This is a genomic window from Nocardioides oleivorans, from assembly GCF_004137255.1.
GTDB lineage: Bacteria > Actinomycetota > Actinomycetes > Propionibacteriales > Nocardioidaceae > Nocardioides > Nocardioides oleivorans.
Genome location: NZ_SDWT01000002.1, coordinates 397,494 through 453,936 on the forward strand (window position 1 = coordinate 397,494; position 56,443 = coordinate 453,936).

Below are 56,443 nucleotides of genomic sequence, written 5' to 3' on the forward strand. Positions count from 1 at the left end.
GAGGGTGGCGCCGATGGCGAAGGCCCACAGCTTGAACTTGAAGCCCGCGACACCCATGACGGCTGCGGCGTCCTCGTCCTCGCGGATGGCCAGCCACGCACGGCCGACACGGCTGTTCTCCAGGCGACGTGCCAGGAAGATGATGAGGATCAGGATCGTGAGGGCCAGCCAGTACCAGCGCTCGGCATCGATCGTGTTGAAGAACGAGCGACCGTCGATCTCCGGGCCCGGGGGCACCGGCACACCGATGATGCCGGTCGCGCCGTTGGTCACGTCGTCGAGGTTGCGCGCGGTGATGCGGATGATCTCGCCGAAGCCGAGCGTGACGATCGCGAGGTAGTCACCGCGCAGGCGCAGCGTCGGCGCGCCGAGCAGCACTCCCGCGACCAGGGACATCACGATCGCGATCGGGATGCAGATCGCGAACGGGACGGCCCATTCCTCCGAGAACCCGAACTTGCTCTGCATGGCCTGGACGACCGGGGAGTTGGTCGACCCGAACAGGGCGACCGAGTACGCGCCGAGTGCGTAGAAGCCGACGTAGCCGAGGTCGAGCAGGCCGGCGAGGCCGATCACGACGTTGAGGCCGACCGCCACGATCATGTAGACGACGACGAGGAACAGCACGCTCGCCCAGTCCGAGCCGCTCGCGGTGAGGTCGGTGCGGATGTAGGCGAAGGGCAGGACGTTGAGGTACGGCAGGTAGAACGCGAAGGCGATCACCAGCAGCATGACGAACCAGCGGACGGGCTGGGGCGCGCCGCCCCAGCGGTCGCCGAGCCTGAGGCCGCGATAGGCGGCAGTGATCTGACTCATGCGCGTGCCTTTCCGAGGGACTCACCCAACAGGCCGGTCGGACGGAACATCAGGACCACGACGAGCACGACGAAGGCGTAGACGTTGGTCCAGCTCGAGTCCCAGATCGCCGAGGCGTAGACCTCGACGATGCCGAGGAAGAGCCCACCGACGAGGGCGCCGCGCAGGTTGCCGATGCCACCGAGGACCGCGGCCGTGAAGGCCTTGAGCCCGATGATGAAGCCGATGTCGAACTTCGTGATGTCGTACTGGACCGTGTAGAGCAGCGCGGCCACGCCGGCCATCGCGCCGCCCAGCACGAACACCAGCATGATGACGCGCTCCTGGTTGACGCCCATCAGCGAGGCGGTGTCCGGGTCCTGCGCGACGGCGCGGACGCCGCGGCCGAGCCGGCTCTTGTTCACGAAGGTGTCGAGGGCGAGCATCATCACGATCGCGCCGACGATGATCAGGACGCGCGTGTTGCTCACCGCGAGGTCGACACCGGGGATGGTGAAGAGGGTCTTGGTCTCGAGCACCGACGGGATGTTGACGGTGACGCGGCCGAATGGCTGGCCGAAGAAGAACCGCAGCAGCTGGCCGAAGGTCTCCACCAGCACCATCGAGCAGCCGATGCCGGTGATGAGGAAGATGAGGGGCGGAGCACCCTTCTTGCGGAGCGGTCGGTAGGCGATCCGCTCGACGGCGAGGGCTGTTCCGGCTGAGGCCAGCATGGCCACCAGCAGTGCGAGCACGGTGGCCGCGATGACCATCCCGGCTCCCATTCCGGCCGTGGCACCGATCACGGTGTACGTGCCGAGCACAGCCCAGGTGCCCACCATGAACACCTCGGAGTGTGCGAAGTTGATCAGCTTCATCACGCCGTACACCATCGTGTAGCCGAGCGCGACGAGCGCGTAGATGGATCCGCGGGTGATGCCGTCAAGTGTGTGACGGTCCAACCCGCTGATCAGGGCATCGAAGTCCACTCAGGACCCTCCCAGGTCGTGGGCCCGGTTCGGGCCATGGAACGGGGGCGGTCGGGTTGGACCCGACCGCCCCCGCGTGATTCATGTGTGCGATCCGTGAAGGATCAGGGGCTGACCTCGACCTCGGGGGTGAGCGTCCCGTCGGTGTTCTTGTAGGCCCAGTAGGAGACCTGGTCGGCCGGGACGTCGCCGTTCTCGTCGAACGCGATGTCCTTGCTCAGGCCCTCACCGGTGTAGTCGTTGACGAACGCCAGGACGTCCTCGCGGGTGCGAGCACCGTCGTCGAGCGCGGCCAGGAAGACGCTCATCGCGTCGTAGCCCTCAGCGGCGTAGGCACCGGGAGCGCCACCGAACTCGCCCTCGAAGTCGGAGGCGAACGTGCTGGACTCGTCGATCGGGGCGCAGGGGCACATCACGACGGCACCCTCGCCGGCGTCGCCGACGGCCTTGCCGAAGTCGGCACCGTAGAGGCCGTCACCACCGATGAACGGGGCGTCGATGCCGGCGTCGCGGATCTGCTTGAGCAGGGGCGCGGCCTCGGCGATGTAGCCGCCGTACATGATCGCGTCGGGCTGGGCCGACTCCATCTTGGAGATGGTGGGCGCGAAGTCGGTCTGGCCGACCTCGGTCTTGTCGCGCTGGACCATCTTGTCGCCGAGGGTCTCCTCGACGCGGTCGGCCAGCGGCTCGCCGTAGGCCTCGGAGTTGTCGACGACGAAGACCTTCGTCGCGCCGACCTCGTCGGTCAGGTACTTCGCGATGGCCGCACCCTGGTAGTCGTCGTAGGGGACGAGACGATGGAAGACCTCGACCGGGTCCTCCTGGGTGAGGTCGGTCGCAGTGGCGGACTGGCTGATCATGGGGATCCCGCCGTCCTGGTAGATCGACTTGGTCGCACGGGTCTCACCGGAGAAGGCACCACCGATGACACCGATGAACGAGTCGTCGCCGGCGATCTGGGTCGCGACAGGCGTCGCCTTGGCCGGGTCACCCTCGGTGTCGAAGCGCTCCAGGGTCACGGTGCAGTCGCCGCCGTCCCACTGGTCGAGCGCCAGCTGGGCGCCGTCGACCGACGGGATGACGATGCTGGCGTTCGCGCCGGACAGCGCACCCATCGCACCGATCTTGAAGTCGCAGTCGCCGCCGCTGGCGTCGCTGCCGCCACCGCCGGTGTCGGTCGTGCCACACGCGGTGAGCGCAAGGCCGGCCACAGCAGTGAACGCGACAGCCTGCCACGTCTTGGACGAGCGGATCATAGATCCCTCCACAGTTCTATGGGCTGTCCACCTCGGCAGCCTCGTGGCGGGAACCTAACACCCTGAATGTGGCCCGGGACACGATTGGGAGGGTCGAGTTGCACGCCGTTGCCGATTCGTGACCATCCGGTCTGGTCCGGAAACACAACCGAAACGTGGTGCGAGGGCGCGCGAAACAGCGCCCTAACGGGTGGGTTCGGGCCGGAACGGGCAGGATCGGACTTTCGACGCCGGAGGCGCTCAGGCGCTGTCGCCGCCCCCGAGGCCGGCCACGCCGTGCTCCACGACGCCGTCGGCTACCTGCTTCATCGACAGGCGCAGGTCCATCGCCGTCTTCTGGATCCAGCGGAAGGCGTCGGGCTCGCTGAGGCCGAGCTTCTCCTGCAGCACGCCCTTGGCCCGGTCGACCGACTTGCGGGTCGCGAGCGACTCCTGGAGGTCGGAGACCTCGCGCTCGAGCACCGCGATCTCGGCGTACCTGCTGACCGCCATCTCGATCGCGGGGACGAGGTCGCCGCGCTGGAACGGCTTCACGAGGTACGCCATCGCGCCAGCGTCGCGCGCCCGCTTGACCAGGTCGCGCTGGGAGAAGGCCGTGAGGATCACGACGGGGGCGATCCGCTCGCCGGCGATCGCCTCGGCCGCGGCGATCCCGTCGAGGACGGGCATCCTCACGTCGAGGATCACCAGGTCGGGTCGCAGGTCGCGGGCCAGCTCGATGGCCCTCTGCCCGTCGCCGGCCTGGCCGACGACCTCGTAGCCCTCCTCGCCCAGCATCTCGGCGAGGTCCATCCGGATGAGCGCCTCGTCCTCGGCGATCACCACCCGACGCACGGCGTCCTGGGGGGCCGCGGCGGCGGGACTGGTCTCAGGCTGCGTCACGACGACAAGGCTAGTTCCGCTACCGTGTGCGCACCTAGCCGGGTTGGCGGAATGGCAGACGCGGTGGTCTCAAACACCACTGCCCGCAAGGGCGTGTGGGTTCGACTCCCACACCCGGCACGCCGGGCCACTGTCAGTGGCTTCGCCGAGACTGGACGCATGGTCCATGTCCGCCCGCAGTCGACCGTGGACTCGGCCCTGCGGTGCTCGGACCGAGGCATGCGCGACGCCGACAACGCAGCGCTGCACGGCGTCGCGGTCAAGACGATCCGACGGTGGCGTCGGCTCTACCAGCGGCGAGGCCAGCCGCGCGGCCAGGGCCACCTCGCTCCCCCGTGCCCGCGGTGCGACGGCGCACCACTCGCAGCGCAGCAGTACGCCGAGCTGCTGGGGTGGTACCTCGGCGACGGCCACATCACGCTCGGGCGTAGGGGCGTCTACAACCTCCACGTCGTCAACGACGCGCGTTACGTCGTGCTGAACGCCCATGTGCTCGAGCTCATGGCGATCGTCAAGCCGCACGGCAGGCCGCACACACGTGTCGTCCCGGGCGCGGTGGTCGCCACCGTGTCGTGGAAGCACTGGCCCTGCCTGTTCCCCCAGCACGGATCGGGCCGCAAGCACGAGCGCGACATCGTGCTGCAGGGCTGGCAGCGTGAGGTGGTCGAGGACTTCCCTGCCGACTTCCTCCGGGGTCTCCTCCACTCCGACGGCGCCCGGGTGAACAACTGGGCCACTCGCGTCGTGGCGGGCGAGAAGCGTCGCTACGACTACCCGCGCTGGCAGTTCACCAACGCCAGCGAGGACATCATCGGGCTCTGCACGTGGGCGCTCGACCTGATCGACGTACCGTGGCGGCGCTCGGCACGACGAGTCGTCTCGGTCTCCCGGCGGGAGGCCGTCTCGCTCCTCGACGGCCTCGTCGGGCCCAAGGAGTAGGACTCAGGACCGGCGGTAGGCCGGCGCCGCCCCCGAGATCGCGTCGCCCATCCGGTGGATCCGCAGCGCGTTGGTGGACCCGGGGATCCCGGGCGGGCTGCCGGCGATGATGACGACCAGGTCGCCCTCCTTGACGCGGCCGATGTGGAGCAGCGACTCGTCGACCTGGCGCACCATCTCGTCGGTGTGCTCGACCTCGGCGCCCTGGAAGGTCTCCACGCCCCACGTCAGCGCGAGCTGCGAGCGCGTGCGGGCCGTCGGGGTGAAGGCGAGCACCGGGATCGGGCCGCGGTAGCGCGAGAGACGCTTGGCGGAGTCACCGCTCACGGTGAAGGCGACGACGTACTTGGCGTTGACGCTCTCGGCCACCTCGGCCGCGGCCTTGGCGATGATGCCGCCACGGGTGTGCGGCTTCCAGGTCACGGCGGCCATGTGGCTCAGGCCGTGGTCCTCGGTCGACTCCACGATGCGGGCCATGGTCTCGACAGCGATGATGGGGAACTCCCCCACGCTCGTCTCGCCCGAGAGCATCACGGCGTCGGCGCCGTCGAGCACGGCGTTGGCCACGTCGCTCGCCTCGGCGCGGGTCGGCGCGGGCGCGGTGATCATCGACTCCAGCATCTGCGTGGCGACGATGACCGGCTTCGCGTTGCGGCGGGCCTTGTCGATGATGAGCTTCTGGTGGATCGGCACGTCCTCGAGCGGGCACTCCACGCCGAGGTCGCCGCGCGCGACCATGACGCCGTCGAAGGCGTCGACGATCTCGTCGATGTTGGCGATCGCCTGGGGCTTCTCGATCTTCGCGATCACGGGCACGAAGATGCCCTCCTCGCGCATGATGGCGCGCACGTCCTCGGCGTCGACGGCGTTGCGCACGAAGCTCAGGGCGATGAAGTCCACGCCGAGCTTCAGCGCCCAGCGCAGGTCCTCGGTGTCCTTGTCCGACAGTGCGGGGACCGACACCGCGACACCGGGCAGGTTGATGCCCTTGTTGTTGGAGACCTTGCCGGGCACGACGACCTCGGTGACCACGTCGGTGTCGTCGACCGAGATGACCTTGAGGCGCACCTTGCCGTCGTCGATGAGCAGCGGGTCGCCGGGCTTCACGTCGCCGGGCAGACCCTTGTAGGTCGTGCCGCACTGGTCGACGTCGCCCACCACGTCACGCGTGGTGATGGTGAAGGTGGCACCCCGCTTCAGCTTCACCGGGCCGTCGCCGAAGGTCTCCAGGCGGATCTTCGGGCCCTGGAGGTCCGCGAAGATGCCGATGGCACGGCCGGTCTCGTCGGAGGTCTTGCGCACCAGTCGGTACACCGCTTCGTGGTCGGCGTACGCCCCGTGGCTCATGTTGAGCCGGGCGACGTCCATCCCGGCGTCGACGAGTGCTCGGATGCCCTCCGGGGTGTTCACTGCGGGGCCGAGGGTGCAGACGATCTTTGCTCTACGCACGTGCTTCACCCTATCGCAGATTGGATCGTTCCAAAGCAGATCAGTTACTGCGCGTCCCGCTGTAACGCCGGGTTCGTGCACCCACCCACCCCCGTACATGGGGGTGGGTGGTGCCGTTCACCCGGCGTCACGGCCAGAGGGCCTCAGACGACGAGCGGGCGCTCGTGCGGCTTGATGGGCGCGGGCAGCGTCGTCGAGCCGGTGAGGTGCGCGTCGACCGCCGCAGCGGCGCTGCGACCCTCGGCGATCGCCCACACGATGAGCGACTGGCCACGGCCCACGTCGCCGGCGACGTACACGCCCGGGACGGAGGCGGCGTAGGAGCCGTCGCGCTTGACGTTGCCGCGCTCGTCGAGCTCCACACCGAGCTGCTCGATCAGGCCGGACTCTCCCCCGGCCAGCTTCTTCTCCGGTCCGACGAAGCCCATCGCCAGCAGCACGAGCTGCGCCGGGATCTCCCGCTCCGTGCCCTCGACGGGCTGGAACTTCGCGTCGACCTCGACCAGCCGCAGCGAGGCGACGTTGCCGTCGGCGTCGCCCACGAACTCCTTGGTCGAGGCGGCGTACATCCGGTCGCCGCCCTCCTCGTGGGCCGAGGAGACCCGGAAGAGCATGGGGTACGTCGGCCACGGCTGGCCCGCGGGTCGCTCCCCGCCCGGCTGCGGCATGATCTCGAGCTGGGTGATCGAGCGGGCACCCTGGCGGATCGACGTGCCGAGGCAGTCGGCGCCGGTGTCACCGCCGCCGATGATGACGACGTCCTTGTCGGTGGCGAGGATCTGGCCCTCGACCTCCTCACCGAGGGCGACCCGGTTGGCCTGCGGCAGGAACTCCATGGCCTGGTGGATGCCGCCGAGCTCGCGCCCGGTGGCGGGGAGGTCACGCGCCTCGGTCGCGCCCATCGCCAGCACGACGGCGTCGTACCGGGCCAGGAGCTGCGGGCCCGTGATGTCGCCGCCCACGTTGACGCCGGCCCGGAACACGGTGCCCTCGCGACGCATCTGGTCCAGGCGTCGGTCGAGGTGCTTCTTCTCCATCTTGAACTCGGGGATGCCGTAGCGCATCAGGCCCCCGATCTTGTCGGCCCGCTCGTAGACGGCGACCGTGTGGCCGGCCCGCGTGAGCTGCTGAGCGGCGGCGAGCCCGGCCGGGCCCGAGCCGATGACGGCGACCGTCTTGCCCGAGAGCCACTCCGGCGGCTGCGGCCGGACGTAGCCCGAGCCCCACGCGCGGTCGATGATCGAGACCTCGACGTTCTTGATGGTCACCGGGTCCTGGTTGATGCCCAGCACGCAGGCGGTCTCGCAGGGGGCCGGGCACAGGCGACCGGTGAACTCCGGGAAGTTGTTCGTCGCGTGGAGCCGGTCCATCGCGCCGTCCCAGTCGTCGCGCCAGACCAGGTCGTTCCACTCCGGGATGATGTTGCCCAGCGGGCAGCCCTGGTGGCAGAACGGGATGCCGCAGTCCATGCAGCGGCTGGCCTGGGTGTTGATGATCGGCAGCAGCGCGCGGCCGATGCCGTCGGGATAGACCTCGTCCCAGTCCTGGACGCGCTCGGCGACGTCGCGGCGGGACGCGACCTCGCGCCCGCTCTTCAGGAATCCCTTCGGGTCAGCCATGAAGCACCTCCATGATGCGGGCGTTGGCCTGGTCCTCGTCGAGGCCCTCCGAGAGGGCCTCCTCACGAGCCTCCAGCACGCGCTTGAAGTCGCCCGGCATCACCTCGGTGAAGCGGGCGAGGGAGTGGTCCCAGTCGGCGAGCAGCGCCGTGGCGACGGCGGAGCCGGTCTCCTCGGCGTGCGCCTCGACCAGGGTCTTGAGCTCGTCGGCCGCCTTGCCCGTGACGGGCGCCAGCTCGACCAGCTCGGGGTTGACCCGCGACTCGTCGAGGTCGAGCACGAAGGCGTAGCCGCCCGACATGCCCGCGGCGAAGTTGCGGCCCGTCGGGCCCAGCACGACGACGACTCCACCGGTCATGTACTCGCAGCCGTGGTCACCCACGCCCTCGACGACCGCGCTGGCCCCGGAGTTGCGGACGCAGAAGCGCTCGCCGACGCGGCCGCTCAGGAAGATCTGGCCCGACGTGGCGCCGTAGCCGACCGTGTTGCCGCCGATGACCTGCTCGGCGGCCTCGAACGTCGCGGCCCGGTCCGGGCGCACGACGAGGCGTCCACCCGAGAGGCCCTTGCCGACGTAGTCGTTGGCGTCGCCCTCGAGGCGCAGCGTCACCCCGCGCGGCACGAAGGCGCCGAAGGACTGACCGGCCGATCCCGTGAGGGTGATGTCGATCGTGCCGTCGGGCAGGCCCTCACCGCGGTAGCGCTTGGTCACCTCGTGCCCGAGCATCGTGCCGACGGTGCGGTTGACGTTGCGGATCGCGACCTGCGCACGCACCGGCTCACCGGACTCCAGCGCCGGGGCGGCGATGGCGATGAGCTCGTTGTCGAGCGCCTTGTCGAGACCGTGGTCCTGGACCTTGGTGTTGCGCAGGTCCTGGTCCTCGAACTGGCCGAACTCACCGTGCCGCGAGGCCTGGTGCAGGATCGGCGCGAGGTCGAGGCCGGCGGCCTTCCAGTGGTCGACCGCCTGGGCGACGTCGAGGGTGCCGACCTGGCCCACGGCCTCGGCGATGCTGCGGAAGCCCAGCTGGGCGAGCAGCTCGCGCACCTCCTGCGCGATGAACTGGAAGAAGTTCACCACGTAGTCGGCCTGGCCGCTGAAGCGCTCGCGCAGGACCGGGTTCTGCGTGGCGACACCCACGGGGCAGGTGTCGAGGTGGCAGACCCGCATCATGATGCAGCCGCTGACGACCAGCGGTGCGGTCGCGAAGCCGAACTCCTCGGCGCCGAGCAGCGCCGCGATGATCACGTCGCGCCCGGTCTTGAGCTGGCCGTCGGCCTGCACGACGATCCGGTCGCGCAGCCCGTTGAGCAGGAGGGTCTGCTGGGTCTCGGCCAGGCCGAGCTCCCAGGGGCCGCCCGCGTGCTTGAGCGAGGTGAGGGGCGAGGCGCCGGTGCCGCCGTCGTGGCCGGAGACCAGCACGACGTCGGCGTGGGCCTTCGACACACCTGCGGCGACCGTCCCGATGCCGACCTCGGACACGAGCTTCACGTGGACGCGCGCGGACGGGTTGGCGTTCTTGAGGTCGTGGATCAGCTGCGCCAGGTCCTCGATCGAGTAGATGTCGTGGTGCGGCGGCGGGCTGATCAGGCCGACGCCCGGCGTGGAGTGCCGGGTCTTGGCCACCCACGGGTAGACCTTGTGGCCGGGCAGCTGGCCGCCCTCGCCGGGCTTGGCACCCTGCGCCATCTTGATCTGGATGTCGTCGGCGTTGGTGAGGTACTCCGACGTCACGCCGAACCGGCCGGAGGCGACCTGCTTGATCGACGAGCGGCGCTCGGGGTCGTACAGGCGGTCCGGGTCCTCGCCGCCCTCACCGGTGTTGGACTTGCCGCCCAGCCGGTTCATCGCGATCGCGAGGGTCTCGTGTGCCTCCTGGCTGATCGAGCCGTAGGACATCGCACCGGTCGAGAAGCGCTTCACGATCTCCGAGACCGGCTCGACCTCCTCCACGTCGATCGGCTCGCGCACGCCGTCCTTGAAGGTGAAGAGCCCGCGGAGCGTCATCAGGCGCTCGGACTGCTGGTTCACCCGGTCGGTGTACTGCTTGAACACGTCGTAGCTGCCGCTGCGGGTGGAGTGCTGCAGGCGGAAGACTGTCTCGGGGTCGAACAGGTGCGGCTCGCCCTCGCGGCGCCACTGGTACTCGCCGCCGATGGTGAGCTCGCGGTGCGCCGGCGAGATGCCGCCGCGGGGGTACGCCGTCGCGTGGCGGCGCGCGACCTCCTCGGCGATCGTCTCGAGCTCGATGCCGCCGAGCTTGGACGTCGTACCGGTGAAGTAGCGGTCCATCACGGACTGCGAGAGGCCGACGGCCTCGAAGATCTTCGCGCCGGTGTAGGAGGCGACCGTGGAGACGCCCATCTTCGACATCACCTTGAGCACGCCCTTGCCGAGCGCCTTGATGAGGTTCGCGACGGCCTTCTCGGGCTCGACCTTGACGTAGTAGCCCTCGCGGGCGAGGTCCTCGACGGACTCCATCGCGAGGTAGGGGTTGACCGCGGCCGCGCCGTAGCCGACCAGCAGCGCGACGTGGTGCACCTCGCGCACGTCGCCGGCCTCGACGAGCAGGCCCACCTGCGTGCGGGTCTTCTCGCGGACGAGGTGGTGGTGGATCGCCCCGGTCAGCAGCAGCGAGGGGATCGGCGCCAGGTCGGCGGTCGCGTGCCGGTCGGACAGCACGATGATCCGTGCGCCGTCGGCGATCGCGGCGGAGACCTCGGCGCTGAGCTCGTCGAGCCTGGCGGCGAGGGCCTCCCCTCCCCCGGCGACCTCGTAGAGGCCGCGGACGATGTGGACCTGGAAGCCCGGCATGTCGCCGTTGCGGTTGATGTGCCGGATCTTGGCCAGGTCGTCGTTGGAGAAGACCGGGAAGGGCAGCACGATCTGGCGGCACGAGGCCGGGCTCGGGGCCAGGAGGTTGGCCTCCGGGCCGATCGAGCCGCTGAGCGAGGTCACGAGCTCCTCGCGGATCGCGTCGAGCGGCGGGTTGGTCACCTGGGCGAAGAGCTGCGCGAAGTAGTCGAACAGCAACCGCGGCTTGTCGCTGAGCGCCGCGATCGGGGTGTCGGTGCCCATCGAGCCGAGCGCCTCGCCACCGGTGTTGGCCATCGGGCTCAGCAGGACGCGCAGCTCCTCCTCGGTGTAGCCGAAGATCTGCTGGCGGCGCGTCACCGAGGCGTGCGTGTGCACGATGTGCTCGAGGTCGTCGATGTCGTCGAGGTGGACCTGGCCGGCGTGCAGCCACTCGTCGTAGGGCTGCTCGGAGGCGAGCTGGCCCTTGATCTCCTCGTCCTCGATGATGCGGTGCTCCTCGGTGTCGACGAGGAACATGCGGCCCGGCTGGAGCCGGCCCTTGCGCACGACGGTGGCGGGGTCGAGGTCGAGGACGCCGACCTCGGAGGCCAGCACGACGAGGCCGTCGTCGGTGACCCAGTAGCGCGAGGGGCGCAGGCCGTTGCGGTCGAGGACCGCGCCGATCTGGGTGCCGTCGGTGAACACGACGCAGGCGGGGCCGTCCCACGGCTCCATCAGCATCGAGTGGAACTCGTAGAACGCGCGGCGCTTCTCGTCCAGCTCGGTGTGGTTCTCCCACGCCTCCGGGATCATCATCAGCACGGCGTGCGGCAGCGAGCGGCCGGCGAGGTGCAGCAGCTCGAGCACCTCGTCGAACGACGCCGAGTCCGACGCCTCGGGGGTGCAGATCGGGAAGAGCCGCTCGAGGTCGCCGGGGATGAGGTCGCTCTCGAGGAGCGCCTCGCGCGCCCGCATCCAGTTGCGGTTGCCCATGACGGTGTTGATCTCGCCGTTGTGGGCGATGAACCGGAACGGGTGCGCCAGCGGCCAGCTGGGGAACGTGTTGGTGGAGAAGCGCGAGTGCACCACCGCCATCGCCGAGGCGACGCGCTCGTCGGTCAGGTCGGGGAAGACCTGGTCGAGCTGGTCGGTGGTGAGCATGCCCTTGTAGGCGAGGGTGCGCGAGGACAGCGACGGGAAGTAGACGTCGGTCTCGGACTCGGCGCGCTTGCGCAGGCAGAAGGCCATCCGCTCGAGGGCCATGCCGCTCACGCGCGAGCCCTTGCCCGCCACGAACACCTGCGCGAACGCCGGCATCACGCTGCGCGCGGTGGCGCCGAGGGTCGAGTCGTCGACCGGGACCTCGCGCCAGCCGAGGACGGCGAGGCCCTCCTCGTCGGCGATCTCCTCGATGCGCTGGCGGATCTTGGCGACCTGCTCGGCGTCACCGGGCAGGAACGCGGTGCCGACGGCGTACGCCCGGGCCGGCGGCAGCTCGAAGCCGAGCTCCGCGGTGGCCTCGCGCAGGAACGCGTCGGGCACCTGGAGCAGGATCCCGGCGCCGTCGCCGGAGTTGACCTCGGCGCCGGCGGCGCCGCGGTGGTCGAGGTTGCGCAAGGCCGTGAGCGCCTTGGCCACGATGTCGTGGCTCGCCTCTCCTGTCAGCGTCGCCACCATGGCGACACCACAGGCGTCCTTCTCGTGGCGAGGGTCGTAGAGACCCTGGCTCGGCGGGAATGCGTGCATGGAGGCATTCTCCCGTCGTCGTCCCGGCGCGCCAGCGGCTGAGCGCTGGCAGGTCACGGGTGGTGGGCGTTACCGCTGGGGACGACGTTGGCCCGAGCAAGACGGAAATCTATCACCGGCTCACGCCGGTGGGGACGCACATGTCAGGCCGTGGACCCGGACGTCTCGTCCTCGGACGTCCCGTCGGACTCCTGGCGGGACTCCCGGTCCATCCGGTCCTCGCCCCGGTCCTCGCTCACGTCCTCGGTGTCGGGCTCCTGCGTGCGCACCGTCTCCTCGCGCCCGGGGTGCTTCCTGAGCGACCACGCGAAGAAGATCGCGGCGGCGACGAACAGCACGATCGAGGTCCACACGTTGAGGCGCAGGCCGAGCACGTCGTTCATCTGGACCTCGTCGATGCGCATGTTCTCGATCCACCCGCGACCGGCGGTGTAGAGCATCACGTAGAGCGCGACGACCCGGCCGTGGCCGATCCGGTAGCGGCGGTCGAGCCAGATCAGGACCGCGAACGCGGCGAGGTTCCACAGGCACTCGTAGAGGAACGTGGGGTGGTACGTCGCCACGTCGAGGAGCCCGGCCTCGCGGTGGGCGACGTCGATCTCGAGGCCCCACGGGAGGTTCGTCGGGCCGCCGTAGAGCTCCTGGTTGAACCAGTTGCCCCAGCGACCCATCGCCTGCGCGACCAGCACCCCCGGCGCGAGGGCGTCGAGGAGCGGCAGCACCTTGATGCCGCGGGTGCGGCACCCGATCCAGATGCCGACGGCGCCGAGCGCGATCGCGCCCCAGATCCCCAGTCCGCCGCGCCAGACGTAGAGCGCGGTGACCGGGTTCTTGCCCTCGCCGAAGTAGAGCTCCCAGTCGGTGATCACGTGGTAGAGCCGCCCGCCGACGAGGCCGAACGGGACGGCCCAGATCGCCAGGTCGCTGACCTCGCCCGCGATGCCGCCACGCGCGACCCAGCGGCGCTCGCCGATCCAGATCGCGGCGACGATGCCGAGGATGATGCACAGCGCGTAGCCACGGATCGGCACCGGACCGAGGTGCCACACGCCCTGCGACGGGCTGGGGATCGTCATGAGCGTCATCAGGGGCGCGTGCACGTCGGGGAGCAGGGACAGCATGGGGAGCATCATCCTTCGTCGAGCAGGGTCGTCACGTCCTGGGCCAGCTGGGCCTGCGACACGTCGTGGTCCCACATCATCGGCGACTCGTCGTCGGCGTCGACGGCGTACACCCGGGTGCCGTGCGTGACGTCGTACCCCCCGCTCGGCAGCTTGTCGCCCTTCTCGATCCCCACGGCGAGGCTCTGGCCCACCTCGACGATGTCGGGGAGGTCGCCGGTGAGCCCGATGATGCTGGGGTCGAAGGCGTCGACGTAGCGGCCGACGACCTCCTCGGTGTCGCGCTGCGGGTCGGTGGTCACGAAGACCACGTCGAGCTCGGCCTTCTGCTCGTCGGTCAGCCGCGCCAGGGTGCCGGCGAGGGTCGCCATGACCTGGCCGCAGATGTCGGGGCAGTTGGTGTAGCCGAAGAAGACCAGCGTGAGCGGCTTGTCGGTGCTCTCGGTGAGGCTGTACGACGACCCCTCGTCGTCGACCAGTGGGACCGAGGAGACCGCGAACGGCGGGTCGAGCACGGTGCCGGTCATCTCGCCCGGGTCGGCGCCCGCACCGCCACCGCACGCGGCGGCCAGCAGGACCACCGGGAGGACGAGCAGGGCCCTACTCCTGCGCACGCCGCACGCCTTCGGCCAGGTCGGTGGTCAGTGCCCGCAGGGCGTCGAGGCCGGCTGCCTCGTCGCCGGCGTGGTCGAGCAGGCAGCGGACGAACGCGGAGCCCACGATCACGCCGTCGGCGTAGGCCGCGACCTCGGCCGCCTGGTCGCCGTTGCTGACGCCGATGCCCACGGCGACGGGGATGTCGCCGCTCGCGCGCACCCGTGCGACGAGCGGTCCGGCGAGGTCGGACGACGCGTCGCGTGCACCCGTCACCCCCATGACGGCGGCGGCGTAGACGAAGCCGCGGCTCTCGGCCGCGGTCATCGCGACCCGCTCGTCGGTGGAGCTCGGGGCGACGAGGAAGACCTTGTCCAGGTCGCGGGCGTCGGCCGCGGCGATCCACTCCGAGCCGTGGTCGGGGGTGATGTCCGGCGTGATGAGCCCGGCTCCCCCGGCGTTCGCGAGGTCGCTCGCCCAGCGCTCGACGCCGTAGCGCTCGATGGGGTTCCAGTAGGTCATCACGAGCGTCGGGACGCCGGTCGCGGCCACCTGCTCGACGACCCGGAGCACGTCGGCGGTCCGGATCCCGCCGTCGAGCGCGGCCTGCGCCGCGGCCTGGATCGTGGGGCCGTCCATCACCGGGTCGCTGTAGGGCAGCCCGATCTCGATGGCGTCGCAGCCGGCCTCGACCATCACCTGCATGGCCTTCGCCGACCCCGCGACGCTCGGGTAGCCCGCCGGGAGGTAGCCGATCAGGGCGGCGCGGCCCTCGGCGCGGGCCTGCGCGAAGGCGGCACTCGTCGACGTCACTGCTGCGTCACTCCCTCGACCACCTCGAGGTCGGCCTCGGGGCCCTCCTCGGCGTCGCCCAGCCCGAACCACTCGATGGCGGTGCCCATGTCCTTGTCGCCGCGTCCGCTCAGGTTCACGATGATCGTCGCGTCGGGGCCCTTCTCCCGGCCCAGCCGCTTGGCGACCTCGATCGCGCCGTGGACCGCGTGCGCCGACTCGATGGCCGGGATGATCCCCTCGGTGCGGCTCAGCAGCGCCATCGCGGCCATCGCCTCGGCATCCGTCACCGGGGTGTACGTCGCCCGCCCGGTCGCGGCCAGCAGCGAGTGCTGCGGGCCCACGCCGGGGTAGTCGAGGCCGGCCGAGATGGAGTGCGACTCGACCGTCTGCCCGTCCTCGTCCTGCAGGACGTAGGTGCGCGCACCGTGCAGCACACCGGCCTCGCCGGCGTGGATCGTGGCCGCGTGGCGACCCGTCTCCACCCCGTCACCGCCGGGCTCGAAGCCGTGGATCTCCACGCCCTCGTCCTCGAGGAACGCGGTGAAGATGCCGATCGCGTTGGAGCCGCCGCCGACGCACGCCGCGACCGCGTCCGGCAGGACGCCGTACTGCTCGAGGCACTGCGCGCGCGCCTCGTCGCCGATGCCGCGGCAGAAGTCGCGGACCATGCTCGGGAAGGGGTGCGGTCCGGCCGCGGTGCCGAAGAGGTACGCCGTGTGGTCGACGCTGGCGACCCAGTCGCGCAGCGCCTCGTTGATGGCGTCCTTGAGGGTCGCGCTGCCGGACTCCACCGGCACGACCTTGGCGCCGAGGAGCTGCATGCGGGCCACGTTGAGCGCCTGGCGCCGCGTGTCGACGGCCCCCATGTAGACGGTGCAGTCGAGGTCGAAGTAGGCAGCCGCGGTCGCGCTGGCCACGCCGTGCTGGCCGGCACCCGTCTCGGCGATCACCCGGCTCTTGCCCATCCGCTTGGTGAGCAGGGCCTGGCCCATCACGTTGCGGATCTTGTGCGCACCGGTGTGGTTGAGGTCCTCGCGCTTGAGCAGCACCCGGGCGCCGACGGCCGCGGAGAGCCGCTCGGCGTGGTAGAGCCGGCTCGGGGTGCCGGCGTAGTCGCGCAGGATCCGCTCGAACTCGCCGACGAAGGTCTCGTCGGCCATCGCCTCCTGCCACGCCACCGTCAGCTCGTCGAGGGCGGCCACGAGCGCCTCGGGCATGAAGCGCCCGCCCCACGTGCCGCCGAAGTAGCCGCGGTCGTCCGCGTCGTACTTCCCCGGCTTCTGCTGGGTCTGCTGGGTCTGGGTCACGGTGTCGTCACTCCTGTCATCGCACGGACGGCGGCCTCGGGGTCGCCGTCCTTGACCAGCGCCTCGCCGACCAGCACCACGCCTGCTCCTTCGGAGACGAACCGCTGGACGTCGGGGACGCCGGTGATGCCGCTCTCGGCGACCTTGACCACGTCGTCGTGGATCTGGTGCGCGAGGCGGCCGAAGACGCCGGGGTCGACGTCGAGGGTCTTGAGGTTGCGGCTGTTGACGCCGATCAGCTCGGCGTCGAGGGCCAGGGCGCGCTCGGTCTCGGACTCGTCGTGGACCTCGACGAGCACGGTGAGGCCGAGCTCGCCGGCCTCGTCGTGGAGGCGGCGCAGCGTGTCGTCGTCGAGCGCCGCCACGATCAGCAGGGCGAGGTCGGCGCCGGCGGCGCGGGCCTCGACGAGCTGGTAGGTCTCGACGATGAAGTCCTTGCGCAGGATCGGGGTGTCGACGGCCGCCCGGACGGTGCGCAGGTCGTCGAGGCTGCCGCCGAAGCGCCGCTCCTCGGTGAGCACCGAGATCGCGGCCGCGCCACCGCGGGCGTACGCCGTCGCGAGCGCAGCCGGGTCGGGGATGTCAGCCAGCGCGCCCTTGCTCGGGCTCTTGCGCTTGACCTCCGCGATCACGCTCGAGCCGCGCGCGCGGAAGTGCGGCATCGGGTCGCGTGGCGCCGGCGCATCGGCCAGGTGCGCGAGCAGCTCGCCGAGCGGGAGCGCGGTCTCGCGGCGAGCGAGGTCCTCCCGGACGCCGGCGATGATGTCGTAGAGCACGGTCCCGGTCGCAGGCATGCCTTCAGCCTCTCACCCGGGCCGTGACGCCCGGGCCTTGCCCATCGATCGGACGCCGTCAGTGCTCGGACGCGTGGAGGCCGAGCTTGGCCAGCACGAGGAACAACGGGAAGGCGACGAGGGCGATGACGATCCCGACCCACAGCAGGGTCATCTGCGTCGGGACCTGGAGCAGGGCGACACTGCCCACGACGAAGCCGAGCATGGCGACCGACACGGCGGTCCAAGCAGCGGGGGTGTTGCCGTGGCCTGCAGCCATCGTGGGTGCTCCTTCATCAGTTCGCCGGGTGCGCCAGAAGTCTAGGCGGTGGACTCAGGCGGTCGGGTCGCGACCCTCGTCGAGCGCCTTCCAGATGTCGATGTTCTCGCTCGGCAGCGCACCGTCGCCGGCCCCGTCGGCCGCCCTGCCGCCGGTGGGGGCGTCGTACCTGCTGCCTATCTCGGGCCACGTCGGGACGAGTCGGACGGCGACCGCGGTGGTGACGACGGCGAGCACCGCGCCGACCGCGGCAGCGGCGTACCACGCGGTGAAGCTGGTGCTGGCGGTGTCGCTCCCGGAGACCTCCATGAGCGCATCGGAGAGCTTCGTCGGCAGGCTGGAGATCGCCTCGACCACTGCGGCGGCGACGCCGAGGGCCGCGACCAGGCCCAGCACCGACACCACCCGCCGGAACCGTCCCCGGGTGACCAGGACGACTCCCCAGCACGCGAGCACGACCAGGGCGAGGGCCAGGGCGAGGGGCGACTCGCTCGCGCCGCCGATCGATCCGCTCGCGACGGCGAGGGTGGACTCGGAGCGCGAGTCGACGCTGCCGGAGCTGCCGGCCACCCACGGCTTGCCGCCGGCGATCGCGGCGAGCCCGGCGGCGGCGAGACCGAGGAGGACGACGGGCCCGAAGGTCCGCCGCGGCCCGGTCCGGTCGGCCGGGGCGGGCTCAGCCATCGACCCGGTGCACGAGGTCGGCGTCGAAGCAGGTGTGGTCGCCGGTGTGGCAGGCGGCGCCCACCTGGTCGACCACGAAGAGCAGGGTGTCGCCGTCGCAGTCGAGGCGGACCTCCTTGACCCACTGCACGTGGCCGGAGGTGTCCCCCTTGGCCCAGTACTCGCGGCGGGAGCGCGACCAGTACGTCGCCCGCCCGGTGTCGATGGTGCGGGCAAGCGCCTCGTCGTCGACCCACGCGAGCATCAGCACCTCGCCGGAGCCGTGCTGCTGGACCACGACGGGCACCAGGCCCTCCGCGGTGTGGCGCAGTCGCGAGGCGATGGCGGGGTCGAGGGAGGAGTCGGCGGTCGTCACGGCTCCATCGTCTCAGCCTCGCGGGCGGCCCACGTCTCCGCGCACCGCTGGGTGAGCGGGCCGGGCGCGGGGAGGTCCCGGTCGTCCCACCGCGAGATCGCCTGTACGTCGCGGGTCGTGGACACCAAGAACGCCTCGCTCATGCCGGCCACGACGTCGGTGACGGGCTCGTCGACCTCGCGGGCTCCGCACCAGTCGATCACCAGCGCACGGGTGACGCCGGCCAGGCAGCCGCTCGCCAGGGTCGGGGTGCGCAGCTCGCCGTCGACGACGTAGAAGACGTTGGAGCCCGTGCCCTCGCACAGGTGGCCGGCCGTGTTCGCGAAGACGGCCTCGAAGCCGCCGCGCTCCTTGGCGTGCGCGAGCGCGACGACGTTCTCGGCGTACGACGTCGTCTTGAGGCCGGCGGTCGCGCCGTTCTCGTTGCGCGTCCACGGAACGGTGACGACGGTCGTCGTGGGCGCCGCGACGTCGATGGCGCTGTAGGCGACGGCCAGGGTCGGCGGACCGCCGCCGCGACCCGAGCCCATCGGGGCGGGCCCGGCCGTCCAGGTGATCCGCAGCCGGCCGATCGGGTCCCGGTCGGCACCGTCGGCGAGGACCGCCTCCACCCCGCGCCGTACGACGTCGAGGTCGGGGGCGGGCAGCCCGAGACCCGCGGCCGAGCGCTCGAGGCGCTCGAGGTGCCGGCCCAGGGCGAAGGGCGTGCCGTGCAGCGTCTTGACCGCCTCGAACACCCCGTCGCCGACGGTGAAGCCGTGGTCGGTGACCGCGACGGCCGCCGCGGTCGGGTCGGACATCAGGTCACCGTTGAGCCACGCACGCATGGCTTCACCCTAGGTCGTCCCCGGGTCGTGGCACGTGGGGAGAACGCTGCGCGAACGCGGTCCGAACACGCGGGACCGGGGGCCGATTTTGGACCCGCGGAACCCATGTACTACTGTTCCACTCGCACTCAGGGCCGGTGAAACGGCCACGAGATGCAGGCGGACATAGCTCAGTTGGTAGAGCGCAACCTTGCCAAGGTTGAGGTCGCGAGTTCGAGTCTCGTTGTCCGCTCGGAAGGTCTCCCCCGTTCATTTCGGAACCTCCACGGTGGGTTGGCCGAGAGGCGAGGCAACGGACTGCAAATCCGTCTACACGGGTTCAAATCCCGTACCCACCTCTCCCAGAAGTCAGCACTGACAACTCAAGACACGGGCGATTGGCGCAGCGGTAGCGCGCTTCCTTGACACGGAAGAGGTCACTGGTTCAAACCCAGTATCGCCCACCACCTCGAAGGCCCCGCAGCAATGCGGGGCCTTCGTCATGTCGCCCGATCCGCCCTTTCCGCCCTTGCACCGCCCGGCGCCGACCGTCAGAACGCGTAGCCGAACTCGGCGATCGTGCGGGCGAACCGCTCCGCCACGATCTCGGCGTCGCCGGGGCCGTAGAGCTCGCGGTAGTGCGGTCCGCTGCCCTGCTTGGCGTGCGGGAGGTCGAGCGCCAGCCCGAGTCGCGCGGAGATGTCGGCGACGGCGGCGGGCAGCTCCTCGTAGCGGTAGACCTCGTCGACGACGACCCGCCCGCCGAGGCGGTAGAGCCGCTCGTTGAGCGCTAGCCGGTCGAGCCGGCGCGGCGTGCGGACGAACTCGGCGAAGGTCTTGGTGAAGGAGGGCTTGCGCGCGCTGTAGCGGTACGACGACGCGACCACGTCGAACGGGTTCCGCTCGACGGCGAAGGTGAAGTAGTCGTCCCAGGTCTCGCGCCCGATGACCTCGATGACGCGGCGCGCGCCCATGTGGGCGTACGACGTCGGCTCGGTGTCGTCGTTCTGCGGTCCGACTCCCCCGGCGGCGGCGCGCAGGACCTCGTCCTCGGGGCTGATCCTGGTGACCAGGTCGTCGGGACCGCAGTGGCGCGACAGGGCGATCTCGAGGCTGGTGCCGGCGGTCTTGCGGGTCTTGACGAAGACGAAGCGATGGGCGTGGGAGGCGATCACCTCAGTCGTCGTCCTCGGCCAGCTCCTCGCCGTGGGTGCCGGGGCGCGGTGCCCACGGCAGCTCCTTGGCGGGGCGTACGACGATGAGGCGGTCACCGCGCGCGAGGAGCGAGACCACCGGGTCGAAGTAGCGGTAGACCTTCTCGTCGCGGATCACCGCGATCACCTGGTCGGGCAGCCGCTGCGGCTGCTTGCCGACCTCGTTGACCAGCAGGTCGCGCTCGGCGACCTCGAGCCCCTCGCCGTAGGTCATCAGGTCCTCCATCACCGAGCCGAGCATCGGCGACATCGACGACAGGCCGAGGAGGCGGCCGACGGCGTCGGAGGAGGTGATCACCGAGTTCGCCCCCGACTGGCGCATCAGCGGGACGTTCTCCTGCTCGCGCACCGACGCCACGATCCAGGCGTCGGGGTTGAGCTGGCGCACGGTCAGCGTGACGAGCACGTTGGAGTCGTCGCGGTCGGTGGTGATGATGACGTGGGTGGCCTTCTCGACGCCGGCCTGGCGCAGCACGCCGCGGCGGGTCGCGTCCCCGGCGATGCCGACGAGCTGGTCGCGGTTGGCCTCCTCCATCGCCACGGTGCCCGGGTCGACCACGACGATCGTGGACCGGTCGTAGCCGTTGCTGACGAGGGTCTCGATCGCGCTGCGGCCCTTGGTGCCGTAGCCGACGACGACGACGTGCTGGTCCATCTTCTTCCTCCACCGGGCGACCCGGAACATCTCGCGTCCCTGCGAGGCGAGGACCTCGAGGGTGGTGCCGATCAACAGGACCAGGAAGGCGATGCGGGCCGGGGTGATCACCAGGGCGTTGATCAGGCGCGCCTGCGGGGCGGCCGGGGCGATGTCGCCGTAGCCGGTCGTGCTGAGGGTGACGGTCGTGTAGTAAAACGCGTCGAGCAGCGTCAGGTCGCGGCCCGGGTGCGCGTTGTCGTTGTAGCCCTCGCGGTCGAAGTAGACCAGCAGCACGGTGCCGACGAGGATCGACATCGCCAGCAGCAGGCGCCTCCCCAGCTCCCACCACGGTGACCGCACCCGGTCGGGCAGGGATACCCGGCCCACGCTCGCGTTGTTGGTGGCGTGTTGCACGGTCAGGAGTCTCGCACGCTGATCCGGTCCCGCAGGCGCTGCACCAGCTCGAGGCGGGCGCGCGTCGTGTTCTTCTGCGGGAACACGGTGTCGAAGGCGGCGTTGACGGCGGCTCCGATGAGCACGGCGAGGGCGAGCAGGTAGAGCCAGAGCAGCACGGCGATGGGTGCGGCCAGGGGGCCGTAGATGGATCGCGACTCGGCGGCGGTCGCCGTGAGCACCCAGCGGAGCAGGGCCGAACCGGCGATCCAGCAGAACAGTGCGAACGCGGCACCGGGGAGGTTGAAGCTCCAGCTCGTCCGCACCGGCACCGACACGTGGTAGAGCGTGGCGAGGAAGCAGATCGAGATGAGCAGCACGGCCGGCCAGTAGAGGCTGTTGACGAAGTCGAGCTGGGCCGGCAGCAGCCGGTCGACCAGCCCCGGACCGGCGACGACGAGCGGCAGGCTGACGGCGCCGGTGATCATGGCCATCACGTAGAGCACGAACGACAGCGCGCGGGTGGCCACGATCCCCCGGTGCCCACCGAGCCCGTGCATGATCGTGATGGTGTCGACGAAGACGTTGAGGGCTCGCGACCCGGACCACAGCGCCAGGATGAAGCCGATCGAGATCACGTCGTAGCGCCCGCCGTCGAGCACGGTGTCGATCGTCGGCCGGATGATTCCCGTCACGGCCTTCTCGGTGAGCGCCTGCCGCGAGATCTCGAGGACCGCGTTGCGCACGTCCTCGATCTGGGTGGCGGTGAAGCGCTCGCTGACGAAGCCGATCGCGCCCGCGAGCGCGAAGACCAGCGGCGGCACCGACAGCACCGCGAAGAACGCCGCCTCCGCGGCCAGGCCGGTCACCCGGTGGCGCAGGCACGACCCCACGGTGGTGACGACGAGGCGCCAGACGTGCCCGCGCCAGCGTCGTACGGCGAGCGCGGAGCTGCTGGGCGCAGGGGTCTCCTCGCTCGCCTCGGCCATGGCTTCAACGCTAGTCGAGCAGGCACCCACCAGCCGTTTCCCCACGCCTTACGGTGGGGCCATGAGCGATCTCGTCCCGGGCCTCCGTGCGGCCACCAACCAGCCGCCGGCGCTGGTCGGCCACAACGTCGTCACCGCCGACCTCGCGCTCACCGAGGCGCTGGTCCGCCACGGGTCCGCCGACCTGGTCGACGACCTCGCCCCGCTGGGCGCCGAGGCCGGCACCGCGGAGGCGCGCGAGCACGGGATGCTCGCCAACAAGCACCACCCCGAGCTGACGCCGTACGACCGCTTCGGCCACCGCATCGACGAGGTCGAGTTCCACCCCTCGTGGCACTGGCTGATGGAGCGCGCGGTCGGTCACGGGCTCCAGGCCGCGCCGTGGGAGCAGCAGGAGGCGGGAGCGCCCCACGCCCACCTGCGTCGCGCCGCCGGCTTCTTCGCGTGGTCGCAGACCGAGCCCGGGCACGGCTGCCCGATCTCGATGACGTACGCCGCCGTGCCGGCGCTCCGGGCCGACGAGGCGATCGCGAAGGAGTGGGCGCCGCTGCTGGCCGCCCGGTCCTACGACCCCGGCGTGCGGGCGCGCTCGACCAAGACCGGTGCGCTCGCGGGCATGGGCATGACCGAGAAGCAGGGCGGCTCCGACGTGCGCGCCAACCTCACGAGCGCCCGGCCGACGGCCGAGGACGGGTGGTACGCGCTCCACGGGCACAAGTGGTTCACCTCCGCCCCGATGAACGACGTCTTCCTCGTCCTCGCGCAGGCCGAGGGAGGGATGACCTGCTTCCTCGTGCCCCGGGTGCTCGACGACGGCACCCGCAACCGGATCGACGTGGTGCGGCTCAAGGACAAGCTCGGCAACCGGTCCAACGCCTCCAGCGAGCTCGAGCTCGACGGAACCCTCGCCCAGCGGCTGGGCGACGAGGGCCGGGGCGTGCGCACGATCATCGAGATGGTCGCCGCGACCCGGCTGGACTGCGTGCTCGGGTCGGCCGCGCTGATGCGGCACGCGCTGGCCGAGGCCTCGTGGCACGTGGCGCACCGCTCGGCGTTCGGCGGGCTGCTCGTCGACAAGCCCCTCATGCAGAACGTCGTCGCCGACCTCGCCGTCGAGTCCGAGGCCGCGACGGCCCTCGCGATGCGACTCGCCTCGGCGGTCGACCGGCCCGACGACCCCCACGAGGTCGCGCTGCGCCGGATCGCGCTCCCGCTGGCGAAGTTCTGGGTCTGCAAGCGGACGCCCGCGATGGTCGCGGAGGCGCTGGAGTGCCTCGGCGGCAACGGCTACGTCGAGGAGTCCGGGCTGCCCCTCATGTTCCGCGAGTCGCCGCTCAACTCGATCTGGGAGGGCTCGGGCAACGTCAACGCGCTCGACGTGCTCCGCGCCCTCGGCCGCGAGCCCGAGGTGCTGCAGGCCTGGATCACCGAGGTCGGCGCGGCCCGGGGCGGCGACAGCCGGCTCGACCGGGCGGTCGACGACACCCTGGCCCTGCTGGGCGACTCCGGCACCCTCGAGTCCGGGGCCCGACGCCTCGCCGGCCAGATGGCCGCCTGCCTCCAGGGCTCGCTCCTCGTGCGCTTCGCCCCCGCCGAGGTCGCCGACGCCTTCTGCGGCAGCCGGCTCGGGACGACGTACGGCGGCACGTTCGGGATGTTGACCAGCGGGTCGCTCCGCGACGTGGTCGAGCGGGCGACGCCGGCGTCCTGAGCCCTGCGGACGACATGGCCCAGATGGGCCATGGCGACCGGACGATCAGTCAAGGATTCCCCAACACCCTCCACCGGCCGCCGGGACCTGCCTAGGGTCGAGGCGACCCCGAGGAGGAGTTCCTGTGTCGAGCAAGTCGAGCACCCTGTTCACCGTCGGTACCCTCCTGCGCCACGCCCAGGACGCCGGTACGCCGGTGCGCGTGCTCGTGTCGGGGGTGTGGCTCGACGGCGTGATCGTCGGCGCGGACGGCCTCGGCGTGATCCTCGACGACGGCAACGGCCAGCAGGTGCTCGTCCGGCTCGACTCGATCGTGGCGGTGAGCTTCTCGCGCTCCGCCATCGACGGTGACGAGGAGGAGGCCGCCGACGAGCCCGGGGCGCGGGCCCACTGGGCGTCGCCGCGCAAGCCGATCGAGGCCGGCCCGGTCAGCCGCTGAGCCCGCTCAGCCCAGCGCGGCGCTGACGACCTCGCGTGCCTCGGCCTGCACCTCGGCGAGGTGGTCGGGACCGCGGAACGACTCGGCGTAGATCTTGTAGACGTCCTCGGTGCCGCTCGGCCGGGCCGCGAACCACGCCGACTCGGTGGTGACCTTGAGCCCGCCGATCTTCGCGCCGTTGCCCGGCGCCTCGGTCAGCTTGCCGGTGATCTCCTCCCCCGCCAGCGTCGTGGCGGAGACGTCGTCGGGCGAGAGCGCGCCGAGCTTGGCCTTCTCCTCGCGGGTGGCCGGGGCGTCGATGCGGGCGTAGGCCGGGTCGCCGTTGGCCGCGACGAGGTCGGCGTAGTGCTGGCTGGGGGTCCGGCCGGTCGAGCCGAGGATCTCGCTGGCCAGCAGCGCCAGCAGGATGCCGTCCTTGTCGGTCGTCCAGGTCGAGCCGTCGCGGCGCAGGAAGGACGCGCCGGCGGACTCCTCGCCACCGAAGCCGAAGGACCCGTCCATCAGGCCGGGGACGAACCACTTGAACCCGACGGGCACCTCGACGAGCGGCTTGCCGATCGAGGCGGCGACCCGGTCGATCATCGAGCTCGAGACGAGCGTCTTGCCGATGCGCGCGGTGTCCGGCCAGCCCGGGCGGGCGCCGCCGAAGAGGTAGCCGATCGCGACGGCGAGGAAGTGGTTGGGGTTCATCAGGCCGGCGTCCGGGGTGACGATCCCGTGCCGGTCCGAGTCGGCGTCGTTGCCGGTCGCGATGGCGTACTCGTCCTTGCGGCTCACCAGCGACGCCATCGCGTAGGGCGAGGAGCAGTCCATCCGGATCTTGCCGTCCCAGTCGAGCGTCATGAAGCGCCACGTCGGGTCGACCAGCGGGTTGACGACGGTCAGGTCGAGGCGGTGCCGCTCGGCGATCTCGCCCCAGTAGGCCACGCTCGCACCACCCAGCGGGTCGGCGCCGATCCGGACGCCCGCGTCGCGGACCACGTCCAGGTCGAGCACCGAGGGCAGGTCGTCGACGTAGGTCCCGAGGAAGTCGTAGGAGCCGACCGCGGCGCGCGCCGTGGTGAAGGCGACCCGCCTGACCCCCTCGATGTTGCCGCGGATCAGCTCGTTGGCCCGCGCCGCGATCACGCTGGTCGCGTCGGAGTCGGCGGGGCCCCCGTGGGGCGGGTTGTACTTGAAGCCGCCGTCCTGCGGCGGGTTGTGCGACGGGGTGACCACGATGCCGTCGGCGAGCCCCGCACCGGTCGTACGCCCCTGGTTGGCGCGGATGATCGCGTGGCTGACCGCGGGGGTCGGCGTGAAGCCGTCGCGGTCGTCGACCAGCACTGTGACGTCGTTGGCGACGAGCACCTCGAGGGCCGTCGCCCAGGCCGGCTCGGACAGCGCATGGGTGTCGCGGCCGATGAAGAGCGGCCCGTCGTAGCCCTGGTCCTTGCGGTAGTCGCAGATCGCCTGGGTCGTCGCGGCGATGTGCACCTCGTTGAACGAGGTGGTGAGCGAGGTGCCGCGGTGCCCGCTGGTGCCGAAGGCGACCTGCTGGGCGACGTCGTCCGGGTCGGGCTGGAGGTCGAAGTAGGCCGTCACGAGGTGGGAGACGTCCACCAGGTCCTCGGGGAGTGCGGGCTGTCCGGCTCGTTCGTGGGTGGCCATGGTCACCATCTTGGTGGGTCCGGCAAGCCACGTCGAGAAACCTCCCGATGAGCTGTCGATTCCGGCAGGGTGGGCACGTCACGATGGTGAGGCCGCGGTCCTGCGGCCGGCGACGTCCGACGGAGGAACCAGAGATGACCGACTACATCGTGCTGCTGTTCGGCGACACCGAGGCGTGGTGGGACACGCCCGACGAGGAGAAGAAGGCGACCTACGACGTCCACGGGGAGTTCACGGCGGAGCTGGGCCGGCGCGGCCACGTGGTCACCGGCGGTGCCGAGCTGCCGCGGGCGTCGGAGGCGAGGTCGCTCGCGCCGGGCTCGACCACCGTCACCGACGGCCCGTGGACCGAGACGACCGAGCAGCTCGGCGGCTACTACGAGGTCAGCACCGACGACCTCGACGACCTGATGGACGTCTGCACGATCCTGTCCGCGACGGGCGACGCGGTGCAGGTGCACCGCAAGATCACGGGAGAGGAGTCGGGATCGTGAGGTACCTGGTGCTCCTGATCGGTGACGGCGCCGAGAAGCCGTGGAGCGAGCACACCGAGGACGAGCAGGTGGTCGCGATGGCGAAGTTCGGCGAGTTCGACGCCGCGTGCCGGGACCGGGCGGGCGTCGAGCTGATCGCCGGCGAGGCCCTGAGCGAGTCCGGCGACGCGACCGTGATGCGGACCGTGGGCGGGAGGGTGCAGCTGACCGACGGCCCGTACGCCGAGGTGATCGAGGGCATGGGTGGCTTCTACCTGCTCGACGCGCCCGACCTCGACGTCGTGGTCGAGCTGCTGCAGGTCCTCCCGCGCTACGACATCCAGATCCACCCGACCGTGGACGTGACCCCCTGACCGAGCAGGCACTCGAGCAGGTCGTGCGGCAGGAGTGGGGCCGGCTGGTGGCCCTGCTCCTGTCGCAGTTCCGACGGCTCGACCTCGTCGAGGACGCCCTGGGCGACGCCGTCGAGGCGGCCAGCCGCACCTGGCCCGACGACGGGGTGCCCGCCAACCCGGCCGGCTGGCTGATGACCGCCGCCCGACGCCGGGTGCTCGACCGGCTCCGCTCCGAGGACGTCGCCCGGCGCAAGCTGCCGCTGCTCCTCACCGACGCCGAACGCCACCAGGAAGGCGTCACCGCCATGGCCGACACCGGCGCCCTCGTCGAGGACGACGTCCTCCGGCTGGTGCTGATGTGTGCGCACCCCGCCCTCGCGCCGGAGTCGGCCAGTGCGTTGAGCCTCCGGCTGGTCCTCGGCGTGCCGACCGCCGACATCGCGCGGCTGTTCCTCGTGCCCGAGCCCACCATGGCGGCGCGCGTGACGCGGGCCAAGAAGCGCATCGTCGGCGCCGGCATCCCGTTCGCCGTGCCCGACGCGTCGGTCCTGCCCGAGCGGCTCGACATCGTCGCCCAGACCGCCTACCTCGCCTTCACCGCCGGCTACTCCCCCGGCACCGGCCCCGACCTGCTCCGCGCCGACCTCTCGGGCCAGGCGATCCGGCTGGTCCGCGTGGTGCTCGGCCTGCGTCCCGACGAGCCGTCGCTGGTCGCGCTGCTGGCGCTGGTGCTGCTCCAGCACTCTCGTCGCGACGCCCGCGTGCACGACGGCCGCCTGGTCCTCCTCGCCGACCAGGACCGCACCCGCTGGCACCACGACGAGGTCGCCGAGGCGACGCGGCTGCTGCGCTCGCCCTGCCTCACGGGACCGCTGACCCCGCTCGCGGCGTCGTACGTCGTCCAGGCGCGGATCGCCGCCGAGCACGCCACCGCGGCGACGGCCGCCGACACGCGGTGGGACCGCGTCGTGGAGCTGTACGACGTCCTGCTGCAGGTCGCGCCCTCGCCCTCGGCCCGGCTGGCGCGGGCCGTCGCGGTCGCCGAGCACCGGGGGGCCGCGGCCGGGCTCGCCGCCCTCGAGGGCCTCGAGATCCCCGACAGCCACCGCCCCGCCGCCGTGCGCGCCGAGCTGCTCGCCCGGGCGGGCGACGCCGACGCGGCGCGGGCGGCGTACGACCAGGCGATCGCCGCGTGCCGCAACGACGTGGAGCGGGCCTTCCTGGAGGGGCAGCGCGAGCGGCTCTAGGCTCCCGGTCTCAGCCCTCGGGGACGGGCTGCTGCTTGGCGAGGACCGTGAGCCCGTCCTCCACGACGAACCCGCGCGCCAGGTCGGCGTCCTTGTCGACGCCGATCCGCACGCCCGGCGGGATCACCACGCCCTTGTCGATGATCGCGCTGCGCACGACCGCGCCCTCGCCGACGCGGACGCCGTCCATGAGGACCGCGTCGGACACCTCCGCGCCGTCCTTCACCCAGACCGCGGGCGAGAGCACGGAGTGGTTGACCGTGCCGCCGCTCACGACGACGCCCGGGGACAGGATCGAGTTGAAGGTCGACACCTTCTCCCCACCGGCGCCCGTCACGAGCTTCGCCGGCGGGTGCGGGCCGTAGCTGGTGTAGATCGGCCAAGCGGTGTTGTAGAGGTTGAAGACCGGCAGCGGCGAGACGAGGTCCATGTGGGCGTCGTAGTAGGAGCGCATGGTGCCGACGTCGCGCCAGTAGCCGCGGTCGCGGTCGGTGGCGCCCGGCACCTCGTTGTCCTTGTAGTCGTAGACCGCCGACTCCGACTTGTCGACGAACCACGGCACGATGTCGCCGCCCATGTCGTGCTTGGAGCCCTCGACGTCGGCGTCGCGGGTCACGGCGTCACGGAGGGCGTCGGCGGTGAAGACGTAGTTGCCCATGCTGGCCAGCACCTCGTCGGGCGAGTCGGGCAGTCCCACCGGGTCGGTCGGCTTCTCGAGGAAGGCGCGGATGCTCTGCGGGTTGCCGGGATCGACGTCGATCACGCCGAACTGGTCGGCGAGCCCGATCGGCTGGCGGATCGCCGCGACGGTGCATCCGGCACCGGACTCGACGTGGTCGTCGACCATCTGCGCGAAGTCCATCCGGTAGACGTGGTCGGCGCCCACCACGACGACGATGTCGGGCTGCTCGTCGGTGAGCAGGTTGAGCGACTGGTAGATCGCGTCGGCGCTGCCGGCGTACCACCGCTTGCCGACGCGCTGCTGCGCCGGCACCGGGGTGACGTAGTTGCCGAGGAGGTTCGACATCCGCCACGTCGTGGTGACGTGCCGGTCGAGGCTGTGCGACTTGTACTGCGTCAGCACGACGACCTTGAGGTAGCCGGAGTTGACGACGTTGGACAGCGCGAAGTCGATCAGGCGGTAGATCCCACCGAACGGGACCGCGGGCTTGGCGCGGTCGGCCGTCAACGGCATCAGCCGCTTTCCCTCACCTCCCGCCAGGACGACTGCGAGGACCTTCTTGCGGCTCGGCGTGACGGTCATGACATGAAACTAGCCGTCGCCGACCACTCGGGTCGACCTCCCCAGAGGTCTGGATCGGGTCTAGGTTCGGGGCATGCGCATCGACGTCCTCAGCAAGGAGTACCCACCGGAGGTCTACGGCGGCGCGGGGGTGCACGTCGCCGAGCTGGTCCGCGCGCTGCGCGTGCTGCCCGACGTGGACGCCCGGGTCCGCTGCTTCGGGGCTCCGCGCTCGGAGCCCGGCACCACGGCGTACGCCGAGCCGGAGTCCCTGGCGGGTGCGAATCCCGCCATCCGCACCCTGGGCGTGGACCTGGCGATGGTCGACGACTGCGCCGGGGCCGACCTGGTCCACTCGCACACCTGGTACGCCAACATGGCCGGCCACCTCGCCGGACTGATGCACGGCATCCCCCACGTCGTCAGCGCCCACTCCCTCGAGCCGATGCGGCCGTGGAAGGCCGAGCAGCTCGGTGGCGGCTACGCCCTGTCGAGCTGGGCCGAGCGGACGGCCTACGAGGGAGCCGCCGGCATCGTTGCGGTCAGTGCCGCGATGCGCGACGACGTGCTGCGCAGCTATCCCTCCGTCGACCCCGACCGCGTCCACGTCGTGCACAACGGCATCGACACCACCCAGTGGTCGCCGATGCCGAACCCCGACCGCGTCCGCGAGCTCGGCCTCGACCCCGACCGTCCGAGCGTCATCTTCGTCGGCCGGATCACCCGGCAGAAGGGCCTGCCGCTCTTCCTCCGCGCGGCAGCCGCGCTGCCGCCCGAGGTCCAGCTCGTGCTCTGCGCCGGCGCTCCCGACACCCCTGAGATCGAGGCCGAGGTCCGGGGTCTGGTCGAGGACCTGGCCGCGACCCGATCGGGCGTCGTGTGGATCGCCGAGATGCTCCCCCGCCCCGACGTGGTCGCCCTCCTGACCGCGGCGACGGTCTTCGCCTGCCCGTCCATCTACGAGCCGCTCGGCATCGTCAACCTCGAAGCGATGGCCTGCGAGACCGCCGTGGTGGCCACGGCCACCGGCGGCATCCCGGAGGTCGTCGTCCACGGCGAGACCGGCTGGCTGGTCCCCATCGAGCAGGCCACCGACGGCACCGGCACGCCCCTCGACCCCGAGCAGTACGTCGCCGACCTGGCCGCCGCGCTCACCGACGCGGTCAGCGACCCCGACCGGGCCCGTGCCTTCGGCGAGGCCGGCCGCCGTCGGGCCGAGGAGTCCTTCAGCTGGGGCTCGATCGCCACCCGGACGCTCGACCTCTACCGCTCGCTCACGTAGCACGCAGCGGCGCCCCGGGACGGAAGGTCCCGGGGCGCCGCTGGCCGGTACGTCAGTGAGCCGAGGCGGGCTCGCGCTCCGCGGGCGGGGCGCCGTGGTCGTCGTCGACCATCGTGGACTCGTCGAACGGGTCGTTGCCGGCGAGCACCCGGTCGAGCTTGTCGCGGTCCATGGTCCCGGTCCAGTGACCGACCAGGATCGTGGCGACCGAGTTGCCGGCGAAGTTGGTGACCGCGCGTGCCTCGGACATGAAGCGGTCGATGCCGACGATGAGGCCGACGCCGTCGAGGAGCTCGGGCCGGTGGGAGGACAGCCCGCCGGCGAGGGTGGCCAGGCCGGCGCCGGTCACACCGGCGGCACCCTTCGAGGCGATGACCATGAAGAGCAGGAGCGAGACCTGCTCGCCGATCGACAGTGGCTTGTCGAGGGCGTCGGCGATGAAGATCGACGCCATCGTCAGGTAGATCGCGGTGCCGTCGAGGTTGAACGAGTAGCCGGTCGGGACGACGACGCCGACGGTGGTCTTGTCGACCCCCGCGTGGTTCATCTTGGCGATCAGGCGCGGCAGGGCCGACTCGGAGGAGGACGTCGACACGATGAGGAGGAACTCGCGGCCGAGGTACTTCAGCAGGCTGAAGATGTTCACGCCGGTGGCCACCTTGAGGATCGCACCGAGCACGCCGAAGACGAACACGAAGCAGGTGATGTAGAAGGCCACCATGATCGTGAAGAGGCTCTTGAGCGCGTCGACGCCGGTCTCGCCGACCACGGCGGCGATGGCGGCGAAGGCACCGACGGGCGCGGCCCACATGATCATCGCGAGGACCCGGAAGACGAGCCGCTGGACGTGCCCGATGCCCTTCAAGATCGGCTCGCCCGAGCGACCCATCGCCTGGAGCGCGAAGCCGACGAGCAGTGCGACGAGCAGCGTCTGGAGCACCTCGCCGGAGGTGAGGGAGGACAGGAGCGAGTCCGGCACGATGCCGGTGATGAACTCGGTCGTCGAGCCGTGGCCCTCCGCGGCCTGCTCCTGGCCGATGCCGGCGGTCTCCTCGGACAGGTGGAGGCCCTTGCCCGGGTCGAGCAGGTTGCCGACCAGCATGCCGATCGCCAGCGCGACGGTCGACATGGTGAGGAAGTACGCCAGCGCGAGCCCGCCGACCTTGCCGACGCTCGCGGCGCTGCGGACCGAGCCGACGCCGAGGACCAGGGTGCAGAAGATGACCGGCTGGATCATCATCTTGATCAGCGCCACGAACGTGGTGCCGATCCACTTGAGCCCGACCGCGAAGTCCGGGAAGACCAGGCCGACGACGGCTCCGAGCACCACCGCGGCGATCACCGCGATGTAGAGGTAGTGGGTGCGGTCGCGCCTGACCGGCGGCGCGTCCCCCTGTGACGAGGCTGTGGGGGTGGTGCTCATGCTGTCCTCCTGGAATCCGACTGGACTCGGGCTGGGCTCCGGGTGCCAGCGATCGCCGGCCCGTCGGCCAGACTGTCGGCTCCTGTGACGCCAGTCACCCTTGTGTGCGTTGTGTTCGCCGTCACAAGCAGTCGTCACACCACCGCCCGCGGTGGTGCACAATGCGCCCCATGAGGCGACGGACCGACGGCGAGAGCCCGGTCGCCCGCCAGATCCTGCTGCTGCAGGTCGGCGTCGTGCTCGTCCTGGTCGTGACCGCGGTCGCCCTCGCCGCCTGGGACTCGCGACGCGACCTCCACACCGCGGCCCGCGACCAGGCCACCGCCGTCGCCCGGTCGGTGGCCGACTCCCCCTTCGTGCGCGAGGAGGTGCGCTCCCCCGACCCCACGGCGGCGCTCCAGCCCTTCGCCGAGGAGGTCCGCATCGACACCGCCACCGACTTCGTCGTGATCATGGACCCCGACCGGATCCGCTGGACCCATCCCGACACCTCGCAGATCGGCCGGCGCTTCGTCGGCGGCATCGGCGACGCGCTCGGCGGGCAGGTGTTCACCGAGGAGTACGCCGGCACGCTGGGACCGTCGGTCCGCGCCGTGGTCCCGGTGGTGGACGACGGCGACGTGGTCGCGCTGGTCGCCGTCGGCATCACGGTGGACCGCATCGACGAGCGCCTCCGCGAGGACCTGCCCGGGATCGCGCTCGCGGCCCTCGTCACCCTGCTCGCCGGGCTGCTCGGCGCCTGGCTCATCGCGCGCAGGCTGCGCCGCCAGACGCACGGCATGGGCGAGCGCGAGATCACCCGGATGTACGAGTACTACCGCGCCGTCCTGGGAGCCGTCCGCGAGGGGCTGCTGCTCGTCGACTCCGAGCTGCGGGTCCAGCTGGTCAACGACGAGGCCGTGCGCCTGCTCGCCCTGCCCACGCCCGTCGAGGGCCGTTCGCTGACCGAGCTCGGCCTCCCGCCCGGCCTCGTCGCCGCGGTCGAGCGTCGCTCGGCGGCCGCCGACCAGACCTACGTCATGGGCCAGCAGGTGCTCGTCTTCAGCACGTCACCGGCGTACTGGCGACAGGCCGAGGTGGGTGCCGTCGTCACGGTCCGCGACCGCACCGAGCTCCAGGCCGTCACCGGCGAGCTCGACCTCGTGCGCGGCCTGACCGAGTCGCTACGCGCCCAGAGCCACGAGGCGGCCAACAGGCTCCACACGATCGTGTCGCTGGTCGAGATGGGCCGCCCGGAGCAGGCCGTCGAGTTCGCCACGTCCGAGCTCCACGTCGCCCAGGGCTTCGCCGACGAGCTCGTCGCCGCGGTGGAGGAGCCGGTCCTCGCCGCGCTGCTGCTCGGGAAGACCGCCCAGGCGGCCGAGCGCGGCATCGCCCTCGACCTCGAGGGCGAGCTCCCGGCCGACCTCCCGGTCGACTCGCGGGACCTGGTCACCATCGTCGGAAACCTCGTCGACAACGCCTTCGACGCGGTCGCCGGCACCCGCTCGGCACGGCCCCAGCGGGTGCGCGTCGTGCTCCACGGCGACCACGACCACCTGCGGATCGAGGTCGACGACTCCGGCCCCGGCATCCCGGCGCAGGACCGCGACCACGTCCTGGACCGCGGCTGGTCGAGCAAGGCCGACGAGGGCCGCGGACTGGGCCTGGCGATCGTCACGCAGGTCGTCTCCGGCCACGGCGGCACGCTCGAGGTCACCGACTCCGACCTCGGCGGCGCGCGCTTCGTGCTCGACGTGGCGGTCGACGGCCGGGTGCACTCGTGAGCGACGTACGGGTCCTCGTGGTCGAGGACGAGGAGGTCGCCGCCGAGGCGCACGCGACCTACGTCGGCCGCGTGCCCGGCTTCGAGCTGGCCGGCGTGGCCCGTTCGGCCGGCGAGGCGATGCGGCTGCTGCGCAACGACGACACCATCGAGCTCCTCCTGCTCGACATGCACCTGCCCGACGGCCACGGGCTCGGCCTCCTGCAGCGTGTGCGCGCCGAGGGCCGCCCGGTCGACGTGATCGCCGTGACGTCCGCGCGCGACACCGAGGTCGTGCGCCGCGCGGTCTCGCAGGGGGTCGTGCTCTACCTCCTCAAGCCGTTCACGTTCGCGGCCTTCCGCGGCAAGCTCGAGCAGTACGCCGACTTCCGCGCGCGACTGGAGACCTCACCCACCGACGTGGTGCAGGACGACGTCGACCAGCTCTTCGGCGCACTGCGCAGCCGGCCGACCGGCGAGGCCCTGCCCAAGGGGATGAGCCTGGACTCGCTGCGCGCCGTCGTCGACGCGCTGCGCCGGAGCCCGGACGGACTCTCCGCCACCGAGGCCGGTGCCGCGATCGGCGTCTCCCGCGTCACCGCCCGGCGCTACCTCGAGCACCTCGCCAACGAGGGTCGCGTCGCGCGCCAGCCGCGCTACGGCGGCACCGGGCGACCGGAGGTCGGCTACGTGTGGCGCAGCCCGGACGCCTGAGCCCCCGAGCGGGGTCGCGCCTCAGCTGAGGACGAGCCCCGGGTAAAGCGGGTGCTTGTCGAGCATCTCGGCCGACTGCTTCGTGACGCGGTCGGCGACGCCGTCGCCCAGGACGTACGTCGCCTTGCTGGGCGCGCCGGCCTTGTTGGTGCCCGCCTCGGTGTTGGACAGCACGTCGACGACGAGGTCGGCGACGGTGTCGAACTCGTCGTGGCCGAAGCCGCGCGAGGTGAGCGCCGGGGTGCCGAACCGGATGCCGGAGGTGTACCAGGCGCCGTTGGGGTCCGACGGGACCGAGTTGCGGTTGGTGACGACGCCGGCGTCCAGGAGCGCCGACTCCGCCTGGCGGCCGGTGAGGCCGAAGGACGACACGTCGAGCAGCACGATGTGGTTGTCGGTGCCGCCGGTGACGAGCTTCGCTCCGCGGGTCAGGAAGCCCTCGGCGAGCGACTTCGCGTTGTCGGCGACCTGCTGCGCGTAGCCCTGGAACTCCGGGGTGCGCGCCTCGGCGAACGCGACGGCCTTGGCGGCCATCACGTGGCTGAGCGGGCCACCGAGGACCATCGGGCAGCCGCGGTCGACGCTGGGGGCGTACTCCTCCGTGGCGAGGATGAAGCCGCCGCGCGGGCCGCGGAGCGACTTGTGCGAGGTGCTGGTGACGACGTGGGCGTAGGGCACCGGGTTCTCCTCGCCGGTGAACACCTTGCCCGCGACGAGGCCGGCGAAGTGCGCCATGTCGACCATCAGCGTGGCGCCGACCTCGTCGGCGATCTCGCGCATCGTGGCGAAGTTGATCCGGCGCGGGTAGGCGGAGTAGCCGGCGACCAGGATGAGCGGCTTGAACTCCTTGGCCTTCGCGCGCAGCGCGTCGTAGTCGAGGAGCCCGGTCTCGGGGTCGGTGCCGTACTGGTTCTGGTGGAACATCTTGCCGGAGATGTTCGGCCGGAAGCCGTGGGTGAGGTGGCCGCCGGCGTCCAGGCTCATGCCGAGCAGCCGCTGGTTGCCGAGCGACGCGCGGAGCTTCTCCCAGTCGGCCTCGGAGAGGTCGTTCATGTTCTTGACGCCGGCGTCGGAGAGCCACGGGCCCTCGACCCGGTGGGCCAGGATGGACCAGTACGCCGTCAGGTTGGCGTCGATGCCGGAGTGGGGCTGGACGTAGGCGTACTCCGCGCCGAACAGCTCGCGCGCGTGCTCGGCGGCGATCGACTCGACGGTGTCGACGTTCTGGCAGCCCGCGTAGAAGCGGTGCCCGATCGTGCCCTCAGCGTACTTGTCGCTGAACCAGGTGCCCATCGTCATCAGCACGGCCGGCGAGGCGTAGTTCTCCGACGCGATCAGCTTGAGCGAGGCCCGCTGGTCCGCGAGCTCCTTCCGGGTCGCATCCGCGATCCGGGGCTCCACGGAGGCGATGACCTCGAGGGCCTGGGAGTACGCGCTGCTGATCAGGGAGTCCGTCATGCGGCACAGACTAGAGCCGCGGGCCGCTCCCGGGAACGGTGGCACGCGATCGTGGACGGATCGACGACCGTGTGACCTGGACCGCACCGGGGCACCGTCCGCCGCGGGCACCGGCCGCTCTGTCTCACATCGTGGCGCCTCGTCTCACATAACAAGATTTCGGGTTGTGGAACCGGTGTCCAACCCCTGAGACTTCTTGACATGGTCACCGCTTCCACCCACGCACACCTTGTGGTCCGACGTCACGTCGACCTCATGCGCGTGGGCAGCGCGACCTGTTGGCATCGCTGACGCCGCCCCTCTCCCCCCACTCCGCGCTCAACGTCGCGCGCGGCACTCCTCAGCGAACAGGACTCTCCTGACATGCCCGACCTCCGGTTCAAGCCCCAGGCTGCCCAGAACACCGAGATCCCGCGCCCCAAGCGCGCGGAGGGTCAGTGGGCCCTCGGCTACACCGAGCCGCTCAACAAGAACGAGCAGTCCAAGAAGGACGACGACCCGCTCAACGTGCGGGACCGCATCCTCTACACCTACTCGCGCCGCGGCTTCGACTCGATCGACCCCGCCGACCTGCGTGGCCGCTTCCGCTGGATGGGCCTCTACACCCAGCGCGCGCCCGGGTTCGACGGCGGCAAGACCGCCCAGCTCGAGGAGGAGGAGCTCGACGACCGCTTCTTCATGATGCGTGTGCGCACCGACGGCGCGATCCTCGACGGGCCCGCCCTGCGTGCGCTCGGCGAGGTGTCGACGGCGTACGCCCGCGACACCGCCGACATCACCGACCGCAACAACATCCAGTACCACTGGATCGAGATCGAGAGCGTCCCGGCGATCTGGGAGCGGCTCGAGGCCGTCGGCCTCACCACGCTCGAGGCGTGCGGCGACAGCCCGCGCCCCTTCCTCGGCTCGCCGGTCGCCGGCATCGCCAAGGACGAGATCATCGACGGCTCCGAGGCGCTCGCGGAGATCAAGCGCCGGATCCTCGGCAACCCCGACTTCTCCAACCTGCCGCGCAAGTTCAAGACGGCGCTGACCGGCCACCCGAGCCACGACGTCGCGCCCGAGGTCAACGACGTCGCCTTCGTCGGCACCGTCCACCCCGAGCACGGCCCGGGCTTCGACCTGTGGGTCGGCGGCGGCCTGTCGACCAACCCGATGCTCGCCCACAAGCTCGGTGTGTGGATCCCCCTCGACGAGGTGGCCGACGCCTGGGAGGGCGTCGCCGGCGTCTTCCGCGACTACGGCTACCGCCGCCTGCGCTCCAAGGCCCGCCTGAAGTTCCTGCTGGCCGACTGGGGCAAGGAGAAGTTCCGCGAGGTCCTCGAGAAGGAGTACCTCCACCGCGCGCTCGTGGACAACCCGTCCCCCGAGTCGCCCGTGCGCCCCGGTGACCACATCGGCATCCACGAGCAGAAGGACGGCAACCTCTACGTCGGCGCCGCTCCCGTCGTCGGTCGCATCGACGGCACCACGCTGTCGGCCCTGGCCGACCTCGTCGAGCAGTACGGCGCCGAGGGCGCCCGCCTCACGGCGTACCAGAAGCTGGTCGTCATCGGCGTCCCGGCCGGTCGGGGCGAGGCCTTCGCCGACGACCTCGAGAAGATCGGGCTCACCGCGCGGCCCAGCAACTGGCGCCGCTCCACGATGGCCTGCACGGGCATCGAGTTCTGCAAGCTCGCCATCGTCGACACCAAGGAGCGCGCGCGCCTGCTGGTGACCGAGCTGGAGAAGCGCTTCCCCGAGCTCGACACCGACATCTCCGTCAACGTCAACGGCTGCCCCAACGCCTGCGCCCGCACCCAGGTCGCCGACATCGGCCTCAAGGGCCAGCTCGTGATGGACGCCGACGGCCGGCAGGTCGAGGGCTTCCAGGTGCACCTGGGCGGCGGACTGGCGCTCGGTGCCAATTTCGGCCGCAAGCTGCGGGCGCACAAGGTCACCAGCGCGGGCCTCGACGACTACGTGACGTCGGTGGTCCAGGCCTACCTCGACGACCGCGAGCCCGGTGAGCGCTTCGCCCCGTGGGTCGCGCGCGCCGACGAGAAGCTGCTGCGCGGCGAGCCCGAGCCGGCGCTGGCATGAGCGAGCGCGCACAGCCCTTCCACTGCCCCTACTGCGGGGACGAGAACCTGTTCCCCCGCGAGGGTGCGGGCGCCTGGGAGTGCCGCTCGTGCCTGCGCAGCTTCACCGTCCAGATGACCGGGATGATCCCCCACCCGGGAGGTGCGGAATGAGTCTCTCCACGCAGGCCGCCCGCGACTTCAAGGGCACGCACACCGCCGGCCGTACGCCGGAGGAGCTGCGCGAGCTGGTCTCCCACGTCGGCGCCGAGCTCGAGCTCGCTCCGGCCGAGGTGATCATCGAGTGGGCCGTCGCCACCTTCGGCGACCGGTTCGCGATCACCTCGTCGATGGGCGACGCCGTCCTGGCGCACCTGGCCTCGAAAGTGGCGCCCGGGATCGACGTGGTCTTCCTCGACACCGGCTACCACTTCATCGAGACGATCGGCACCCGCGACGCCGTCGAGGCGACGCTGCCGGTCAACCTGCGCACCGTCAGCACCTCGCTGAGCGTCGCCGAGCAGGACGAGCAGTACGGCAAGGACCTCTACAAGACCGACCCCGACCTGTGCTGCGCGCTGCGCAAGGTGAAGCCGCTCAACGACACGCTGTCCGAGTACGACGCCTGGGCCACCGGCCTGCGTCGCGCCGAGACCCACAACCGGGTCATCGCGCCTGTCGTCGGTTGGGACGCGCGCAAGGGCAAGGTCAAGGTCTCCCCGCTGGCCCGCTGGAGCGACGAGCAGATCGACACCTACATCCTCGAGAACGGCGTGCTGGTGAACCCGCTCGTCCATGACGGCTATCCCAGCATCGGCTGCTGGCCCTGCACGCGACGCGTCGCCCCCGGCGACGACCCGCGCAGCGGGCGATGGGCCGGCACCACCAAGACCGAGTGCGGCATCCACGCATGACGCCACTCCACGCACCTCTCGGAACACGCGACACCGTCGTCGCATCCCTCACCCAGCACCACCGCACCACACACGATCGGAGGCACCCCTGATGGCTGCTCCTGCTCTGGTTGCCCTGGCTCACGGAAGCCGGGACCCGCGTTCTGCCGCGACGATCAAGTCGCTCGTCGCCGAGGTGAAGGGCATGCGCCCCGACCTCCGCGTCGAGACGGCCTTCCTCGACCTGTCCAAGCCGAGCTTCGACACGGTCGTCGATCGCCTGGTGAAGGCCGGGTTCGACGAGATCGTCGTCGTGCCGCTGCTCCTCACCGAGGCCTACCACGCCAAGGTCGACGTCCCCGAGGCCATCGCGTCCGCGATGGCGCGCCACGAGGGCGTCAGGATCCAGGCCAGCCGGATCCTCGGCATGGAGGCCGCGTTCCTCGAGGTGCTCGACGTCCGCCTCCGCGACGCGCTGAGGGACGCCCGCGTCCGCGAGCTCGACGCGCTGGTCCTGGCCGCAGCCGGTTCGTCCGACCCGCTGGCCAACCAGTCGGTCGCCCGCATCGCCCGCACCTGGGCCACCCGCCACAAGCTCCCCGTGACGGCGGCGTTCGCCTCGGCCGCTCCCCCGGCCACCGGCGAGGCCGTGCGCGCGTTCCGCGCGGAGGGCAAGCGCCACATCGCGGTCGCGTCGTTCTTCCTCGCGCCGGGCAGGCTGCCCGACCGGGCCGGCGAGCTCGCGATCGAGGCCGGCGCGGTCGCGGTCTCCGACCCGCTCGGCGCCCACCCGGCCGTCGCCCGCGCGATCCTGGCCCGCTACGCCGTCGGCGCGGTCGAGCTGGTCCCGGTCTGATCAGAGGTGCTTGAGGGCCTCCCTCCGGGAGAGCCCGCTCAGGCGATCGGCGTGGGTCCCGACGAACGACAGGACCCACGCCGGATCCGTGCGCGCGTGCTGCCGCAGCGCCCAGCCGAGCGCCTTGCGCACGAAGAACTCCCTGCCGAAGGCCGTGTCGTCCAGGTTGGCCACCAGCGCGCGGTCCAGCAGGTCGGTGTCCGTCTCGTCCTCGTGCCGGAGCTGCGCGATCATCGCCGTGCGCCGGACCCACATCGAGTCGGGGTCGACCGACCAGGCGTCCATCACCGGCGTGACGACCACTCGGTGGTCCAGCAGCACCTGACCGACCAGGTGGCCGGCGACCTCGTCGACCACGTCCCACCAGGCACCGGTCCGCACGAGGTGCTCGAGGAGCGGCAGCAGGCCGGGGTCGAGCCACTGCCGGTAGGACCGGTGCCGCAGCAGGGCGATCGCGGCGTACCACTCCTCGCGGACGCTCACGTCGTCCCAGAGCTCGAGGACGGCGTCCTCCCACTGGGCGCGGTCGATGAACCGGTGCTCGGCGAGGATCGGCCCCAGGAGCGCCTTCAGCTCGGGTGCGGCGAACCCGGCGTAGGGCAGCGCCGACTTCATGTAGGCCTGCTGCTGGGCGGCCCTGGCCGCGTCTCCCCCGTCGGCCAGGGCCGCCCGCACCGCACCCACGTACGTCATGGGCAGCATGGTGCCAGCGCCCACCCGCTGCGTCAGGGGCGCGCCTCGTACACGTGGTTGAACGGCGTCTCCGCGACCTTGCGGAACCGGGTGAACCCGGCGTCGGTCACCACCTGGCGGATCGCCGCCTCGCCCGCCTGCGCACCGAGTGCGTAGCCGCCGGGCTGGGAGACCGCGTTGGGGACGCACAGGAACGTGGAGAACCCGTAGAACACCCGACCCACCGGGTTGAGGTTCGCCGCGACCGTGTCGCCCGCGGCCGGCTCGACGATCATCCAGGTGCCGTCGGGGGCGAGCGAGCGCCGGACGTGCTGCGCGGCGCCCAGCGGGTCACCCATGTCGTGCAGGCAGTCGAAGGTCGTCACCAGGTCGAGGTCGTGCTCGGCGAGCGTCTGCGCACCGGCGACGTCGAAGCGCACGCGCGCGGCGACGCCTGCGTCCTCGGCGCGCTGTCGCGCCGACTCGATCGACCCCTGGTGGTAGTCGGACCCGATGAACGAGCTGTTCGGGAAGGCCTGGGCCATCAGCACCGTCGAGGCGCCGTGGCCGCAGCCGAGGTCCGCGACCCGTGCCCCGCGCTCGAGCCGCGCGGGGACGCCGTCGAGCGCCGGGATCCACTCCGGCAGCAGGTGCATGAGGTAGCCGGGGCGGAAGAATCGCTCGCAGCCGGTGAAGACGTCCTCGTCGTGCTCGTGCCACCCGTAGCCGGCGCCGGTGCGGAAGGCGTGCTCGATCTCCGGCAGCGCCTTGAGCGCGCCGAGGGCGAGCTCGAAGGCTCCCGGCAGGAACACCGGACCGGACGGGTCGGTGAGGGCGAAGGCCTTCTCCGGCGTCATGGAGTACGTCCCGGTGGCGGCGTCGTGCTCGACGTACCCGCCCGCGGCCTGCCCGCGCAGCCACTCCTCCACGTAGCGCGGGTCGGTGCCGGTCGCCTCGGCGAGCGACCGGGCGTCGCCCGGCTGCTGGGCGAGCGCGCGGTAGAGCCCGAGGCGCTCGCCGAGGAGCACGTTGCCGGCGCCCATCGTGGCGCCGAGGTCGCCGACGAAGGCGCCGACGAACGCCATCAGCGTGTCCATGTCGATGGCTGGCGCGGGGGTCTGTTCGGTCGTGGTCATCTGGGTCTCCCTCTCCGGGGCATCCCGGGTGGATGCTGTCCGGTGAGGGTGCGCGGCTCCGGTTGCGTCGCGATTGCAACCGCCCTGCAACCACCGGGGACGAGGGTGAGGACATGCGAGCACGGGAGCCGGACAGCGAGGGGCACGTCGAGGTCGACGGGGTGAGCCTGGCCTGGGAGTCCTTCAACGACACCGCCGCGACGACTGTGCTCTTCGTGCCGATCGACACCTGCGTCAACAGTGGCGCGTGGAAGGGCCAGGTGCCCTACCTCGCGCAGCACTTCCGGGTCGTCGCGATCGACCCTCCCGGCAACGGCCGGTCGGGGCGTGCGCTCGACCCCGAGGCCTACGGCGACCTCGCGATGGTCGAGCACACGCTGTCGGTGATGGACCAGCTTGGCATCGAGCGCGCGGTCCTCGTCGGGATCTGCGTGAGCGCGTGGCAGGCACTGCTCACCGCGGCCCTGCACCCCGATCGCGTGCTGGGCGTGGCCGCCGTGGCGCCGTGGGCGCGCGACGACACCTCGCCCTACCCGGTCCGCCTCGAGGCGGCCCTGCGCTTCGAGGAGGAGCTGGACGACTACTCGGGCTGGAGGGGCAACAACCGCCACTACCTGCCCGAGCACTGGCCGGACTACGCCGAGTTCTTCTTCGACCAGATGCTGCCCGAGCCGCACTCCACCAAGCAGCTCGAGGACGTCGTCGGGTTCACCCGGCAGACCACCGGTCAGGTGATCCTCGCCGAGAACGCCGCGCCCCGCTTCCCGGACACCACCGCGGAGGCGGAGTCGCTCCTGCGCGGCATCACCGCACCGGTGCTCGTCGTCCAGGGCACCGCCGACCTGTGCCAGCCGCCGGGACGCGGGGAGAGCGTCGTGGCGTGGACCGGCGCCGAGCACCTCGTGCTCGACGGGTCCGGACACCTGCCGATGGCCCGCCACCCGGTGCTGGTGAACCGGGCGCTCAAGTCGTTCGTGGACCGCGCCGTGGGCGCCGTACCGGTGCCCCGTCCGCGGCGCGACGGCCGTCGGCGGCCGAAGCTCCTCTATCTCTCCTCGCCCATCGGCCTGGGGCACGTGCGCCGCGACCTCGCGGTCGTCGAGGCGATGCGTGAGCTGCGCCCCGAGCTCGAGGTGCAGTGGCTGACCCAGTCGCCGGTGGCGGAGTTCCTCGAGCACCGGGGCGAGGTGGTGCACCCGGCGTCGCGGCTGCTCGCCAGCGAGTCCGGGCACTTCGAGGCCGAGTGCGGCGAGCACGACCTGCACGCCTTCGACGCCGTACGCCGGATGGACGAGGTCCTGGTCAACAACTTCATGGTCTTCGACGACCTCGTCGCCCGGGAGCGGTTCGACCTGTGGGTGGGCGACGAGGCGTGGGACCTCGACCACTTCCTCCACGAGCACCCGTCGTCGAAGCGGGCGCCCTTCGTCTGGATGACCGACTTCGTCGGCTGGGTGCCTATGCCGGACGGGGGCGAGCGCGAGGCGTTCCTGACGGCCGACTACAACGCCGAGATGGTCGAGCACGTGGCGAGCTCACCCTCCCTGCGCGACCGGGCGGTGTTCGTCGGCGACGCGGCCGACGTCGTGGACCTGCCGCTCGGGCCCGGCCTGCCGTCCGCGCGGACGTGGACGCAGGAGCACTTCGACTTCGCCGGCTACGTCATGGGCCGGCGCCCCGACCCGGCACGCCGCGACGAGCTGCGCGAGCGCCTGGGCTACCGCCCCGACGAGGTGGTCTGCCTGGTCTCCGTCGGCGGCTCGGGCGTGGGCCACCACCTGCTGCGGCGCGCGGTCGCGGCGTACGCACCGATGGCGGCCCGGGTGCCGGGGCTGCGCATGGTCGTGGTCGCCGGCCCACGCATCGATCCCCGGTCGCTCGACCTGCCGGACGGGGTGCAGTCGCACGGGTTCCTGCCGGACCTCGACCTGCACCACGCGGCGTGCGACGTGGCGCTGGTCCAGGGTGGGCTCAGCACCACGATGGAGCTGACGGCGGCGGGACGCCCCTTCGTCTACGTCCCCCTGGAGCACCACTTCGAGCAACAGGTGCACGTGCGGCACCGGCTCGACCGGCACCGTGCCGGCCGCGCGATGGCGTACGCCGACACGTCCCCCGAGCGGCTGGCCGACGCGCTCGTCGGCGCGCTCGCACAGCAGGTGGACTACCTCCCGGTGCCGTCCGACGGCGCCGAGCGGGCGGCCAGGATGGTGCTCGACGTGCTCTGAGCGGCCTCGACCCGTGCCCGCACGGCCGGCCACAGGTCCGACGTCGCCTCCCGCAGCGGTGCCAGCAGCCGGTCCGCAGCCTCCACGTCGCCGCGCCGCCGGGCCGCCTCGGCCAGCAGGAGGTAGGCGTCCGCGCCGAGGACCCAGGCGCCACCGGGCGGGCAGGCCACCCGGGTGAGTGCCTCGCTCGCCTCGCGGGTGCCCTCCCCCGTCATGGCGGCCAGGGTGGCGGCGCACAGCAGTCGCCCGGGGCGGGCGGTGCCGCTCAGCGCGGCGAGCCCGGAGCGCGCCACCGCGACGGCCTCGGCGTGGTCCCCGGTCTCGACGAGGGTGGCGGCCAGCAGTCCCGCCGCCCAGGAGTGCCACCACGGATGACCGACGGCCGACGTCGCCTCCACCGCGGCCCGGCCCAGTCGCCGGGCCTGATCGAGGTCTCCCTCGAGCCGGAGCAGCCACGCCTGGTAGGACGTGAGCCAGCCCGCGTAGGCCGGGAACCCGCTGCGCCGGTTGAGGTCCAGCGCCTCCTCGATCCGCTCGCGCGCGCCCGCCCAGTCGTCGTACGCCGCCGGCACGAAGGCCGACTCGAAGACCACCCACTGGTGCAGCCAGGGGTCGGGGCGCGCGGCCAGCAGCGGCTGGAGCTGGTCGAGCACGGAGGCGAGACGGGGCGCGTCACCGAGGTACCACGCGGTCGTCTTCAGTCCGTCGAGGGCCAGGAGGAGCGCCTCCGCCGAGCCCGCGGAGCGGGCGCGGTCGACGGCCCGCTCGGCCCGGGCTCGCGCCCCCGCGAGCTGCAGGCGGCTGGCCTCCAGGACGGAGAGGCGGCACGCGAAGTCGGCCTCGGCGCGTCGGTCACCGAGCTCGGCCGCCAGCCGGACGCCGTCCTCCAGCGCACGGCCGATCTCGTCGGGCCTGACCTGCGCGCCGATCGCGGCGTCCCCGCCACGCGCGCGGAGGGCGGCGAGCTCGAGACGTCGCTCGCCACTGGCCCGGGCCCAGGCCAGGGCCTCGTCGATGTCCTGGATCGCGGCCGTCCAGCTGGTGCCGGCCTCGTGCACCCGGGCGCGCACGAGCAGCGCCCGGGCACGCGTGTCGGCCGCGACCGACAGAACGGCCAGGCACCGCTCGACCAGCGTCCGGGCGTCCTCGACCGCGGCGCTGAGCAGCGCCGCCTCACCCGCGAGGAGCCAGCCCCGCGCCGCGCGCGCGTCGTCGCCGACGGCACGGGCGTGGTCGGCCATCACCTCGGGCCGATCGGCGGTGAGGTCCGCGGCGCGGCGGTGGTAGGCGGCGGCGACCGCCTGCGGGAGGGCGGCGTACACGCACTCCTGGAGCAGGTCGTTGGCGAACTCGTAGACCGCACCGCTGCGCACGAACAGCCCGGCGAGCGTGAGCTCCTCGCCGTGCCGGGACGCGGCGACCTCCGACGTCTCGGCCAGCGCGCCCAGCAGTCGCGGGTCGAGGCGGCGTCGCAGGACGGCACCGGCCTCGACCACCGCTCGGGGACCGGGCTCGAGCCGGTCGACACGGGCGCGGACGCCTGCCGCCAACGAGGCGGGCACGCCGTCGTCGCCACCCTGCAGGGCACGCAGGCACTCGACCACGCTCAGGGTGTGTCCGGCGGTGCGGGCCATCACCTGGCCACCGTGCACCGACAGCCCGGCCGCAGCCGCCAGCTCGTCCACCGCCTCGGCCGGGAGGGGTCCGAGCCGCAGGTGCCGCGCGCGGTCGCCGAGCCGCTCGGCCACGGAAGGGTCCTCGCTGCGGACCGCTCCCACGAGCAGGACGCGGGCACCACCGAGGCGACCGGCGAGGTGTCCCAGGAGGTCGACCGTCGCGGCACCCGCGTCCTGGAGGTCGTCGAGGACGAGCACGACCGGACGCGTGGCGGCGAGCCGGCGCAGGCCCGCGACCACGGCGTCGTACGTCGAGCGGCGGTGCAGGTCGTGGTCGACGGGTGGGGCGGTCGTGCCGCGCACCACCTCGGCGAGGTCCGGGAGCAGGGCGACCCACGCGGCCTCGTGGTCGCGGACGACGGCCAGCAGCGCGTCCGGCCGCAGTCCCACGAGCGCCGGACGGAGGGCGTCGACGTAGGGCTGGAGGAAGAGCGACCTCTCCGCGGGGTGGCAGCGTCCCCGGAGGACCTGGCCCCCGGTGGCGGCGCAGTGGGCTGCGCCCGCGTCGAGCAGGCCGGTCTTGCCGATGCCGCCCTCGCCGACGACGAGCACGACGCCGTCGGCCCCTCCGCCGACCGCGGCGTGCCAGGCCTCGCGCACGACCGCGAGCTCCGGGTCGCGGCCCACCAGTGACGGCTGGTCGGGCGGATCGCGCGGGGCCGGCACCGCCACCGTCGCCTGCGGAGCCGGCTCCGCGTCGCGCAGCAGGGCCAGGTGGAGGTCGGCCGTCGCCCGGTCGGGGTCGGTGCCGAGCTCGCTGCGCAGGGCGCGGGCCACGGCGTCGTACGTCGACAAGGCCGCCGACACGCGCCCGTCCGCGGCCAGTGCCTGCATCAGGTCGCGCACCGCGCGCTCGTCGAAGCGGTCCGCGTCCACGCCGGCCGAGGCGACGGCCACGGCCCGCGCGGGGTCGAGCGCGAGAAGCGCCACGACGCGGTGGTGGCGTGCCTCGCGGCGCACGTCGTCGGCCTCACGCCTCACCTGCACGACCCAGTCGACGTCGTCCTCGTCGAGGAGGGCAGGGCCGTTGCCGAGCAGGCCGAGGGCGGCCGCGGCAGACGCCTCGGCGAGCGCGTGCTCGCCGAGGCCGAGCCGGGCTCCGGCCTCCGAGGCCAGCAGCGCGGCCTCGGCCAGGTCGACCGTCCAGGTGCCGCCGAGGCGGTAGGACCCCGGCACCCCGACCACCAGGTCGCGACCCAGCACCGGACCCAGCGTCCGGCGGATCCGGCTCGCCAGCGTGGCGACGTTGGCTCCCGGATCGGCCGGCACCGCGTCGGGCCAGAGCGCCTCCACGATGCGGTCCGTGCTCGTGGTGCCCCCGGAGGCGGCGAGCAGCGCGAGGAACGTCCGCGCCTTGCGGCTGCCCAGCTCGCCGCCCGCGAACGAGCGTCCGGCGGCCTCCACGACCAGCGCGGAGGACAGCCGGAACCGGACGGCGTCGCCGGACTGGCTCACCCCACGAGTATCAACCCCACGGGGCTACCCGACGAGGCGCTCGCGCAGGTGCTCGAGCTGGCGCGCCGGGTCGTCGGTGACGCCGCCGTGGACCGGACCCGGCTGGAGCACCGTGCTGCGCGGGGCCTTGAGGAACCCGAACCGCTGGCCGAGGGACTGCCGGGCGGCCGCGCCTCCACGCTCGTCGCCGCGGCAGACCCAGTCGACGAAGCCCAGCGCCTCGCAGACCTGGTCGACGTCGATGCCGGCGTCGAGGGCGTGCAACCGGTCGGCGTCGACGTTCCACACCGCGTCGAGGAAGTCGGCCGACTGGCAGTGGAGCACGACCCCGACGTTGAGGAACTCCTCGCGCTCGGGCCTCGGCACGCAGCGCAGCACGACGTACTGGTAGGCGAGCCGGGTCACGGCGCGACCTCGCCGTCGTGGCCGGGCAGCCACTGGCGGGTGCCGAGCCGCGCGGTCAGGAAGTCGACATAGGCCGCCCGCAGCTCGTCCGGACCGAGCTCGGTGCCCTCGGTGCCGTCGGTGCCCGGGAGCGGCTCGAGCCACACGTCGGGGACGGCGGCCAGCACCTCGACGAAGACCTCGCGGCCGAGCGACGCCGCGATCTCCCCGTCGAGCTCGCGCGCCCGGGCCGCGCAGGTCTCGAAGACGTGCCCGCTGACGTCCCAGGGCTGGGCGGCGAACTTCGCGGGATCGGTCACCCCGCTCCGCCAGCCGTGGTGGAAGTAGAGCGAGGCGCCGTGGTCGATGACCCAGAGGTCCCCGTTCCACAGCAGCAGGTTGGGGTTGCGCCAGGACCGGTCGACGTTGGCGGTGAAGGCGTCGAGCCAGAGCACCCGCGCGCCCTCGTCGTCGGCGACCGAGACCTGGCCGTCGACGCCGAACGAGCCGGGCAGGAAGTCGATGCCGAGATTGGGACCCACGCTCGCCCGGATGAGGTCCTGGACCTCCTCGTCCGCCTCGTAGCGGGCGATCTCGGGGTCCAGGTCGAGCACGACGAGTCGCGGGGTGCGCAGGCCCAGCCGGGTGGCGAGCTCGCTGACGACCACCTCCGCGACGAGGACCTTGGCCCCCTGGCCGGCACCGCGGAACTTGCAGACGTAGGTGCCCAGGTCGTCGGCCTCGACGATGCCGGGCAGGCTGCCGCCCTCGCGGAGCGGGGTGACGTAGCGGGTGACGGAGACGTGCTGAAGCGTCACTGGACCGGGGACTCCTCGGCCAGGCGCTTCTTCTCCGCCTCGACGTCGAAGTCGGCGGCCGGCCACTGCGGGTCGAGCCCGCGAAGCGTGTCGAGCAGGAGCTGGGCGACGGCGAGGTTGCGGAACCACTTCTTGTCGGCCGGGACCACGTGCCACGGCGCGACGTCGGTGTTCGTCCGCTCGAGCGCGATCTCGTAGGCCTCACGGTAGGCCGACCAGAAGGCCCGCTCGTCGAGGTCGCCGGGGTTGTACTTCCAGTGCTTGTCCGGGTTGTCCAGCCGCGCGGCGAGCCGCGCCTTCTGCTCGTCGGCGCCGACGTGCAGCATGCACTTGATGATCGAGACGCCCTGGTCCGCGAGCCGGGCCTCGAAGTCGTTGATCGCGCCGTAGCGACGCTGGATCTCGGCAGGCTCGGCGAGCTCGTGCACGCGGGCGATCAGCACGTCCTCGTAGTGGCTGCGGTCGAAGACCCCGATGTAGCCGGCCGGCGGGAGGCCCTTCTCGATCCGCCACAGGAAGTCGTGGGCGCGCTCCTCGTCGGTGGGTGCCTTGAAGCTGGTGATCCGCACGCCCTGCGGGTCGACCAGGCCGATCGTGTGGCGCAGGACGCCACCCTTGCCGCTGGTGTCCATGCCCTGGAGCACCAGGAGCACGCGACGCTCCGACCCCACGGTGCGCTGGGCCCAGAGCCGCTCCTGCAGGTCGGCAAGCTCGTCGCCCATCGCGAAGAGCGCCCCCTTGCCGTCGGCCTTCTTGCCGTCGAACCCGGGCGCGGCATCGGTCTCGATGGCGGTGAGGTCGACCGGGCCGGCGGGCAGCCGCAGGGCATCGGCGATGGGAGAGGTGGTCATGGGGACATCATGACCGACGGTCGTCAGCCGAGCACCCGACGCACGTCGAGCGTGCACCCCACCACGGTCGCCACACCACCGTCTCGCTGCCGCTCGTCGAACCACGTGCCCCGCACGAAGCCCACCTTGTCGAGCACGCGCAGCGACGCGGCGTTGCGGTGGTCGGGGGCGGCGAAGAACCCGGTGGCGTCCGGGAACCGCGTGGCCGCACGCACCATCCACGTCCAGAGCACCCGTGCCCCGATCCCGCGTCCGACCCAGTCCGGCTCGCCGATGACGTAGTCGAGCCCGACCGCGTCCGGGTCCGGGGTCAGCAGCGCGAAGTCGGGGAAGTCGCGGATCCGGTAGTCCTGCACGAACCCCACCGAGCGCCCGTTGACCTCGGCCACCCACATCCGGATCGGGGTGGTGCCGTCGATGCGGGGGCCGTAGGTCGCCGCAACCCGCTCCTGGCTCGGCTCGCCCTCGTGGTGCCACCAGCGCTGCACGTGCGGCTCGCCCAGCCAGCGAGCCAGGACCGGCAGGTCGCCGTACGTCATCGCCCGCAGGGTCGTCGTGAGGTCAGGCTCCACCGCGAAGACCAGGGTCTCGCCGGCGAGGTCCGTCGCCACCGGTGCCCCAGCGGCCGTCGCCGCGACCCGGCGCGCTGCTGCGGCCCACGACTCGGCGGGCCGGACGGCGCCGGTCAGCTCGTGGCCCCGCACCCGCACGACGACAGGGACGACGGCAGCAGGGACGGGTTCCACCGTCCCACCTTCTCAGCCCTCGCGGGCCCGACGGCAGGGTCAGTGTGCGAGTCCGCTTCCGACGACCGGCGGGAGGACCGACCACGGGAAGTCGATCCAGAGGTCGGTCTCGCGCCAGGCGTAGTCGGGCTTGATGACCGAGTGCGGCTTGTCGTAGATGACGACCGTGCGCGCCTCGGCGACGTGGCCCTCGCAGAACTCGTGGACCAGCTCGAGGGTGCGACCGGTGTCGGCGACGTCGTCGGCGATGAGCACCTTGAGCCCGGACAGGTCGACCGCGGCCGGGGTCGGCGGCAGCATGATCGGCACGTCGAGGCGCTCGTCGACGCCGGTGTAGAACTCGACGTTGAGGACGGACAGGTTCTTCACACCGAGTGCGTAGCCGAGCCCCATGCCGAGCGCCAGGCCACCGCGGGCGATCGAGAGGACCATGTCGGGCTGGTAGCCGGAGTCGGCCACCTGCTGGGCCAGGTCGCGGGTGGCCGTGCCGAACAGCTCGTAGGTCAGGACCTCACGCTCGTTGCTCACGAGGCCATCCAACCGTCAGTCGTCCGGCGGCGCCATGTCGTCGGTCACGAGACCCTCATCACCCGCGGCTGCGTCGGCGAGGGCCTCGCGCACGACCGAGAACGCGATCGCCGAGGAGTAGCCCTTGCGCGCCAGCAGGCCCGCCAGCCGTCTCGTCGCCACCTGCGGCTCGAGACCGCGCATCGACCGCAGCTTCCGCTCGACCAGTGCCCGTGCCGCGTCGCGCTGGTCGGTCTCGTCGATCTGCTCCAGGGCCTCGGCGACGTGGTCGTCGGCGACGCCCTTGCGGCGCAGCTCCTGCTTGAGGGCCATGGGGGCGAGGCCACGGCTGCGGTGCCGGCTCTCCACCCACTGTCGCGCGAACGCGGCGTCGTCGATGAGGCCGACCTCGGTGAACCGGTCGAGCAGCCCCGCGGCGAGGTCGTCGGGCACGCCCCGCTTGGCGAGCTTGTCGGCGAGCTCCTGGCGCGTGCGGGCCTGCCCGGTGAGCGTGTCGAGGAGGATCTTGCGGGCCACCGCCTCGGGGTCGGCCTCGACCTCCGCGGCGGCGGCCTCCTCTCGGGCGAGCCGAGCGGCCTCCCGCTCCTCCCACGTGCGGCGGGGGCGGGACTTCTTCCTGCCCTTCGCCGCGCCGGCAGACCTGCCGGTCGAGTCCCGCGACCTGCGCGGCTCGTCCGGCGTGGGCGGGGACTGCCCCACCCACGCCTGGACGCCGAGGCCGACGTCGCCGACCCAGTCGGGGGCGGGACGTGACTCCGACATCAGAAGTCGTCGACCCCGATGGGCTCGTCGCTGAGGTCGTCAGCGGGCTTGTCGACGCTGGGCGTGACACCGAGCTTCTCGAGGATGAGCTTCTCGATCTCGTTGGCGAGGTCGGGGTTGTCGCGCAGGAAGTTGCGGGAGTTCTCCTTGCCCTGGCCGAGCTGGTCGCCCTCGTAGGTGTACCAGGCACCGGCCTTGCGGATGATGCCCGCCTCGACGCCGACGTCGATCAGGCCGCCCTCGCGGGAGATGCCCTTGCCGTACATGATGTCGAACTCGGCCTGCTTGAACGGCGGGGCCACCTTGTTCTTGACGACCTTGACGCGGGTGCGGTTGCCGACCATGTCAGTGCCGTCCTTGAGCGTCTCGATGCGACGCACGTCGAGGCGCACCGAGGAGTAGAACTTCAGCGCGCGACCACCGGTGGTGGTCTCGGGCGAGCCGAACATGACGCCGATCTTCTCGCGCAGCTGGTTGATGAAGATGGCGGTGGTGCCGGAGTTGTTGAGGGCACCGGTCATCTTGCGCAGCGCCTGGCTCATCAGGCGGGCCTGGAGGCCGACGTGGCTGTCGCCCATCTCGCCCTCGATCTCGGCCCGGGGCACGAGCGCCGCGACGGAGTCGATGACGATCAGCGAGAGCGCACCGGAGCGGATCAGCATGTCGGCGATCTCGAGCGCCTGCTCACCGGAGTCGGGCTGGGAGACCAGGAGGGCGTCGGTGTCGACGCCGAGGTTCTTCGCGTAGTCGGGGTCGAGCGCGTGCTCGGCGTCGATGAAGGCGACGATGCCGCCGGCCGCCTGGGCGCTGGCCACCGCGTGGAGGGCGACCGTCGTCTTTCCGGAGGACTCCGGACCGTAGATCTCGACCACGCGTCCGCGCGGGAGACCACCGAGGCCGAGGGCCACGTCGAGGGCGATCGACCCCGTGGGGATCACCTCGAGCGGGGCACGCGTCTCGTCGCCCAGTCGCATGACCGAGCCCTTGCCGAACTGCTTCTCCACCTGTGCGAGGGCGGCGTCGAGTGCCTTCTCGCGGTCTGCTCCAGCCATTGCTGTGTCCCGTTCTCTCGTCGTTGTCTGCGGTACTTATGCGACGCTAGGGCGAGCCACTGACAGTCCCTGATCAGGACCGTCGACGCTGTGGACAACCTCGCCCCTCGTCGTACCTGTGGAGAGAATCTAGCCCGAACAGGTGTTCGATGCACCGTTCGACACGCGGCGTGTCGCGGGCAGATCCGGGAGCCGGGTCACGCGCGGCTGCGGGTCATCCGGCCCGCGACCACGACCACCGCGGCCAGCACCGACCCGAAGAGCGCGAGCGCGCCGTAGCCCGGTCCCCCGACGATGACTCCGGCGAGCGCACCGCCACCTGCCGCGGTCAGCGACATGGCCATGTCGGAGGTGCCCTGGACGTCGGTGCGCGAGGCGATCGGCGTGCGGTCCGCGATGACCGTCGAGGCGGCCACGGTCGCGCACGACCAGCCGAGGCCGAGGAGGAACAGCCCGACGAAGATCTCCCACGACGAGCCCTGGGGCGAGGACCCGCACAGGGCGAGCGAGACCATCAGCACGACTCCCCCGGCCACCAGCACCGCCGAGCGACCGAACCGGTCGGCCGCCCAGCCGACGACCGGCGCGAAGGCGAACATCCCGAGCACGTGGATCGAGATCACGAAGCCGATGACCTCGAGGTGCGCGCCGCCGTGCTCCATGTGGAGCGGCGTCATGATCATCACGGTCACCATCGCCGCGTGGGCGCAGGCCATCGCCACGACCGCGTGGCCGACGACGGGCACGTCGCGGACGACCTCGACGAACCGGACCCACGAGCGGTCGCCACCCGGGCCCGAGGTGGCCGACGGCGTGACGCCCGCGGTCTGCTGCGCGAGCAGCAGCGGGTCGGGCCGCAGCCGCAACCACACCCACAGGGCGGCGAGGAGGAGCACGACGGAGCCGATCGCGAAGCCCCCGGTGAGCTCGGGGACGCCGAGCCACCGGGCGGTCACGCCGCCGACGCCCACGAGGTTCGGGCCGGCGACGGCCCCGATCGTCGTCGCCCACACGACGATCGAGAGCGCACGGGCGCGGTGCTCCTCGGTCGCGAGGTCGGTGGCGGCGTAGCGCGACCCGTTGTTGACGGCCGTGGTCGCGCCGAGCAGCACGGCACCGACCAGCAGCACCAGCATGGAGTCGACGACGCCGGCCACGACGGCGAGCACCGCTCCCGAGGCCCCGAGGAGGTAGCCGGTGACGAGGCCGACGCGACGTCCGTGCCGGCGCATCACCCGCGCCAGTGCGTACGCCGCCGCGGCCGTGCCGAGCACCTGGAAGGTCTGCGCGAGCCCGGCCATCGCCTCGCTCCCGGAGATGTCCCGGGCGAGGAGCGAGGCGGTGGTGACGCCGATCGTGACCCCGACCGCGCCGACCGCCTGCGAGACGACGAGCGTGCGGACGGTGCGGCGCTGGACGACCTCGACGTCGGCGCCCACCGCCATCGTCACGACGTGCTCACCGTCATGCCGTGCTCACCGCTCGGAGTCCGGCAGCTCGAGCTGGCGCCACACGGCGGCCCAGACCTGCTTGGGCGGCACCCCGGCGTCGAGGGCCTCCTTCGTCGTGCGGCCGTCGAGGTCGCGCACGACGGTGAGCTCGGCCCAGGTGCGGGAGTAGGCCTTGCCCAGGGCGTGGTCGAGCCGGGCCCAGAACTCGGTGTGCCTCATGGCGCCACCGTGCCACGGACCGCCGACACCTCGAGCCACGACTCCTGCCGCTTGCCCGCGACCCCGGAGCGGACGTGCACCTCGTCCCAGCCCGCATCGCGCACGGCGACGCCCAGGGGTCCCGACTGCCAGTAGGTGAAGTGGCGTGGGTTGCTGATCGACCCGTGCGTCGACCACCCGTCGCCGTCGCCCTCCTTGACCGACATGCGGAGCAGGCCGCCCGGTCGGGTGACCGCGGCCAGCCGGGCCAGCACCGTCGGGAGGTCGGCGCGCGCGACGTGGAGGAGCGACGCGTTCGCCCAGACGGCGTCGTACGGCCCCTCCGGCGAGGCGAGGTCGTCGGTCACGGGGTCGAGGAGGTCGGCGGCGTGGCCCTGCTCGCGCAGCAGCGCGACGAAGCCGGGCGTGATGTCGGTGCGCCGGACCGCGAGGCCGAGCCCCTCGAGCAGCAGCGCGTCGCGCCCGCCGCCGGAGCCGATCTCCAGTACCCGTGCGCCGGCGCCCAGTCGGGAGCCGAGGTCCTCGATGTCCGCACGGACCGAGTCGGGCACGGCGGGCGTGGCGTCGGCGTACGCCCTCGCGTCGAGGTCGTAGGCGCGGACGGTCTCGTTCACGACCGCGTCCGCGCGGGGGCCGCGTGCACGTCGTGGAGGTGGTGCACGACGTCGTGCAGGTGGTAGCTGCCCAGGGTCTCGACGGTGAACTCGCTGCCGTTGGAGCGCAGTCCTCGCCGGTCCCTCGTGGCGTCGGTGATCGTGGCGTAGGTGCCCGCGACCGTGCCGGCCGCCTCGATCAGCTCGACCGCGACGGTCCCCGGGTCCTGCGCGGGATAGTCGCTCTCCAGGGCCGTGGCGTCCTGGTCCCAGTTGGCGAAGGTCGGGACGTCCTCGTCGAGCATCAGCCGCAGCCGCTGGGCGAAGAGCCGGTGGACGTCGCGCACGTGGCAGCCGTACTCCAGGTCGGACCACACGTCGGGCGCCGGCCGCTCGCGCACGGACGGGCGGGCGAGCACCTCGGACCACGTCATGGCGGTGTCGTGGACCAGCCGCGGCAGGTCCCCGATCCCCTGCGCCGCCGGCTCGAAGCCGCACTCCGGGCACGGCCGCTCCAGGACCCAGGTCCAGTCCTTGATGTCAGGAGTGATGCTCATGACCGTCATCCAACCAGCCGGTCGACCGGGGACAATGGGCGGAATGGACATCCGCCGCGCACTTCCCGCCGACCTCCCGACGGTCTTCGGGATCTACGCACGCGAGGCGCGTGAGGGCCACGCGACCTTCGACCACGAGCCGCGGCCGATGGAGCTGTGGGAGGACAAGCTCGCCGCGGACGACCACTTCCTGGTCGCCGAGCACGAGGGCGCGGTGGTCGGCTACGCCACGTCGTCGCCGTTCCGGCCGAAGCCCGCCTACCGCCACACCCGCGAGACCACGGTCTACGTCGCCCCCGGGCAGCAGGGGCGCGGCGTGGGGCGGGCGCTGTACGACGACCTCCTCACGCGGCTCGTCGGCGACGGGGTCCACCTCGTCGTGGCCGCCGTCGCCCTGCCCAACCCCGGCAGCCTGGCGCTGCACCGCGCCTGCGGCTTCGAGGAGGTCGGGGTGATGCGCGAGGTGGGTCGCAAGCACGACCGCTGGATCGACGTGGTGTTCCTGCAGAAGGTGCTGGGCTGAGCGAGCCGTAGGGTGCGCCCATGACCACCGCCAGCACCGTCCCGGTGACCACGGAGATGGACGGCGACGAGCTCGACGCCGAGGACGCCTGGCACCTGGCCCGCCGGCACGGCGTGCGGCGGATCCTGCTCGAGTCGGCGGTGCGCTTCCGCTACGGCGACGGCTTCACCAACAGCCGGGCGCTGGCCCTGCAGACCTGCCTGGCCGTGGTGCCGTTCCTCCTCGCCGTGATGGGGCTGGCCTCGGACATCGACGACGAGCGCCCGGCGCGGGTGGTGGCGATGACCGTCAACGCCATCTCCCCCGCCTCCGGTGGCGACGACGCCGTCGCGCAGGCCGTCACCGGAGGTTCCGAGGGGGCGGGCGAGCTCGCGCTGGCCCTCGGCCTCGTCCTCGCGCTGGTCTCGATGACGACCGCGATGGCGCAGGTCGAGCGGGGCGGCAACCGGATCTACGGCATCCGTCGCGACCGGCCCGCGCTCGCGAAGTACGGGCGGGCCGCGGTGTTCACGGCCCTGCTCGCCGGACCCGTCGGCCTGGGCTTCCTCGCCCTCGTCGGCGGCGGGGCGTTCGGGGACGCGATGGTCGCGGAGTACGGCTGGTCGCAGGGCGCGCACCACACGTGGGACGTGGCGCGCTGGCCGCTGGGCCTGCTGGCGCTCGTCGTGGCGATCGCCGTCCTGTTCGACCACGCGCCGCGCCGCCGCCAGCCGGCCCTCTCGTGGCTGGCCCTCGGCGCGACCCTCACGGTCCTCGGCAGCATGGTCGCCGCCGCGGCGCTCGCGGCCTACGTCAACCTGAGCGGCTCCTTCACCAGCACCTA

General features: G+C 71.9%; 53 protein-coding genes and 4 tRNA genes (2 of these 57 only partly in view). 20 read left to right on the plus strand and 37 right to left on the minus strand.

Annotated elements, in window-relative coordinates:
* The 4 genes from EUA93_RS17575 to EUA93_RS17590 all read right to left on the minus strand — a co-directional run.
* Positions 1–816 carry the 5' portion of a branched-chain amino acid ABC transporter permease gene (locus tag EUA93_RS17575; protein WP_129401597.1) on the minus strand. The gene continues 324 nt to the left of window position 1, outside the view, so the window shows 816 of its 1,140 coding nt (coding positions 1–816); it begins with the start codon at positions 814–816; the stop codon falls past the left edge of the window.
* Positions 813–1,784 carry a branched-chain amino acid ABC transporter permease gene (locus EUA93_RS17580; protein ID WP_129401598.1) on the minus strand — a complete coding sequence of 324 codons (972 nt, stop codon included), beginning with the start codon at positions 1,782–1,784 and terminating at the stop codon, positions 813–815. The genes EUA93_RS17575 and EUA93_RS17580 overlap by 4 nt, the downstream gene beginning before the upstream one ends.
* A gap of 104 nt (positions 1,785–1,888) precedes the next feature.
* Positions 1,889–3,040 (minus strand): branched-chain amino acid ABC transporter substrate-binding protein, encoded by a 1,152-nt coding sequence (locus EUA93_RS17585; protein ID WP_129401599.1) that lies wholly within the window; start codon positions 3,038–3,040, stop codon positions 1,889–1,891.
* 240 nt (positions 3,041–3,280) lie between these two features.
* Entirely contained in the window at positions 3,281–3,922 is a 642-nt protein-coding gene (locus EUA93_RS17590; protein ID WP_129401600.1) for an ANTAR domain-containing response regulator, read from the minus strand.
* A 37-nt stretch (positions 3,923–3,959) separates the two neighbouring features.
* Here EUA93_RS17590 and EUA93_RS17595 point away from each other — a divergent pair.
* Positions 3,960–4,042, plus strand: a tRNA-Leu gene (locus EUA93_RS17595).
* Between the two features lie 39 nt (positions 4,043–4,081).
* The gene (locus tag EUA93_RS17600; RefSeq protein ID WP_129401601.1) at positions 4,082–4,861 is read left to right on the plus strand and encodes a transcriptional regulator; all 780 of its coding nucleotides are present in this window, start codon (positions 4,082–4,084) and stop codon (positions 4,859–4,861) included.
* A 3-nt stretch (positions 4,862–4,864) separates the two neighbouring features.
* Here the strand turns inward: EUA93_RS17600 and pyk are convergent, their stop codons facing one another.
* The 12 genes from pyk to EUA93_RS17660 form a co-directional block, all read right to left on the minus strand.
* Positions 4,865–6,310: a pyruvate kinase gene (pyk, locus tag EUA93_RS17605; RefSeq protein ID WP_129401602.1), complete on the minus strand. Its 1,446-nt coding sequence runs from the start codon at positions 6,308–6,310 to the stop codon at positions 4,865–4,867.
* Positions 6,311–6,453: 143 nt separating this feature from the next.
* Complete coding sequence (locus EUA93_RS17610) at positions 6,454–7,929, minus strand: glutamate synthase subunit beta (RefSeq protein WP_129401603.1); 1,476 nt, start codon at positions 7,927–7,929, stop codon at positions 6,454–6,456.
* Entirely contained in the window at positions 7,922–12,472 is a 4,551-nt protein-coding gene (gene gltB / locus EUA93_RS17615) for a glutamate synthase large subunit (protein WP_129401604.1), read from the minus strand. The genes EUA93_RS17610 and gltB overlap by 8 nt, the downstream gene beginning before the upstream one ends.
* 143 nt (positions 12,473–12,615) lie before the next feature.
* The gene (gene lgt, locus EUA93_RS17620; protein ID WP_207208820.1) at positions 12,616–13,593 is read right to left on the minus strand and encodes a prolipoprotein diacylglyceryl transferase; all 978 of its coding nucleotides are present in this window, start codon (positions 13,591–13,593) and stop codon (positions 12,616–12,618) included.
* An 8-nt stretch (positions 13,594–13,601) separates the two neighbouring features.
* Positions 13,602–14,207, minus strand: a complete 606-nt coding sequence (locus tag EUA93_RS17625) for an SCO family protein (protein ID WP_129401605.1) — start codon at positions 14,205–14,207, stop codon at positions 13,602–13,604.
* Positions 14,194–15,000, minus strand: a complete 807-nt coding sequence (trpA, locus tag EUA93_RS17630) for a tryptophan synthase subunit alpha (protein WP_129401606.1) — start codon at positions 14,998–15,000, stop codon at positions 14,194–14,196. The genes EUA93_RS17625 and trpA overlap by 14 nt, the downstream gene beginning before the upstream one ends.
* Positions 14,997–16,289 carry a tryptophan synthase subunit beta gene (gene trpB, locus EUA93_RS17635; RefSeq protein WP_129401607.1) on the minus strand — a complete coding sequence of 431 codons (1,293 nt, stop codon included), beginning with the start codon at positions 16,287–16,289 and terminating at the stop codon, positions 14,997–14,999. The genes trpA and trpB overlap by 4 nt, the downstream gene beginning before the upstream one ends.
* The gene (trpC, locus tag EUA93_RS17640) at positions 16,286–17,083 is read right to left on the minus strand and encodes an indole-3-glycerol phosphate synthase TrpC (RefSeq protein WP_129401608.1); all 798 of its coding nucleotides are present in this window, start codon (positions 17,081–17,083) and stop codon (positions 16,286–16,288) included. The genes trpB and trpC overlap by 4 nt, the downstream gene beginning before the upstream one ends.
* Positions 17,084–17,141: 58 nt before the next feature.
* Entirely contained in the window at positions 17,142–17,342 is a 201-nt protein-coding gene (locus tag EUA93_RS17645; protein ID WP_129401609.1) for an HGxxPAAW family protein, read from the minus strand.
* Between the two features lie 54 nt (positions 17,343–17,396).
* A complete protein-coding gene (locus EUA93_RS17650) occupies positions 17,397–18,026 on the minus strand; it encodes a Trp biosynthesis-associated membrane protein (protein ID WP_129401610.1) in 630 nt (209 codons plus the stop codon).
* Complete coding sequence (hisI, locus tag EUA93_RS17655; RefSeq protein ID WP_129401611.1) at positions 18,019–18,381, minus strand: phosphoribosyl-AMP cyclohydrolase; 363 nt, start codon at positions 18,379–18,381, stop codon at positions 18,019–18,021. Before hisI ends, EUA93_RS17650 begins: the two co-directional genes overlap by 8 nt.
* A complete protein-coding gene (locus tag EUA93_RS17660) occupies positions 18,378–19,208 on the minus strand; it encodes an aminotransferase class IV (RefSeq protein WP_129401612.1) in 831 nt (276 codons plus the stop codon). The genes hisI and EUA93_RS17660 overlap by 4 nt, the downstream gene beginning before the upstream one ends.
* 159 nt (positions 19,209–19,367) lie before the next feature.
* Between EUA93_RS17660 and EUA93_RS17665 the strand changes: the two genes are divergently transcribed.
* The 3 genes from EUA93_RS17665 to EUA93_RS17675 all read left to right on the plus strand — a co-directional run bounded on the left by EUA93_RS17665 (position 19,368) and on the right by EUA93_RS17675 (position 19,654).
* Positions 19,368–19,440: transfer RNA gene (locus EUA93_RS17665), tRNA-Gly, on the plus strand.
* A 35-nt stretch (positions 19,441–19,475) separates the two neighbouring features.
* Positions 19,476–19,546 (plus strand) — tRNA-Cys (locus tag EUA93_RS17670).
* Positions 19,547–19,579: 33 nt separating this feature from the next.
* Positions 19,580–19,654 (plus strand) — tRNA-Val (locus tag EUA93_RS17675).
* 84 nt (positions 19,655–19,738) lie between these two features.
* Here EUA93_RS17675 and EUA93_RS17680 read toward each other — a convergent pair.
* From EUA93_RS17680 to EUA93_RS17690, 3 genes are read right to left on the minus strand one after another with little or no spacing between them, the layout of a single operon-like run.
* Entirely contained in the window at positions 19,739–20,362 is a 624-nt protein-coding gene (locus EUA93_RS17680) for a hypothetical protein (protein ID WP_129401613.1), read from the minus strand.
* A 1-nt stretch (position 20,363) separates the two neighbouring features.
* On the minus strand, positions 20,364–21,452 hold the full coding sequence (locus tag EUA93_RS17685) for a potassium channel family protein (protein ID WP_242497485.1): 1,089 nt from the start codon (positions 21,450–21,452) through the stop codon (positions 20,364–20,366).
* Between the two features lie 2 nt (positions 21,453–21,454).
* The gene (locus EUA93_RS17690) at positions 21,455–22,420 is read right to left on the minus strand and encodes a YihY/virulence factor BrkB family protein (RefSeq protein ID WP_129401614.1); all 966 of its coding nucleotides are present in this window, start codon (positions 22,418–22,420) and stop codon (positions 21,455–21,457) included.
* A gap of 61 nt (positions 22,421–22,481) precedes the next feature.
* On the opposite strand from EUA93_RS17690, the gene EUA93_RS17695 reads away from it, so the two are divergent.
* Together EUA93_RS17695 and EUA93_RS17700 are read left to right on the plus strand one after the other, a co-directional pair.
* Entirely contained in the window at positions 22,482–24,131 is a 1,650-nt protein-coding gene (locus EUA93_RS17695) for an acyl-CoA dehydrogenase family protein (protein WP_129401615.1), read from the plus strand.
* A 124-nt stretch (positions 24,132–24,255) separates the two neighbouring features.
* The gene (locus tag EUA93_RS17700; protein WP_129401616.1) at positions 24,256–24,570 is read left to right on the plus strand and encodes a hypothetical protein; all 315 of its coding nucleotides are present in this window, start codon (positions 24,256–24,258) and stop codon (positions 24,568–24,570) included.
* A gap of 6 nt (positions 24,571–24,576) precedes the next feature.
* Here EUA93_RS17700 and pgm read toward each other — a convergent pair whose 3' ends face one another.
* Positions 24,577–26,220, minus strand: a complete 1,644-nt coding sequence (pgm, locus tag EUA93_RS17705; RefSeq protein ID WP_129401617.1) for a phosphoglucomutase (alpha-D-glucose-1,6-bisphosphate-dependent) — start codon at positions 26,218–26,220, stop codon at positions 24,577–24,579.
* Positions 26,221–26,354: 134 nt separating this feature from the next.
* Here pgm and EUA93_RS17710 point away from each other — a divergent pair, with 134 nt between their 5' ends.
* The 3 genes from EUA93_RS17710 to EUA93_RS17720 are packed head-to-tail and all read left to right on the plus strand — an operon-like array spanning position 26,355 to position 28,296.
* Positions 26,355–26,714 (plus strand): YciI family protein, encoded by a 360-nt coding sequence (locus EUA93_RS17710; RefSeq protein WP_165355214.1) that lies wholly within the window; start codon positions 26,355–26,357, stop codon positions 26,712–26,714.
* Positions 26,711–27,067 carry a YciI family protein gene (locus EUA93_RS17715; RefSeq protein WP_129401619.1) on the plus strand — a complete coding sequence of 119 codons (357 nt, stop codon included), beginning with the start codon at positions 26,711–26,713 and terminating at the stop codon, positions 27,065–27,067. Before EUA93_RS17710 ends, EUA93_RS17715 begins: the two co-directional genes overlap by 4 nt.
* A gap of 23 nt (positions 27,068–27,090) precedes the next feature.
* Positions 27,091–28,296, plus strand: a complete 1,206-nt coding sequence (locus EUA93_RS17720; RefSeq protein WP_242497486.1) for an RNA polymerase sigma factor — start codon at positions 27,091–27,093, stop codon at positions 28,294–28,296.
* A gap of 10 nt (positions 28,297–28,306) precedes the next feature.
* Here the strand turns inward: EUA93_RS17720 and glgC are convergent, their stop codons facing one another.
* Positions 28,307–29,560, minus strand: a complete 1,254-nt coding sequence (gene glgC / locus EUA93_RS17725; RefSeq protein ID WP_129401620.1) for a glucose-1-phosphate adenylyltransferase — start codon at positions 29,558–29,560, stop codon at positions 28,307–28,309.
* Between the two features lie 73 nt (positions 29,561–29,633).
* Here glgC and glgA point away from each other — a divergent pair, with 73 nt between their 5' ends.
* Positions 29,634–30,821, plus strand: a complete 1,188-nt coding sequence (gene glgA, locus EUA93_RS17730) for a glycogen synthase (RefSeq protein WP_129401621.1) — start codon at positions 29,634–29,636, stop codon at positions 30,819–30,821.
* Positions 30,822–30,873: 52 nt separating this feature from the next.
* Here the strand turns inward: glgA and EUA93_RS17735 are convergent, their stop codons facing one another.
* Complete coding sequence (locus EUA93_RS17735) at positions 30,874–32,244, minus strand: cation:dicarboxylate symporter family transporter (protein WP_129401622.1); 1,371 nt, start codon at positions 32,242–32,244, stop codon at positions 30,874–30,876.
* Between the two features lie 170 nt (positions 32,245–32,414).
* Here EUA93_RS17735 and EUA93_RS17740 point away from each other — a divergent pair, with 170 nt between their 5' ends.
* A complete protein-coding gene (locus EUA93_RS17740; protein WP_242497487.1) occupies positions 32,415–34,010 on the plus strand; it encodes a sensor histidine kinase in 1,596 nt (531 codons plus the stop codon).
* A complete protein-coding gene (locus tag EUA93_RS17745; protein ID WP_129401624.1) occupies positions 34,007–34,702 on the plus strand; it encodes a response regulator in 696 nt (231 codons plus the stop codon). The genes EUA93_RS17740 and EUA93_RS17745 overlap by 4 nt, the downstream gene beginning before the upstream one ends.
* Before the next feature lie 21 nt (positions 34,703–34,723).
* Here EUA93_RS17745 and EUA93_RS17750 read toward each other — a convergent pair whose 3' ends face one another.
* A complete protein-coding gene (locus EUA93_RS17750) occupies positions 34,724–36,160 on the minus strand; it encodes a glycine hydroxymethyltransferase (protein WP_129401625.1) in 1,437 nt (478 codons plus the stop codon).
* A gap of 363 nt (positions 36,161–36,523) precedes the next feature.
* Between EUA93_RS17750 and EUA93_RS17755 the strand changes: the two genes are divergently transcribed.
* From EUA93_RS17755 to EUA93_RS17770, 4 genes are all read left to right on the plus strand, one after another.
* Positions 36,524–38,242 carry a nitrite/sulfite reductase gene (locus EUA93_RS17755; RefSeq protein WP_129401626.1) on the plus strand — a complete coding sequence of 573 codons (1,719 nt, stop codon included), beginning with the start codon at positions 36,524–36,526 and terminating at the stop codon, positions 38,240–38,242.
* Complete coding sequence (locus EUA93_RS17760) at positions 38,239–38,394, plus strand: eL43 family ribosomal protein (protein ID WP_242497488.1); 156 nt, start codon at positions 38,239–38,241, stop codon at positions 38,392–38,394. Before EUA93_RS17755 ends, EUA93_RS17760 begins: the two co-directional genes overlap by 4 nt.
* On the plus strand, positions 38,391–39,134 hold the full coding sequence (locus tag EUA93_RS17765; protein ID WP_129401628.1) for a phosphoadenylyl-sulfate reductase: 744 nt from the start codon (positions 38,391–38,393) through the stop codon (positions 39,132–39,134). Before EUA93_RS17760 ends, EUA93_RS17765 begins: the two co-directional genes overlap by 4 nt.
* A 91-nt stretch (positions 39,135–39,225) precedes the next feature.
* Positions 39,226–39,969 carry a sirohydrochlorin chelatase gene (locus tag EUA93_RS17770; protein WP_129401629.1) on the plus strand — a complete coding sequence of 248 codons (744 nt, stop codon included), beginning with the start codon at positions 39,226–39,228 and terminating at the stop codon, positions 39,967–39,969.
* On the opposite strand, the gene EUA93_RS17775 is transcribed toward EUA93_RS17770, so the two are convergent.
* A complete protein-coding gene (locus tag EUA93_RS17775; protein ID WP_242497489.1) occupies positions 39,970–40,662 on the minus strand; it encodes a DNA alkylation repair protein in 693 nt (230 codons plus the stop codon).
* A 32-nt stretch (positions 40,663–40,694) separates the two neighbouring features.
* Entirely contained in the window at positions 40,695–41,777 is a 1,083-nt protein-coding gene (locus EUA93_RS17780; RefSeq protein ID WP_207208821.1) for a class I SAM-dependent methyltransferase, read from the minus strand.
* Positions 41,778–41,890: 113 nt separating this feature from the next.
* Between EUA93_RS17780 and EUA93_RS17785 the strand changes: the two genes are divergently transcribed.
* The gene (locus EUA93_RS17785; RefSeq protein WP_129401631.1) at positions 41,891–44,005 is read left to right on the plus strand and encodes an alpha/beta hydrolase; all 2,115 of its coding nucleotides are present in this window, start codon (positions 41,891–41,893) and stop codon (positions 44,003–44,005) included.
* On the opposite strand, the gene EUA93_RS17790 is transcribed toward EUA93_RS17785, so the two are convergent.
* The 12 genes from EUA93_RS17790 to EUA93_RS17845 form a co-directional block, all read right to left on the minus strand.
* Positions 43,942–47,136, minus strand: a complete 3,195-nt coding sequence (locus EUA93_RS17790) for an AAA family ATPase (protein WP_129401632.1) — start codon at positions 47,134–47,136, stop codon at positions 43,942–43,944. The two genes, EUA93_RS17785 and EUA93_RS17790, sit on opposite strands and share 64 nt — an antisense overlap.
* Before the next feature lie 24 nt (positions 47,137–47,160).
* Positions 47,161–47,541 (minus strand): DUF3037 domain-containing protein, encoded by a 381-nt coding sequence (locus EUA93_RS17795; protein WP_129401633.1) that lies wholly within the window; start codon positions 47,539–47,541, stop codon positions 47,161–47,163.
* A complete protein-coding gene (locus EUA93_RS17800; protein WP_129401634.1) occupies positions 47,538–48,338 on the minus strand; it encodes a HipA family kinase in 801 nt (266 codons plus the stop codon). The genes EUA93_RS17795 and EUA93_RS17800 overlap by 4 nt, the downstream gene beginning before the upstream one ends.
* Positions 48,335–49,189 carry a PPK2 family polyphosphate kinase gene (locus tag EUA93_RS17805; RefSeq protein ID WP_129401635.1) on the minus strand — a complete coding sequence of 285 codons (855 nt, stop codon included), beginning with the start codon at positions 49,187–49,189 and terminating at the stop codon, positions 48,335–48,337. The genes EUA93_RS17800 and EUA93_RS17805 overlap by 4 nt, the downstream gene beginning before the upstream one ends.
* A 23-nt stretch (positions 49,190–49,212) precedes the next feature.
* On the minus strand, positions 49,213–49,935 hold the full coding sequence (locus tag EUA93_RS17810) for a GNAT family N-acetyltransferase (RefSeq protein WP_129401636.1): 723 nt from the start codon (positions 49,933–49,935) through the stop codon (positions 49,213–49,215).
* 39 nt (positions 49,936–49,974) lie between these two features.
* A complete protein-coding gene (locus EUA93_RS17815) occupies positions 49,975–50,463 on the minus strand; it encodes a phosphoribosyltransferase (RefSeq protein ID WP_129401637.1) in 489 nt (162 codons plus the stop codon).
* Between the two features lie 15 nt (positions 50,464–50,478).
* Entirely contained in the window at positions 50,479–51,225 is a 747-nt protein-coding gene (locus EUA93_RS17820) for a regulatory protein RecX (RefSeq protein ID WP_129401638.1), read from the minus strand.
* Positions 51,225–52,277 carry a recombinase RecA gene (gene recA, locus EUA93_RS17825; protein WP_129401639.1) on the minus strand — a complete coding sequence of 351 codons (1,053 nt, stop codon included), beginning with the start codon at positions 52,275–52,277 and terminating at the stop codon, positions 51,225–51,227. The genes EUA93_RS17820 and recA overlap by 1 nt, the downstream gene beginning before the upstream one ends.
* Positions 52,278–52,474: 197 nt before the next feature.
* Positions 52,475–53,722: an MFS transporter gene (locus tag EUA93_RS17830; RefSeq protein ID WP_129401819.1), complete on the minus strand. Its 1,248-nt coding sequence runs from the start codon at positions 53,720–53,722 to the stop codon at positions 52,475–52,477.
* A gap of 30 nt (positions 53,723–53,752) precedes the next feature.
* Entirely contained in the window at positions 53,753–53,947 is a 195-nt protein-coding gene (locus EUA93_RS17835; RefSeq protein ID WP_129401640.1) for a DUF3046 domain-containing protein, read from the minus strand.
* Positions 53,944–54,561: a class I SAM-dependent methyltransferase gene (locus EUA93_RS17840; RefSeq protein WP_129401641.1), complete on the minus strand. Its 618-nt coding sequence runs from the start codon at positions 54,559–54,561 to the stop codon at positions 53,944–53,946. The genes EUA93_RS17835 and EUA93_RS17840 overlap by 4 nt, the downstream gene beginning before the upstream one ends.
* The gene (locus EUA93_RS17845; protein WP_207208822.1) at positions 54,558–55,097 is read right to left on the minus strand and encodes a DinB family protein; all 540 of its coding nucleotides are present in this window, start codon (positions 55,095–55,097) and stop codon (positions 54,558–54,560) included. Before EUA93_RS17845 ends, EUA93_RS17840 begins: the two co-directional genes overlap by 4 nt.
* 43 nt (positions 55,098–55,140) lie before the next feature.
* On the opposite strand from EUA93_RS17845, the gene EUA93_RS17850 reads away from it, so the two are divergent.
* Together EUA93_RS17850 and EUA93_RS17855 are read left to right on the plus strand one after the other, a co-directional pair.
* Entirely contained in the window at positions 55,141–55,620 is a 480-nt protein-coding gene (locus EUA93_RS17850) for a GNAT family N-acetyltransferase (protein ID WP_165355215.1), read from the plus strand.
* Between the two features lie 20 nt (positions 55,621–55,640).
* Positions 55,641–56,443, plus strand: partial view of a YihY/virulence factor BrkB family protein gene (locus EUA93_RS17855; protein WP_129401644.1) — the 5' portion only. 169 nt of this gene lie beyond the right edge of the window; 803 of the gene's 972 nt are visible here — the first part of the coding sequence; it begins with the start codon at positions 55,641–55,643; its stop codon lies beyond the right edge, outside the window.

Bases quoted from the DNA above. Each gene is read 5' to 3' on its own strand.
- EUA93_RS17585 (WP_129401599.1), bottom strand. From the start codon at position 3,040: ATGATCCGCTCGTCCAAGACGTGGCAGGCTGTCGCGTTCACTGCTGTG.
- EUA93_RS17600 (WP_129401601.1), top strand. From the start codon at position 4,082: ATGGTCCATGTCCGCCCGCAGTCGACCGTGGACTCGGCCCTGCGGTGC.
- EUA93_RS17610 (WP_129401603.1), bottom strand. From the start codon at position 7,929: ATGGCTGACCCGAAGGGATTCCTGAAGAGCGGGCGCGAGGTCGCGTCC.
- gltB (WP_129401604.1), bottom strand. From the start codon at position 12,472: ATGCACGCATTCCCGCCGAGCCAGGGTCTCTACGACCCTCGCCACGAG.
- lgt (WP_207208820.1), bottom strand. From the start codon at position 13,593: ATGCTGTCCCTGCTCCCCGACGTGCACGCGCCCCTGATGACGCTCATG.
- trpC (WP_129401608.1), bottom strand. From the start codon at position 17,083: ATGCCTGCGACCGGGACCGTGCTCTACGACATCATCGCCGGCGTCCGG.
- EUA93_RS17645 (WP_129401609.1), bottom strand. From the start codon at position 17,342: ATGGCTGCAGGCCACGGCAACACCCCCGCTGCTTGGACCGCCGTGTCG.
- EUA93_RS17650 (WP_129401610.1), bottom strand. From the start codon at position 18,026: ATGGCTGAGCCCGCCCCGGCCGACCGGACCGGGCCGCGGCGGACCTTC.
- EUA93_RS17660 (WP_129401612.1), bottom strand. From the start codon at position 19,208: ATGCGTGCGTGGCTCAACGGTGACCTGATGTCCGACCCGACCGCGGCG.
- EUA93_RS17690 (WP_129401614.1), bottom strand. From the start codon at position 22,420: ATGGCCGAGGCGAGCGAGGAGACCCCTGCGCCCAGCAGCTCCGCGCTC.
- EUA93_RS17695 (WP_129401615.1), top strand. From the start codon at position 22,482: ATGAGCGATCTCGTCCCGGGCCTCCGTGCGGCCACCAACCAGCCGCCG.
- pgm (WP_129401617.1), bottom strand. From the start codon at position 26,220: ATGGCCACCCACGAACGAGCCGGACAGCCCGCACTCCCCGAGGACCTG.
- EUA93_RS17710 (WP_165355214.1), top strand. From the start codon at position 26,355: ATGACCGACTACATCGTGCTGCTGTTCGGCGACACCGAGGCGTGGTGG.
- glgC (WP_129401620.1), bottom strand. From the start codon at position 29,560: ATGACCGTCACGCCGAGCCGCAAGAAGGTCCTCGCAGTCGTCCTGGCG.
- glgA (WP_129401621.1), top strand. From the start codon at position 29,634: ATGCGCATCGACGTCCTCAGCAAGGAGTACCCACCGGAGGTCTACGGC.
- EUA93_RS17735 (WP_129401622.1), bottom strand. From the start codon at position 32,244: ATGAGCACCACCCCCACAGCCTCGTCACAGGGGGACGCGCCGCCGGTC.
- EUA93_RS17740 (WP_242497487.1), top strand. From the start codon at position 32,415: ATGAGGCGACGGACCGACGGCGAGAGCCCGGTCGCCCGCCAGATCCTG.
- EUA93_RS17750 (WP_129401625.1), bottom strand. From the start codon at position 36,160: ATGACGGACTCCCTGATCAGCAGCGCGTACTCCCAGGCCCTCGAGGTC.
- EUA93_RS17755 (WP_129401626.1), top strand. From the start codon at position 36,524: ATGCCCGACCTCCGGTTCAAGCCCCAGGCTGCCCAGAACACCGAGATC.
- EUA93_RS17760 (WP_242497488.1), top strand. From the start codon at position 38,239: ATGAGCGAGCGCGCACAGCCCTTCCACTGCCCCTACTGCGGGGACGAG.
- EUA93_RS17765 (WP_129401628.1), top strand. From the start codon at position 38,391: ATGAGTCTCTCCACGCAGGCCGCCCGCGACTTCAAGGGCACGCACACC.
- EUA93_RS17770 (WP_129401629.1), top strand. From the start codon at position 39,226: ATGGCTGCTCCTGCTCTGGTTGCCCTGGCTCACGGAAGCCGGGACCCG.
- EUA93_RS17775 (WP_242497489.1), bottom strand. From the start codon at position 40,662: ATGACGTACGTGGGTGCGGTGCGGGCGGCCCTGGCCGACGGGGGAGAC.
- EUA93_RS17780 (WP_207208821.1), bottom strand. From the start codon at position 41,777: ATGACCACGACCGAACAGACCCCCGCGCCAGCCATCGACATGGACACG.
- EUA93_RS17785 (WP_129401631.1), top strand. From the start codon at position 41,891: ATGCGAGCACGGGAGCCGGACAGCGAGGGGCACGTCGAGGTCGACGGG.
- EUA93_RS17805 (WP_129401635.1), bottom strand. From the start codon at position 49,189: ATGACCACCTCTCCCATCGCCGATGCCCTGCGGCTGCCCGCCGGCCCG.
- EUA93_RS17820 (WP_129401638.1), bottom strand. From the start codon at position 51,225: ATGTCGGAGTCACGTCCCGCCCCCGACTGGGTCGGCGACGTCGGCCTC.
- recA (WP_129401639.1), bottom strand. From the start codon at position 52,277: ATGGCTGGAGCAGACCGCGAGAAGGCACTCGACGCCGCCCTCGCACAG.
- EUA93_RS17830 (WP_129401819.1), bottom strand. From the start codon at position 53,722: ATGGCGGTGGGCGCCGACGTCGAGGTCGTCCAGCGCCGCACCGTCCGC.
- EUA93_RS17835 (WP_129401640.1), bottom strand. From the start codon at position 53,947: ATGAGGCACACCGAGTTCTGGGCCCGGCTCGACCACGCCCTGGGCAAG.
- EUA93_RS17845 (WP_207208822.1), bottom strand. From the start codon at position 55,097: ATGAGCATCACTCCTGACATCAAGGACTGGACCTGGGTCCTGGAGCGG.
- EUA93_RS17850 (WP_165355215.1), top strand. From the start codon at position 55,141: ATGGACATCCGCCGCGCACTTCCCGCCGACCTCCCGACGGTCTTCGGG.